Origin of the sequence: Tabrizicola sp., assembly GCF_016793705.1 — a bacterium.
In the GTDB taxonomy this organism is placed as follows: domain Bacteria; phylum Pseudomonadota; class Alphaproteobacteria; order Rhodobacterales; family Rhodobacteraceae; genus Tabrizicola.
Map to the genome: position 1 here is coordinate 107,483 of NZ_JAEULO010000039.1, position 54,621 is coordinate 162,103.

Sequence of the window (54,621 nt, forward strand, 5' to 3'; positions counted from 1 at the left end):
CTCATCTCGACAATAAGGCTATAAGACGGCGAAATCCGGCATGAAAATGCTCCGATTGCTGCACGGTTCTTCCCCAACCCTGCCGCAATCTCGGGTCATCCCTTTCCCTGTCAGGTTGAATTGCGGTGGGGAAAGCGATGATCATCCAGATGAAGACCAAGCGCCGCTGGATTCTCTCCATCCTTGAAACCGTCGGCGACGGCGAAGACAGTCGCGTCGTCGCCCGCGCCAGCGCGCGCCAGACCTCGGGCCGCACCGCCATGGTCGCGGGGCAGAAGGGCTTTGCCATGCGGCTGAAGACCGCGACCCGCCAGGTCTCGGACGCCGCCCGCTAGGGCGTGACGAGCCTTGCTTCACTAGATCAAGTCTAAGAATTTTCTAGAAAATCCTTAGACTGCCGACAGAGCAGCAGGTCATTCCCGACAAGCGTCATTCTGTTATGGGACGGCTCAGGCGTTCTTCGCCAGCCGCGCTTCCAGCACGTCGAAGGGCAGACCGGGCTCGTCCTTGGCGCATCGGATGACAAGGCTGGTCTTCACATTGGCCACATGGTCGGCCTTCAGCAATTCCTCGGTCAGGAAGCTCTGGAAGGTCGACAGGTCGGGCGAGACGCATTTCAGGATGAAGTCGATCTCACCGTTCAGCATGTGACATTCGCGGACCAAGGGCCAGGCCCGGCAGCGCGCCTCGAAGGCGGCAAGGTCGGCCTCGGCCTGGCTCGACAGCCGCACCATCGCGAAGACCTGCACCTCGAAGCCCAGTTCCCGCGCGTTGATGTCGGCATGGTAGCCGCGGATGAAGCCCTGCTCCTCCAGGCCGCGCACCCGGCGCAGGCAGGGCGGGGCCGAGATGCCCACACGGCTTGCCAGCTCGACATTGGTCATCCGGCCATCGGCCTGCAATTCGGCCAGGATCTGCCGGTCGATGGGATCAAGCTTGTGCGCGGCCATGATGCCTCCAATCTCGCGCCTTACTTACGCGCGGGGGACTTCCTGCGCAATAATATTTCAACGCAGCGCAAGAAAACGATCCCTGTGCCCTTCGCAACCCCGCCATGCGGGGGCTTTCCGCCCCCATCGCGGAGGACTATATCGGGGGCCGGAAAACGGGGGACAGCATGGGCGAGACGCGGCATACCAAGGTTCTGATCATCGGCTCCGGCCCGGCGGGCTATACGGCGGCGGTCTATTCCGCCCGCGCGATGCTGGAGCCGCTGTTGATCCAGGGCCTGCAGCCCGGCGGCCAGCTGACCATCACCACCGAAGTGGAGAACTGGCCCGGTGACACGGAAGTGCAGGGCCCCGACCTGATGGTGCGGATGGAGGCACATGCCAAGGCGATGGGGGCTGAGGTGATCTCGGACTACATCACCAGCCTCGACCTCTCCAAGCGCCCCTTCACCGCGCAGGCAGACAGCGGCACCACCTATACCGCCGACGCGGTGATCCTCGCCACCGGGGCGCAGGCGAAGTGGCTGGGGCTGCCCAGCGAGGAGAAGTTCAAGGGCTTCGGCGTCTCGGCCTGCGCGACCTGCGACGGATTCTTCTACCGCGGGAAAGAGGTGGTGGTGATCGGCGGCGGCAACACGGCGGTGGAGGAGGCGCTGTTCCTCACCAACTTCGCCTCGAAGGTGACGGTCGTTCACCGCCGCGACAGTTTCCGGGCCGAAAGGATCCTGCAGGACCGGCTGTTCAAGAATCCGAAGATAACGGTGGTCTGGGACAGCGCGGTGACGGAGATTCTTGGGACCGAGGCTCCGCTGGGGGTCACCGGGGTGCGGGTCCAGAACATGAAGACCGGGGTGGAGAGCGAGATTCCCTGCGACGGCTTCTTCGTCGCCATCGGCCACGCGCCCTCGTCCGAGCTGGTGAAGGACCAGCTGCCGCTGCATTCCGGCGGCTATGTCGTGGTCGAGCCGGGGTCCACCCGCACTGCGACCCCCGGTGTCTTCGCGGCGGGGGACCTGACCGACCACATCTACCGCCAGGCCGTCACCAGCGCCGGAATGGGTTGCATGGCCGCGCTCGACGCCGAGAAATTCCTCGCGGGACAGTAAGCCGATGATCCGGGGCGCACGATGAATACTGCGCCCCGGAACGGAACCCCTTGACGCTGGTTGGTCACGGCGTCACCCATTCATCCTGTCGCCCGCAGCCGCACCCGGCAACCGGGGTCGCCGAAGGACCAGAGCATGACCGATGCCATCTTCCCCGACCTGCAGGGTCAATCCGTCTTCATCACCGGCGGCGGATCGGGCATCGGCGCGGCGCTGACCGAGGCCTTCCTGCGCCAGGGCGCGAAAGTCGCCTTCTGCCAGCGCTCGGACGCCACGCCCTTCTGCGACGCGATGGAACAGGCCACCGGCAACCGCCCGCTGTTCCTGCCCTGCGACATCGCCGTCACCGACCAGTTGCAGCTGACCCTGTCGACCGCCGCCAAGGCGCAGGGGCCGATCACCGTGCTGGTGAACAACGCGGCGAACGACCAGCGCCACGACACGCTGAAGACCGACGAGACCTTCTGGGACTGGTCCATCGACGTGAACCTGCGGTCCTATTTCTTCGCCTGCCAATCGGTGATCCCGGGCATGCGGGCGGCGGGCGGGGGGTCGATCATCAACTTCTCCTCGATCAGCTTCATGATGGCCGACAAGGGCTATGCCGCCTATATCACCGCCAATGCCGGGATCGTCGGCCTGACCCGGACGCTCGCCCGCGAATTCGGGCCGGACCGCATCCGCGTCAACGCCATCGCGCCCGGCTGGGTGCTGACCGAGCGGCAGAAAGAGCTTTGGGTCACCCCCGAAGCCCTTGCCAGCCATCTCACCCGGCAATGCCTGCCCGACCCGATCCAGCCCACCGACGTGGCGGGGTCGGTGCTGTTCCTCGCTTCCGATGCCGCGCGCATGATGACCTCGCAGACCCTGATCCTGGATGGAGGCTTCGTCTCCGGATGACCGACGCCCCGACCCCCGCCTGGATCGCCGTCGACTGGGGCACCTCGAACCTGCGCGCCTGGGCGATGGGCGCCGATGGCAACGTGCTGGCCGAGGCGGAGTCGGATGACGGCATGGGCAAGCTGGCCCCGGAGGGTTTCGAACCCGCGCTCCTGCGTCTGATCACCCCTTGGCTGGGGGGCAATCCCCCCATCCTCGCCTGCGGCATGGTCGGCAGCCGCCAGGGCTGGCGCGAGGCGCCCTATCGCGCCGTGCCCTGCACCCCGCTCGACCCCGCCGCGCTGATCGCCGCCGCCACCACCGACCCGCGCCTGAACGTCCGCATCGCCCCCGGCCTGATGCAGGCCGACCCCGCCGACGTGATGCGCGGCGAGGAAACCCAGATCGCCGGGGCGCTGCGCCTGATGCCGGGCTATGACGGCGTCCTCTGCCTGCCGGGCACCCATTCCAAATGGGCGCATGTCAGCGCGGGCGAGGTCGTCAGCTTCCAGACCTTCATGACGGGCGAACTCTTCGCGCTTCTGTCCACCGCCTCGGTCCTGCGCCACGGCATGCCGGGCGCGGGCTGGGACGAGGCCGCCTTCGACACCGCCGTCTCCGATGCGCTCTCCCGCCCCGAACGGCTGGGCGCGCGGCTTTTCTCCTTGCGGGCGCAGGGGCTGGTCGCGGGCCTGTCCCCCGCTGCCGCCCGCGCGCGGCTGTCCGGCCTCTTGATCGGGATGGAGCTTGCGGGCGCCAAACCCTACTGGCTGGGCCAGCGCGTCACCCTGATCGGGGCCGAGAAGCTGTCTGCCGCCTATGTCCGCGCGCTGGCGGCGCAGGGGGTCACAGCGCAGCGCCTGTCTGTCACCGACTGCACGCTTGCGGGCCTCGCCTCGCTTTCCCCCCAGACCGAGGGCGCCAGATGACCCACCGCAACCTGATTGCCATCCTGCGCGGGATCACCCCGCCCGAGGCCGCCCCCGCCGCCGGGGCGCTGGTCGCCGCCGGGATCACCCGGATCGAGGTGCCGCTGAACTCGCCCGACCCCTTCGACTCGATTGCCGCGATGGTCGCCGCCGTCCCGGGGGCCGAGATCGGCGCGGGCACCGTGCTGAGCGTGGCCGAGGTGGCGCAGGTGAAGGCCGCAGGTGGCACGCTCATCGTCTCGCCCAATGCCGACTCGGAGGTGATCGCCGCCACCCGTGCCGCCGGGATGGCCTCCTGGCCCGGGGTGATGACGCCGACCGAATGTTTCGCCGCCATCAAGGCCGGGGCGACGGGGCTGAAACTCTTCCCCGGCAACCTGCTCGGCCCCGAGGGGCTGAAGGCGATCCGCGCGGTCTTGCCGAAGGGCATGGCCGTCTACGCCGTAGGCGGTGCCGGACCGGCGAACTTCGCCGACTGGGCCCGCGCCGGGGCGGATGGCTTCGGCATCGGCACCGCGCTCTATACGCCCGGCCTGTCCACTTCTGAAATCGCCCGCAAAGCCGCCGCCATCGTCGCGGCCTATGACGAGGTCTTCCCATGATCTTCGACACTCGCGCCTGCGAATTGGGCGAAGGCCCGCTCTGGCACCCCCTGCGCGAGGAATTGTTCTGGTTCGACATCCTGAACCGGACCCTGCACTCGCAGAAGCAATCCTGGAGCTTTTCCGGATATGTCTCCGCCGCAGGCTGGATCTCCCGCGACGAACTGCTTCTTGCCAGCGAGACGGGGCTGATCCGCTTCGATCTCGTCACCGGCACCGAAAAGGCGGTCGCCGAAGCCGGAACCGCGGCCACCCGGTCGAACGATGGCCGCGCCGACCGGCAGGGCGGGTTCTGGTTCGGCACCATGGGCAAGAAGGCCGAAAAGGGCGTAGGCGCGATCTGGCGCTGGTATTGCGGCGAGCTGCGGCGGCTTTACGAAGGCGTGACGATCCCCAACGCGATCTGCTTCACCCCGGACGGCAGCGCCGCGCATTTCGGCGACACCGTGCTGGGCCGGGTGATGAAGGTCGCGCTCGATGCGCAGGGCTGGCCGAAGGGCGAGCCCGAAGCCTGGCTCGATCTCGCCCGCGCGGGGCTGAATCCGGACGGCGCTGTCATCGACGCCGAGGGCCGATTCTGGAATGCGCAATGGGGTGCGGGGCGGGTGGCCTGCTACGGTCCGGACGGAGTGTTCCTGCATGCGGTGGAAACCCCCGGCGCGCCGCATTCCTCGTGCCCGGCCTTCGGCGGGCCGGGGCTGACGACGCTTTACGTCACCACCGCGCTTGAGCATATGGATGCCGAGGCCCGCGCCCGCCATCCCGCCTCCGGTCAGCTTTTCGCCTTTCCCGGCACGGCGATGGGCCTGCCCGAGCCGCAGGTCATCCTTTAGCGTTCCAGCCGGATCGCCTGCCGGGTCGGCCGTCCAATCCTTAACCGTTCCTGAATGCCCGCGCGCAAGTCGTTGATTTCACTGGCGCGCAAAATCTGTCCACGCAGGACAGCTCAGTCCTGCACCGCCACCGTCCCCGTGACCGGCAGGAAAGCCGCCGCGTTCGGACCCAGTGTCAGCCGGTCGCCCTCCAGCACGGCGTGAAGCGACGGCCCGACCGGCGCCCCGACACCCGAAACCGTGATCGACAGTGCCACCGGCGACAGGTTGAACAGGCACAGAAGCGCGCCCTCCCCATCGCCCCTGACAAAGCCCAGCACCGGCTCGGGCAGGTCCAGGAACCGCGTCTTCCCCTCGCGCAGCGCCACCGACCCTTTCCGGAACGCGATCGCCGCCCGGTAATGTTCCAGCACCGATCCCTGCGCGCCCTCCTGCCCCGCGACATTCCGGGCAGCCTGTTCCGGCTTTACCGGCAGCCAGGGCTTGCCGGTGGTGAAGCCCGCGTTGGGCGAGCCATCCCAGACCATCGGTGTCCGGGTATTGTCCCGCCCGATGGGTTCGGGCCAGAAGTTGATGCCCTGCGGGTCGGTCAGTTCCTCGAAGTCCAGCGGCGTGTCGGTCTGGCCCAGCTCCTCGCCTTCCCAAAGGCAGATCGACCCCTCGAAGGCCAGAAGGAGCGACCCCGCCTGCTTCGCCACCGTCTCGGCGCTTTCACCATGCTTCGCCCAGCGGGTCGCGTGGCGGACGACATCGTGGTTGGAGAAGGCCCACATCGGCCAGCCGTCCGGAGCACCCTTGAAGAAGCCCTCCACCCGGTCGCGGAAGAAGCCGGCGTCGAAGTCATAGCCCATCAGCTCGAAGGAATAGCACTGATGCAGCCGCCCCGGCGCGGTGTATTCCCCCATCATCCGGATCGCATGGTGCTGCTCGCCCATCTCGCCCACCGAGGCCGCGCCGTATTCGTCCAGCAGCTTGCGGATGCGCTCCATCCAGAGCAGGTTCTCCGGCTGGTTCTTGGAGAAGATATGATACTGCATCCCGTAGGGATTGCCCTCGGGCTCGGCCTTCACCCGGTAATCCGCCGGATCGTCGCGGAACAGCGCATCCTGGAAAAAGTAGTTCACCGTGTCGAAGCGGAAGCCGTCCACCCCGCGCTTGAGCCAGAAGCGCATGCTCTCCAGCGCCCAGTCCTGCACCGCCGGATTGTGGTAGTTCAGGTCGGGCTGCGAGGTCAGGAAGTTGTGCAGGTAATACTGCTTGCGTCGCGCGTCCCACTGGAAGGCCGGGCCGCCGAAGACCGACAGCCAGTTGCAGGGCGGCATTCCGTCATGCTTCGGATCCGCCCAGACATACCAGTCGGCCTTCGGGTTCACCCGGTCCTTCCGGCTTTCGGCAAAGAACGGGTGCTGGTCGGAAGTGTGGCTCAGCACCTGGTCGATGATCACCTTCAGCCCCAACTCATGCGCGCGGGCGATCAATGCGTCGAAATCGGCCAGCGTGCCGAAGACCGGGTCGACGTCGCAATAGTCCGAGACGTCGTAGCCCATGTCCTTCATCGGGCTTTTGAAGAAGGGCGAGAGCCAGACCGCATCGACCCCCAGCGCGGCCAGATAGGGCAGGCGTCGGGTGATGCCGGGCAGGTCGCCCACCCCGTCGCCGTTCGAATCCTGGAACGACCGGGGATAGACCTGATAGGTCACAGCGCCACGCCACCAATCGGCCATTCCCGTCTCCCTTGCATCCGCGCCCGGCCCTTAACGGCGCCTTCACCTGGGTGAAAGCCGGAAGCGGTTTAGCCGGGCGCTGGCCTCCGATACTCCGCCGATCTGCGGCACATCCGCAACGAAATTCCGGAGCGCCGGGACGCGCAATCAGCATTCGTGGCTGTGACCATCACAATTCTCCATTTGACGCCGCTTCGCCACCGGCGCACCTTCCGCGCCCCGGCGCCCGGAGACCGACATGACCAAGACCTCGCTGATCACCCCCGTCCTGATCGCAGGCTGCGTGATCCTGATGATCTCCTTCGCCGTGAGGGCCAGTTTCGGGGTGTTCCAGATCCCCATCGCCGAGGAGTTTGGCTGGCTCCGGTCAGACTTCTCGCTGGCCATCGCGATCCAGAACCTGGCCTGGGGCATCGGCCAGCCGCTGTTCGGTGCCCTTGCGGAACGCTTCGGCGACCGCAGGGCGATCGTTGCCGGGGCGCTCCTCTATGCGGCGGGGCTCGTGCTCTCGGCCTATGCCGTCACGCCCGGTCAGCACCAGCTGCTGGCGATCCTGGTCGGCTTCGGGATCGCGGGGACGGGATTCGGGGTGATCCTTGCCATTGTCGGGCGGGCCTCGTCGGCGGAGAACCGGTCGATGGCACTGGGCATCGCGACCGCTGCCGGATCGGCCGGCCAGGTGTTCGGTGCGCCCACGGCGGAATGGCTGCTGCAAAGCTATCACTGGCAGACCGTGTTCATCATCTTCGCCGTGGTGATCCTGGCGACACTCGCCGCGCTGCCGTTCCTGCGCAGCCCGGCGCTGGCATCGAAGCAGGAGCTTGAGGAGAGCATGGGTCAGGTGCTGGTCCGCGCCTTCAAGGACCCGTCCTACACGCTGATCTTCCTTGGCTTCTTCTCCTGCGGCTATCAGCTCGCGTTCATCACCGCGCATTTCCCGGCCTTCGTGACCGAGCTTTGCTCGCCTATCGACGCAGGCGGCATCCTGGCCGACATCGGCATCACCACGACCTCGGCCCTTGGCGCGGTGTCGATCGCGGTGATCGGGCTTTTCAACATAGTCGGCACATTGACCGCCGGGTATCTGGGCAAGCGCTACACGAAAAAATACCTGCTGTTCGCCATCTACGTCGGCCGCACCATCGCCGCCGCCGCCTTCATCATGAATGACATCACCCCATTCTCGGTCCTGCTGTTCTCTGCCGTGATGGGATCGCTCTGGCTCGCGACGGTCCCGCTGACCTCGGGGCTCGTCGCGCATATCTACGGCATCCGCTACATGGGCACGCTTTACGGCGTGGTGTTCCTTTCCCACCAGATCGGCGGGTTCCTGGGAGTCTGGCTTGGAGGCCGGATGTATGACCTGAACGGCGACTACACGCTGGTCTGGTGGATCGGCGTCGGCGTCGGAGCCTTCTCGGCCATCGTCCACCTGCCGATCCGCGAGCGGGTGATGGCGGTGGGTCAGCCCGCCTGACAAAAACGGCTCCTCGACGCGCGGCTACTCCTGAGTCATCGGCTGCACGATCAATACCTCCAGGTCGCGCTCGGGCGTGTAGTTGGTCTTCTCGATGACGAAGGTCGTCGGGCCGGTCTTCCTCACCCCCTCGGCGCAGAGCGAGATGACGTTCTTCGGGTCGCCCTTGTCGAGCGTCATGGTGAACTTGCCGATCGGCCCGGCCCAGCTGTTCGCGGTGCGCAGGACGTAGGAGATGTTCCACGAGGTGCCGTAGTTGCCGAATTCGTCACCCTGCGGGTTCTTCAGCGCCTTGATCATCGCCTTCGAGGTGCCGGTGTCGATGCAGTACTGATCGACCAGATAGGTCTGGTAGTCCTCGGGCGGGTCGGTCCAGTAGAACAGCCCCCCGGGTGGGCGGTTGGTATAGGAGTGGCTGACTTTCACCGATTTCCCCGCGGGGAAGGTTTGCGTCCAGTGATACCGTGTCACGATGGACCATGCGCCCCAGACGTCGGGCGCGATGTCGTTGGCCGGATCTCCTGCGTAGTACTCCGCCAGCCCCAGCGCAGCGAGTTCGTTGCGCTTCTCTACCGGGAAGGAGAGCAGCACGTCGCGCACCGTCGCAAAGTCGAGCGTCAGGGGAATGCCCAGCCGCTCCAGATCGGCGGTCACGTCACGGCCGGGATCGTCATACTGCTTGGAGGGTGGGTTGGCCTCGTCATAGCCGTCCTCCAGCACCGCGATCCTGTCGATGGCGACAGTAACCGGCTGGCCGTCGACCGTCGCGGTGAAGCCCACGATATCGGGGCGGGTCAGGTCTTCCGGCAGGTTCATCATCGCCTCGTAACCCGACCAGACCGCGATGGGCGGCAGGGGGAAGATCACCTCGCCGGTCACGTCGGTATCGGTGGTGTTGCGGAAGACATAGTCCACCGCGATGGTGTCGAGCCCGATGAAAAGCCGCTCCTCCTCCATCGCGACGGCATCGGTCTGGCCGAAGGTGAGGCCGGTGGCGGAAAGCCCACCGAAGCCGTCGTTGGCGAGGGCGGGGCTCGCGAGGAGGAGGGCGGGGACGAGGAAACGGCACATGGGAACCTCCGGAGGGGACCCCTGCATCTGACGCCGGAAGCGGGAGTCCCGCAAGTCCGACCGGGACCGGAGTTTTCAAACTCCGGAGCGATTTCTTGAAGAAATCGGCCTTGCGGTCGGCGTCAGTGCTTGCCACAACCGGCAGATCCCCCCGAAAGGCCATCCCATGCGCATCGGCATCGCAGCCCTCGTTCTCGCCTATGTCCTGAGCCAGTTCTACCGTGCCTTCCTGGCCGTGATGACCCCGGTGCTGACCGAGGATCTGCACGTCACGGCGGCAGAGCTGGCTTCGGCCTCGGGCTGGTGGTTCCTGGCCTTCGCGGCCATGCAGGTGCCCATCGGCGGCTGGCTGGACCGGGTGGGGCCGCGTCTGACCGCCGGGGTGCTGATGGCGGTGGGCGCGGCGGGAGCGGTGCTTTTCGCGCAGGCGACGGGAGCGATGCAGATCAAGCTTGCCATGGCGCTGATCGGCATCGGCTGTGCGCCGGTGCTGATGGCGAACTATTTCATCTATGCCCGGCAGTTTTCCCCCGCCGTCTTCGGCACGTTGGCCGCGCTGACGCTCGGGGTGGGGACGCTGGGCAATGTCGCCTCGTCGCTGCCGCTGTCCTGGGCAGTCACGGCCTTCGGCTGGCGCGAGACGGTGATGGGCCTGGCCGCGATCACCGGGGTCGTGGCGCTGGCGATCCTGCTGCTGGTGCGCGACCCCGAGCGGCTGGACGGAGCGCGGAGCGGGTCGCTGTGGGAATTGCTGAAGATGCCGGTGCTCTGGCCGATCCTGATCATGATGACGGTCTGCTACACCCCCATCGCCGGGCTGCGGGGGCTCTGGATCGGGCCTTATTTTGCTGATGTCCACGGCGCGGACCAGCTGGAGATCGGGCGGGTCAGCCTGTGGATGGGGTTGGCGATGGTGGCGGGCAACTTCGCCTACGGACCGGTCGACCGCTGGCTCGGGCGGCGCAAGGCGCTGGTCGTCGCCGGAAACGCGGTGATGCTGGCCTGCCTGGTCGCGCTCTGGTGGTTCGCGGCGGCCCCGCCGGTGGTGGCTGTGGCGATCCTCGTCGCCGCCGGCTTCTTCGGCGCAAGCTTCCCCATCGTGCTGGCGCATGGCCGGTCCTTCGTGCCTGCGCATCTGACGGGCCGGGGGGTGACGCTTCTGAACCTTTTCGGCATCGCCCCCATCGGAATTGCCCAGATCGTCACCGGCCGCCTTCATGCCGCGACCGAAGCGACGCCGCCCGCAGCGCCCTATCAGGCGGTATTCCTGTTCTTCGCCGTCACCACGGCCATTGGTCTTTTCGTCTACCTCTGGTCACAGGACCGGCCGCACTGACGCGGGCCCCCACGAATCCGCTTTCCCCGGCGCGGGCCATGCGCTAACAGCCGCCCGTCCCCGACGGTGGGGACGGATAGGAGAACCCCGATGGGCTACAAGGTCGTCGTCGCGGGTGCCACGGGCAACGTGGGCCGCGAAATGCTGAACATCCTCGCCGAGCGCGAGTTCCCGGTGGACGAGATCGCGGCACTTGCGTCGCGCAAGTCCCTCGGCACCGAGGTCAGCTTCGGCGACAAGACTATCAAGACCAGGGACCTCGACACCTTCGACTTCACCGGCTGGGACATCGCGCTGTTCGCCGTGGGCTCCGAGGCGACCAAGGTCTATGCCCCCAAGGCCGCCGCCGCGGGCTGCGTGGTGATCGACAACTCCAGCCTCTACCGCTACGACCCCGAGATCCCGCTGATCGTGCCGGAAGTGAACGCCGATGCGATCCACGGCTATGCCAAGCGCAACATCATCGCCAACCCCAACTGCTCCACCGCGCAGATGGTGGTGGCGCTGAAGCCGCTGCATGACCGGGCGAAGATCACCCGCGTCGTGGTGTCGACCTACCAGTCCGTCTCGGGCGCCGGGAAGGAAGGCATGGACGAGCTGTGGAACCAGACCAAGGCGGTCTACAACCCGACCGACGAGGTTCCGCCGAAGAAGTTCTCCAAGCAGATCGCCTTCAACGTGATCCCGCATATCGACGTCTTCCTGGACTCGGGCGAGACCAAGGAAGAATGGAAGATGGTGGCCGAGACGAAGAAGATCCTCGATCCGAAGATCAAGGTCACGGCGACCTGCGTCCGGGTGCCGGTCTTCGTCGGCCATTCGGAAGCGATCAACATCGAGACCGAAGAGTTCCTCGACTGGCAGGAGGCGCAGGACATCCTGCGCGAGGCGCCGGGCGTCATGCTGGTGGATAAGCGCGAACCCGGCGGCTACATCACCCCCATCGAATGCGTCGGCGAGTTCGCGACCTATGTCAGCCGGGTGCGGCAGGATTCGACCATCGAGAACGGGCTGAACCTGTGGTGCGTCAGCGACAACCTGCGCAAGGGCGCGGCGCTGAACGCGGTGCAGATCGCGGAGCTTCTGGGGTCGAAGGTGCTGAAGAAGGGCTAAGGGTTTCTTAACCTTGCTACGGGAGGGTCTTGGCTTATGGCCGAGACCCTTTTTCATTGCGATGATGTGCTGTGGCGGCGGTTCCAGGCGCTGTGCAAGGCGCGGGACGAAACTCCGGGCGCCGTATTGCGTGACCTGATCCGCCTCGAGGTGAAGCGTCACGACAGCCGCAAAGCGAGGAGGAACGAAGTTCCCGACGAGCGGCTCCTCGTTCGCCTTCGGCTCCTCGTCGCAGAAGCGCTGGCGGTTTCCGGCACTTGGGGGCAGTTGCATCTGGCACTTGCCCAGCGGGGTTTGAAGTTCGTTCCGGCTGGCGGCGGACTTGTCCTGACGGACGCCGCCACCGGAAATACCCTCGCCAAGTCCAGTCAGGTCGGTCCCGCCTACCAGGACCTGGTACGTCGTTTCGGGCAAGGCTTTCCGGGCCATCCCCTGCCAGGCATTGCCATCCGGGCGCTGGCCCGGCCCTGAGCCCTTGCACTTGCCCGCCGCACGGGCTTTCCTGTCCACCCGGCAGGAGACCCCCGATGACCCAGATGCTTCCCCTGAACGACGGCCGCCATATCCCGCAACTGGGCTTCGGCCTCTGGCAGGTCCCCGCCGCCACGACGGCGGAAACCACCGCGACCGCCCTGAACCTCGGCTACCGGCTGGTCGACGGCGCGGCGATCTACGGCAACGAGGCAGGCCAGGGCGAGGGCATCCGCCGTTCCGGCCTGCCGCGTGAGCAGGTCTTCGTCACCACCAAGGTCTGGAACAGCGAGCAGGGTTTCGACAAGACCCTGCGTGCGGCAGAGGCCAGCCTGAAGCGGCTGGGTCTGACCCATGTCGATCTGCTGCTGATCCACTGGCCCTGCCCCAGGAAGGACCTCTACCTCGACACCTGGCGCGCGCTGATCCGGCTGCGCGAGGAGGGGCGCGCCACCTCCATCGGCGTGTCGAACTTCCAGGAGCCGCAGCTCACCCGCCTCATCGGCGAAACCGGCGTCACCCCGGTGCTGAATCAGGTGGAGATCAACCCGAGGCTCCAGCAACCGGCCCTCCGCGCCTTCCATGCGAAACACGGAATCGTCACCCAAAGCTGGACGCCGCTCGGCCAGGGGAAAAGCTTCGAGACCGCCCCCGTGCAGGCTGCCGTCCGCCGCACCGGCAAGAGCCCGGCGCAGGTGATCCTGCGCTGGCATCTCCAGATCGGCGCCGCGGTCATCCCGCGCTCGACCCGCGAGGCGGGGCTGCGCGAGAACCTGAACCTCTTCGACTTCGCCCTGACCGAAGCGGAGATGGCCGCCATCGCCACCCTGGACGAAGGCCAACGCTGCGGCCCCGATCCCGCGCGGTTCGAGATGGATTGACGCAAGCCGGAGCGAATTCCTTGGGACGGGTTTCCCGCCCTTGCCGCCCCTGCCGCGCCGGGCCTACCTTTCGCGCGACATCCAACCGAAAGGCCCCGCCGATGCGCGCGCTGATTGCCGTTCTTCTCGCCTCCACCGCCTTGCCCGCCTGCGCCGACACCATCGCAGCGACCAGCCGGATCACCGCCGTCACCGTCTACCCCGACGGCGCAAAGCTGACGCGCGAGGTCAGCTTCACCGCCCCCTCCGCCGGGCCGCATGAGTTGCTTGTCACCGACCTGCCCTATGACAGCGACCCGGGCCTCATCCGTCTTGCGCCCTCTGAAGGCCTGCAACTCGGGGCCTTCAACCTGCGCGCCGACCGCCTGCCCCCGCGCGAGGACCCGCTGACCGAGGCGCAGAAGGCTGCCAAAGCTCAGGTCGAGGCCGCCGAGGCCACCGCCGACCAGGCCCAGCTGGCGCTGGAGGCAGTCACGGCGAAGGTCGAGGCCGCCGAGGCGCAGGTGCGGTTCCTGTCCTCGTTCACCGGCGCGCTGCCGGACGGGGCCACGCCCGACACGATCAAGTCGATGGCGGCGATGATCGGCGCCGAGACGCTGGCGGCCCGGCAGGCCGCGCTGGCCGCCAAGGCCGAGTTGCCGCCCGTCCGCAAGGCCGTGACCGAGGCGCAGGACGCGCTGGCGAAAGCGCAGGCCGCCTATGACGCGCTGCCGTCCGCCGACATGGACTACACCGCGCTGTCGGTCGCTGTGAACGTCGCTGAAGCTGGCGAGCAGACCGTCACCGTCACGCAATATGTCGGCAATGCCAGCTGGAGGCCGGTCTACGACCTGAACCTGACCCGCGCGGGCGACGATGCGCTGGTGCTGAGCCGATCGGTCCTCGTGACGCAATACACGGGCGAGGACTGGGCGGGGGTTGCGCTGACACTGTCCTCTTCGCGACCTTCGGAGCAGGCCGCGCCATCGCAGCTCTGGCCTGAATTGCGCACCATCGGGCCAGAGGTGGAGGCTTACGATCTGGCGCGCAAGTCGGACATCGCGGGTGGTGTCATGGCCCAGGGCGAGGTCGTCGCCGAAGCCGCCCCCGCCCCCATCACGGCAGGCGCCGCGATGGAGGGCGACACCGTCGTCTACAACTACCCCGAGCCCGTCACCGTTGCGACCGGGGCCGAGGACCTGCGGCTGGCGCTCGACAGCCTGTCGTTCGCGCCGGTGATCGAGGCTGTCGCCGTTCCGCGTCTCGACAAGACCGCCTTCGTCATGGCGAGCTTCACCAACGCCAGCGACGAGCCGCTCTTGCCCGGTCAGGCCATGCTGTTCCGTGAGGGCGTGCTTGTCGGCTCCACCTGGCTGGACGTGATCGCGCCGGGGGTGGAAACCGACGTGGCCTTCGGCGCGCTGGAGACTGTGCGGGTCAAACGCGAGATGCCGAAGCGGGCCGAGGGCGAGACCGGGGTCTTCACCAGCGCCAACCAGCAAAGCGAAAGCGCGGTGATCACGGTCGAGAACACCGGGGACGAGGCCTGGCCGGTCCGCATCCTGGACCAGGTGCCCTACAGCGAGCAGGACGATCTGGAGATCGAGGTCTCCGCCTCGCCCGAGCCGACGGAAACCGACGTCGAGGGCCAGCGCGGCATCCTCGCCTGGGAGTTCGAGCTGGCGGCAGGGGGCAAGGAAACGATCACCCTGGAACAGGTTCTGACCTGGCCCGAGGGCATGGTCCTGCGCTGAACCGGGTGGCGGCGGCAGGACAAGGCCGGGCCGACGTGCCCGGCCTTCTGGCCGTTTCTCCCCCCGAAGTTGCCCGGATGGCCGTGACTTCACGTCAGCGCCTGATCTGACGTGACGTCACAGTGACGTTAGCGTCAACTGCTCTGGTAATCGTGGGGCCGGGCTCGCATCTGCCGCCGCACAGATGCAACCCAATAACGAGTGAGCCCATGAATACCGACATTCCGACCGACGTGATGACCATCCGCGAGATGTGCGAGGCCTATGAGGTGACGCCCCGCACGCTCCGGTACTACGAGGCCAAGGAACTGCTGACCCCGATCCGCATCGGGACACGGCGGCTTTTCACCCGGCGCGACCGGGCGCGGCTGGCGCTGATCCTGCGCGGAAAGCGCTTCGGCTTCAGCCTGGAGGATATCCGGCAGACGCTGGACCTCTACGATCGCGACGGCGGGCTGACTGCCCAGCGGCAGAAGGCCTACGATCTGGCCGTGAAGCGGCTGGCGGAAATGGAAACCCAGCGCGCCGAGCTGGACCTGGCCATTGCGGACCTGAAGGCCGAGCTGGCCGATGCCGAAGCCAAGGGTCTGGTGCCCCGGCGCGCGGCCTGAACGATCCGCGCCCGGCGCGCGGCACTGACAAGGGAAGAGGAAAAAGAGATGGCCAGCTACACCGCCCCCGTGAAGGACATGCAGTTCCTGCTGCACGACCTGCTCAAGATCAGCGAAGCCGACATTCCCGGCTATGCCGATCTGGAACAAAGCTTCACCGGGGCCGTGCTGGACGAGGCGGCGAAGGTCGCGCAGGACATCCTCACCCCCCTGAATGCCGTGGGCGACACCGAAGGCTGCCACCTGGAAAACGGCGTCGTTCGCACGCCGAAGGGCTTCAAGGAGGCGTTCCGCACGCTGTCCGAAGGCGGCTGGATGTCGCTGGACGCGGCACCGGACTATGGCGGACAGGGCCTGCCCTACCTGATGCACACGGTGGTGAACGAGACCTTCGTCTCGGCCAACATGGCCTTCAACATGTACCAGGGCCTGACCCACGGCGCCTATTCGGCGATCCTGGTGCACGGGACGGACGAGCAGAAGGCGAAATGGCTGCCGAAGCTTGTCACCTGCGAGTGGACCGGCACGATGAACCTGACCGAACCGCATTGCGGCACCGACCTCGGGCTTCTGCGCACCAAGGCCGAACCGCAGGCGGATGGGTCCTACAGGATCACCGGGCAGAAGATCTTCATCTCGGCGGGCGACCACGACATGGCCGAGAACATCGTGCACCTCGTGCTGGCGAAAGCGCCGGGCGGTGGTGAGGGGACGAGGGGCATCAGCCTCTTCATCGTGCCGAAGGTCATGGTGAACGCTGACGGTTCGCTCGGCGCCCGCAATGCCGTCTCGGTCGGCAAGGTCGAGGAGAAGATGGGCATCCACGGCAATGCCACCTGCGTGATGAACTATGACGGGGCGACCGGCTGGCTGTTGGGGGACCTCCACAAGGGCATGAAGGCCATGTTCACGATGATGAACGAGGCCCGCCTTGGCGTGGCGCTGCAGGGCTATGCCGTGGCCGAAGCGGCCTACCAGAACTCGCTCGCCTACGCGAAGGACCGGCTTCAGGGCCGTGCCGTGACCGGGGCGGAGAACCCCAAGGGCCCGGCGGATCCGCTGATCGTGCATCCCGACATCCGCCGCAACCTGATGGAGCAGAAGAGCTTTGTCGAAGGGGCCCGCGCGCTGACCTATTGGGGCGCGACTCTGATCGACCGGGCGCATCACGGCGATGCAGACGCGGACGGGCTGATCGGTCTTCTGACCCCGGTCCTGAAAGGCTTCCAGACCGACAAGGGTTTCGAGATGGCGGTGCAGGCCCAACAGATCTTTGGCGGGCACGGCTATATCGAGGAACAGGGTATGTCGCAGTTCGTGCGCGACGCCCGCATCGCCCAGATCTATGAAGGCGCGAACGGCGTGCAGGCGCTGGACCTGGTGGGCCGCAAGCTTGCAACCGATGGCGGCAAGCATGTGATGGCCTTCTTCGAGATGGTCAAGGCCGAGTGCAAGGCGCATGACGGCGACGAGCGGATGACGGGCTTTGTCGAACCGCTGAAGGCCGCGTCGAAGCAGATGCAGGCGGCGGGCATGTTCTTCATGCAGCAGGGCATGAAGAACCCCAATGCCGCGCTGGCCGGGTCCTATGACTTCATGCACCTGATGGGCCATGTCTGCCTGGGCCTGATGTGGACCCGGATGGCCAAGGCCGCCCATGCCGCGCTGGATGCGGGCGCGGGCGACCGTGCCTTCTATGAGGCGAAGGTCGCGACGGGCCGCTTCTACATGGCCCGCCAGCTTCCGGCCTGCGCCGCGCATCTGGCACGCATCGAAAGCGGTGCCGATCCTGTGATGGCACTCGCCGTCGAGGCGTTCTAGGCTTCGACCGACAGGCGGGCCTGACAGGGCAAAGTCCCGCAGGCCCTCCTGATTGCTATGACTGTCGGGGAGGACGGCATGAAACTCTACTGTTTCGGTGAAAGCGGCAACGCCTACAAATGCGCGCTGGCGCTGGAGATGACGGGCGCCACCTGGGAGCCGGTCTTCGTGGACTTCTTCAAGGGCGAGGCGCGATCGCCTGAATTCCGCAAGATCAACGAGATGGGCGAAGTGCCCGTGCTGGTCGACCGGGACCTGACGCTGACCCAGTCGGGCGTTATCCTTGACCACATCGCGGCCTCGACCGGCAAGCTGGGGGGCACCTCCGACTTTGACCGGCAGGAAATCCTGCGCTGGCTGTTCTGGGACAACCACAAGCTTTCCACCATGATCGGCACCACGCGGTTCCTGATGAACTTCCTGCCCGCCGGCAAGCGCCCCGAAGGCGTGATCCCCTTCCTGCAAGGCCGCCTGAAGGCCGCCTACACCATCCTGAACGACCACCTCGCCAGCCGCGACTGGATCGTCGGCGAGGCGCCCACCATCGCCGATCTGTCGTGCTGCGGCTATCTCTACTACCCCGAGCCATACGGCTTTGACCGCAAGGACTGGCCAAATGTCGATGCCTGGCTTGACCGGATTGCAGGTCTGCCCGGCTGGAAACATCCCTATGATCTGATGCAGCGGGCCTTCCCCGCCACCTGAGGAGACGACAATGTCCGAAGCTTTCATCTATGACGCCGTCCGGTCCCCGCGCGGCAAGGGTCGCCCCGACGGGTCGCTGCACGAGCTGACCTCGGTCGCCTTGTCGGCCAAGGTGCTGAACGCGGTGAAGGAACGGAACGGGCTGGAAGGCCACGCGGTCGAGGACGTGATCTGGGGCAACGTCACCCAGGTGGGCGAGCAGGGCGGGTGCCTCGCGCGGTCGGCGGTTCTGGCCTCGGATCTTGACGAACGCATTCCGGGCCTTGCAATCAACCGTTTCTGCGCCAGCGGAATGGAGGCGGTCAATCTCGCCGCCAACCAGGTGAAGGGCGGCGCCGGGCAGGCCTATATCGCCGGCGGGGTGGAGATGATGGGCCGCGTTGCGATGGGGTCGGACGGCGCGGCGATTGCCGTGGACCCGACGCTCGCGATGAAGACCTATTTCGTGCCGCAGGGGATTTCGGCGGATATCATCGCCACCGAATACGGCTTTACCCGCGATCAGGCCGATGCTCTGGCGATGGAATCCCAGCGCCGGGCGGCGCAGGCCTGGAAAGAGGGCCGGTTCGCGAAATCGATCCTGACGATCACCGACCAGAACGGTCTTCCGATCCTCTCGACCGATGAATACATGCGCCCCGGTACCGACATGCAGGCGCTGGGTGCCCTGAAGCCCGCCTTCAAGGACATGGGCGAGTCGATGCCCGGCTTCGACAAGATCGCGATCATGAAATACCCGCATCTGGAACGTATCGAACATATCCACCACGCCGGGAACTCCTCGGGCATCGTGGACGGGGCGGCGGCGGTCCTGATCGGCAATGCCGAATTCGGCAAGGCCTATGGGCTGAAACCCCGCGCCCGCATCCGGGCGACCGCGAAGATCGGCACCGATCCGACGATCATGCTGACCGGCCCGGTTCCGGCGACGCAGAAGATCCTGCACGACAGCGGGCTGCAGATCGGCGACATCGACCTCTTCGAGGTGAACGAGGCCTTCGCCTCGGTCGTCCTGCGCTTTCAGCAGGCTTTCGATGTCGACCCGGCGCTAGTCAACGTCAACGGCGGTTCCATCGCCATGGGCCACCCCCTTGGCGCGACCGGAGCAATCATCATCGGCACGCTCCTGGACGAGCTGGAGCGACAGGACAAGGCGATGGGTCTGGCGACCCTTTGCATCGCGTCCGGCATGGGCGCTGCCACGATCATCGAGCGGGTCTGATGCCGGGACGCGACACATCGACTGCAATTCTCATCGGCACGGCGCGACGCCACGTCGATGTCGCCTGCGGAGCGGGAAATGTCGCAAACTTACGCCGTGCGAAGGGTGATTCTCCCAAGATGGACGGATATCCAAAACGTTTTGGGAACCCTTTTCATGCTGTATTCGCAGATCACGGCGCATTTGCAGACAAAGGGAGAGCTTCTGCTCTCCGGCCAGTTCGATCGGCTGATGGACTCCTATGTCTTCCCGCTGCCGATCTTCCTGCATACAAGCCGCTTGGTTGTCAGTGCGCCCGATCAGGCGTGTACTGTGTTCGAACACCTGCGCGAAGCGCTGGTCGGCCGCGGCGTGGTCGCGCTGCGCCCGAAGGTCTCGGCCATCGACCTGCCCCGCGCGGGGCGGTTCCGGGTCTGGGTCAACTGGCAGGAAATCGCCTTCCCGGTGGAAGCGACGCGCGTCTCGCAGGCCGTCTACTATTGCCGCGATACCGGCATCGGCCTTCAGACCGAGATGGTCAGCTATACCCGTCTGTCGATGCCCGAACTCGACCGCCAGTTCGCGGCGCTCGCCCTGTCCGCCTGACACGGGAAACCTCCCTGCCGGGCCTACGCCCAACCGGAGGAGGCCCCGATGCCCGTGATTGACCCTGCCAAGGTTCCGGTGAAGACCGGCTCGATCTATCCCGAGCCCTACGCCAGCATGATGCAGGGACGTTCGTCCCTTCGCCTGGGCGATGCGGGCGGGCTGACCCAGTTCGGCGCCAACCTTGTCAGCCTGGAGCCCGGCGCGCTGTCTTCCCTGCGGCACTGGCACCAGAACGAGGATGAGTTCGTGATGGTGACGGAAGGCGAATGCACGCTGGTGCAGGATGCGGGCGAAACTGTGATGCGTGCGGGCGACTGCGCGGCCTTTCCGGCGGGCAGCCCGGATGGACACCATTTCATCAACCGCACCGAAAAGGTGGCGAAGTTCCTTGTCGTCGGCACCAAGGCCCCACGCGAGGTGGCGACCTATTCCGATGTCGATCTCCGGGTTGAGATGGCAGCCGGGAAGGCCCGCTTCACCTACAAGGATGGCGCTGACTGGACGGGGCCGCGATGAATCCGCTGACGATCTATCAGGATGCGCTGAACGCCGTCTCAGAAGCCATCCTTGCGGGCGACTTCGACACCTATGCGGCGATGATCGACTTGCCCTATCTGATCCACACCGCCACCGCCGATCTGCTGGTTTCGACCGTCGCCGACCTGCGCCCCACCTTCGACGCCCTGTCACAGGGCCTGAAGGCGCGTGGTGTCACCCATTACGAACGTGTTTCCCGCGCCGCTGATTATGTGGCCCGCGACCGGATCGAGGGCTGGCACCACACCCATATGCTCGCCGGCGGAGCCCCCTTGGCCTGCGCGCACGTCTCGCGCCATACGCTTGTCCGCCGGGACGGGCACTGGCTGTTCTCGGAAGCGCACTATACCTTGACCGCCAAACGCTGGCCGCTGACCGAGGAACAGCTTTTCGCCCAGATCGACGCCGCGACTCATGCCGGGGCGTCATGATCGTCAATCCCGCCTCCGCGCCGACCAGCGGCGACAAGGGCCTGCATACACTGCACCTGTCGGTCGCGGGTGGGCTGACCCAGTTCGGCGCCTATGTCGACACGCTCGACCCCGGCGCCTGGTCCAGCCATCGGCATTGGCATTCGGCCGAGGACGAATTCATCTACCTCCTCTCCGGCACCGCCACCCTGCGCGATGACAACGGGATGACCGACCTCTTCCCCGGCGATGCGGTCTGCTGGCCGCATGGTCAGCCGAACGGCCACCACTTGACCAACCGGGGCGACGTGCCTGCCCGCTGGCTGATCGTCGGCTCGCGTGCCAAGGGGGACATCTGCACCTACCCGGATGACGGGTGGCGGCAGATCAACGGCGAGACCACGTGGAAGATCGTCGATGCCCAGGACAACCGGCTCAAGGGCGGCGACCTGCCCGAGGAGCTTCTGGGCCTGCGCGAGCCCTGGGGAAAGCCTTTCGACGGCAGGTCCCGCCCGAATGTGATCCGCGCCGGATCCGTCCCGGCCATCTACTGCGCCAACAACTACCCGGCCCAGTTCTCCAACCTCGGCGATGCGGAAGACATCGCGCTGTCCGATGCGGGCGGGCTGACCCAGTTCGGCGCCTTCGTGGAAATCCTGCATCCCGGTGGACAGACCAGCCTGCGGCACTGGCACGAGGAGGAGGATGAGTTCCTCTATGTCCTCGACGGCAGCGTGACGCTGCTGGAAAACGATGGTCCGAGGGTCATCGGCCCCGGCACCTGCGTCTGCTGGCCTGCCGGTCAGCCCAACGCCCATTGCCTGCGCAATGACGGCAGCGCGCCTGCCACGCTCTTCATCACCGGCACCCGCTTTGCCGAGGACGCCTGCCACTACCCCGACATCGACCTGCATTACTCGCGCCGGAACGGGTTCCGCACCTTCGCCATGAAGGACGGCACCCCCTATCCCGGCTGGCCCAAGGAGATCGCCCAATGACCGACTTCACCATGACCACCGATGCCGACGGCGTCGCCACCATCACCTGGGACGTGAAGTCCAAGTCGATGAACGTCATGTCGACCGAGGCCTTCGCGACGCTGAACGGGCTGATCGACACGGCGCTGACCGATGCAGGCGTGAAGGGCATCATAATCACGAGCGGAAAGAAGGATTTCGCCGGGGGCATGGACCTGAAGGTCATCGCGAAGATGCGGGCGGGTGGCGCGCAGGCGATCTTCGACGGCGTGATGCAGATGCACCATGTGCTGCGCAAGATCGAGCGCGCCGGGATGGACCCGAAGACCCTGAAAGGCGGCAAGCCCATCGTTGCGGCCCTGCCCGGCACCGCCCTTGGGATCGGGCTGGAGCTGCCGCTCTCCTGCCACCGCATCATTGCCGCCGACAACCCGAAGGCCAAGATCGGCCTGCCCGAGATCATGGTCGGCATCTTCCCCGGGGCGGGCGGCACCACGCGGCTGTCGCGCAAGCTCGGCGCGATGATGGCGGCGCCTTTCCTGCTGGAGGGCAAGCTCTCCTCGCCGAAGGAAGCCAAGGGTGCGGGGCTGATCGACGAGGTCGTGGCCCCGGAAGACCTGCTGAAGCGGGCGAAGGACTGGGTCCTGTCCGCGACCGAAGCCGATCTGGTGAAACCCTGGGACGCGAAGGGCTACAAGATGCCCGGCGGCGCGCCCTATTCCGCCCCCGGCTTCCCCATCTTCGTCGGCGCCTCTGCGATGGTGCATGGCAAGACGATGGGCGTCTATCCAGCGGCCAAGGCCCTGCTCGCCGCCGTCTACGAAGGCGCACTGGTGCCCTTCGAAACCGCGCTGAAGATCGAGGCCCGGCAGTTCACCTCAGTCCTGATGAATCCCTCCTCCTCGGCGATGATCCGCTCGCTCTTCATCAACAAGGAGGCACTGGAGAAGGGTGCGAACCGGCCCAAGGTCGAGGACATGGCCGTGAAGAAGCTGGGCGTCATCGGCGCGGGCATGATGGGGGCGGGGATCGCCTATGTCGCCGCCAATGCAGCGATCGAGGTTGTCCTGATCGACTCGACGCAGGACGCGGCGGATCGCGGGAAGGCCCATTCCGAGGCTCTGCTCGACAAGGGTATGAAGCGCGGCAAGGTGACGGCTGAGAAGAAGGCCGAAGTTCTGGGCCGGATCACCGCGACCACCGACTACGCTGCTTTGAAAGGCGTCGATCTGGTGGTCGAGGCCGTCTTCGAGGACCCCAAGGTCAAGGCCGACGTGACCCACAAGATCGAGGCCGTGGTGAGCGCGGGCTGCATCTACGCCACCAACACCTCCACCTTGCCGATCACCGGCCTCGCCGCGGCGTCGAAGCGGCCCGATGAGTTCATCGGCATCCACTTCTTCTCGCCCGTCGACAAGATGAACCTGGTCGAGATCATTCGCGGCAAGCAGACCGGCGACCGTGCCGTGGCCAAGGCCCTGGATTTCGTCCGCCAGATCCGCAAGACCCCGATCGTCGTCAACGACGCCCGCTTCTTCTACGCCAACCGCTGCATCATCCCCTATATCAACGAAGGCATCCGCATGGTCGCCGAAGGGGTGGAACCGGCGCTGGTGGAGAATGCCGCAAAGCTGGTGGGGATGCCGCTCGGGCCCCTGCAGCTGGTCGACGAGACCTCGATCGACCTGGGCGTCAAGATCGCCAAGGCCACCAAGGCCGCGATGGGCAAGGACTATCCGGACGAGGCGGTGGACCATGTGCTGTTCTGGATGGCCGACCAGGGCCGTCTCGGCAAGAAAGCCAACGCGGGCTTCTACGCCTATTCCGACAAGGGCGAACGCCTGGGCCTGTGGGAGGGGCTGGAGGCGAAGTATCCGCAGGACAAGATGCAGCCCTCGCTGACCGATGTGCAGCACCGGTTGCTCTTCGCCCAGGTGCTGGAGGCTGTGCGTGCGCTGGAAGAGGGCGTTCTCACCGACATCCGCGAGGGCGACGTGGGCGCGATCCTCGGCTGGGGCTTCGCGCCCTGGTCAGGCGGTCCGTTCTCGTGGCTCGATATCATCGGCGCGGGACGCGCGGTGGAAATCTGCCGCGGCCTGACCGCGCAGTTCGGGCCGAGGTTCCATGCGCCGACGCTGCTGCGCGAGATGGCCGAGAAGGGCGAAACCTTCTACGGTCGTTTCGGGGGCGAGAAGGCGGCGGCGTAGTCCGGTAGTCTGCCGTGTCGGAGGGCGGGCAAATTGCCCACCCTCCGAAAGGTTAACGGATTTCAGCCCATACGCGCGTATGTAGGGTTTCCATACCGTCTCCAGACGGATCGCAGACGCCACTTCCGACCCCGATCCGGCTATGGATTAACCAGGTTTGGCGGGGTCCGGCCCTCGGCCCAGGCGATCAGGTTTTCCACCGCCATCATCCCCATGTTCTCGCGCACCTCCAGGCAGGCGGTGCCCAGATGCGGCAGCAGGGTGACGTTTTCCATCGCCATCAGCGCCACCGGAACCTTCGGCTCGAATTCATAGACATCCAGCCCCGCCCCCGCGATCCGGCCCTGTTGCAGGGCGTCGATCAGCGCGGTCTCATCCACCACATCCCCGCGCGAGATGTTCACGAAGATGCCGGTTTTCCGCATCATTCCCAAGACTTTGGCGTCGATCAGGTGATATGTCTCGCGGCTCCCGGGCACTGCCACCACAACGAAATCCGAAGCCATAGCCTCGGCCATTTCCACCTGCCGCGCGGGCAGGCCGGGGTCCTCGACGCGCGAGCGGTTGTGGAACACCACCTCCATGTCGAAGCCGTAGTGGCAGCGCTTGGCAATCGCCTTGCCGATCCGCCCGAAGCCGATGATCCCAAGGCGTTTTCCGGTGACATGGGTGCCCAGCATCTGCACCGGCCCCCAGCCGTCCCAGCCGCCCGCGCGAAGAATCCGCTCCCCCTCGCCCAGCCGCCGCGCGGTCATCAGGATGAGGGAAACCGCAATGTCGGCGGTCGCATCCGTGACCGCGCCGGGGGTGTTCGTCACGGCGAGCCCCGCGGCCTTGGCGGCAACGGCGTCGATGTGGTTGTAGCCCACCCCGAAGTTTGCGAGGATCTTCGCACGAGGCGCCGAAACGTCAGCGAAAACATCGGCCTGGAAGCGGTCCCCCAAGGTCGGCAGCACCGCGTCGTAGTCGCGCAGCGCAGCGCGGAGTTCCTCGGGCGACAGCACCTCGGTCCGGTCCCGCAGGGTGACGTCAAAGCGGGCGCGGGCTGCGTCCAGCACACGGTCTGGCAGGCGGCGGGTGATCATAAGCCTTTGCATCAGAACAGCTTTCCTCCCTGCGGAACCTCATGCCCCGGCCCGATCAGCACGACCGCGCCGTCTTCGTCCGGGACGCCCAACACCAGCACCTCGGACTTTACCGGCCCGATCTGGCGCGGCGGGAAGTTCACCACCCCCAACACCTGCCGCCCGACCAGCTGCTCCAGCGTATAGTGCTTCGTGATCTGCGCCGAAGAGCGTTTCTCGCCGATCTCCGGCCCGAAATCGACCCAGAGCCTGTAGGCCGGTTTCCGCGCCTCGGGGAAGGGTTCGGCGCGGGTGATGCGGCCGACCCGGATGTCGACCTTCTCGAAATCGGCATAGGTGATGGTCATTTGCCAAGCTCCCGTCCTCGGTCTGCTGCGGCCTTTACCGCGCGGCGAAGCAAAGGCGGAAAGCCGACTTCCGGGTCCATCAGCACCCCCAGCGCCGCTGCCGTGGTGCCGCCGGGAGAGGTGACGTTGATGCGTAATTGTGCAGCGCTTTCAGGGCTTTGAAAGGCCAGCTCCCCTGCCCCGCAGACCGTGGCGCGGGCAAGTTTCATGGCGACATCTGCGGGCAGTCCCTCGGCCTCGCCCGCAGCGGCCATCGTCTCGATGAGGTGGAAGACATAGGCGGGGCCAGAGCCGGAGACGGCGGTCACGGCGTCAATCTGAGCTTCACCAGTCAGTTCTACGACCTGCCCGACAGCGGCCATCAGATCGCGGGCAAGCGCGAAATCAGCGTCGGACACATGAGCATTTCGGCAAATCGCGGTAATCCCCCGGTCGACCATCGCGGGTGTATTGGGCATGGTGCGAACGATTGGGGTCTGCGCGCCCAGCACCTCCTCGAAGGTGGAAATCTTCGTCCCGGCGGCGATGGAGACGAAGAGCGTCTGGCCGTTGCCCAAAGCCTGCAAGGCAGGCAGCGCCGCGCCCATCATCTGCGGCTTCACTGCCAGCAGGGCCACGGCAGGGGCAGGCGGAACCCCCTGATTCAGATGGACTCCGCTGCCCTTCAGCCAGTCGGTCGGATTGGGCTCGATCACCCAGACCGATGCCGCAGGCACCCCTGCCGCCAGCCAGCCGGTCAGCAAGGCCGTCCCCATCTTGCCGCAGCCAAGCAGCACCAGCCCATCCTGGGCCACGCGTTCCAATGTCATCGACACCCCCTTCAAACCGGGGGAAGGTTAGGCGCGCCCGTAGGCCTCGGCAATGGCGACTTTCATCGCTTCCGCCGGGGTCTGGTCGCCCCAGGACACCAGTTGGAAGGCCGGGTAGAAGCGTTCCGAGGCCATCACGGCGGCGGCGATAAGCCGGTCGATCTGCTCCGGTCCCGCCACCTGGCCGCCCGAGAGCACCAGCCCATAGCGCCAGACCATCAGCTTCTGCTCCGACCACCAGGTGAAGGCGCCGGACCAGACCATGTCGTTGCAGCGGTTGAGCACATCGTAGAGCGCGCCGATCTTCTCCTCCGGCGGCTCCATCTCGAAGGTGCAGATCAGGCGCAGGGTTTCGTCCTGTTCCGACCAGGCCAGCGTCAGCGAGTAGGTGCGCCACTGGCCTTCGACCGCCATTGCGATCTGGTCATCGGTAACGCGGTCGAATTCCCAGGCATGGTGCTCGGCCAGGGTCTCGACGATGTCGATGGGATGGAGGTCTTCCATCGCAGCGTAGTCTTCGGAAAGCGACATGCCCGGCCTCATCATGAAGCTTCTGGTGGGCCGAAACCCACTAGAAACTGGGTATCTGGCAAGGATCAGCGTTTGCCCGACGCGACCCTTACTAAATATGGTGTGGCCAAAGCGGAAGTCTGTAAAGCGATTTCTTCCGAAAATAGCTGTGGAAAAGCGATTTCTGCAGCCAGGAGAGTCTGGAGAGTCAAAGGCTTGGCATCTGGCGGGTGGAGAGCGGCGGCCCCTGCACGCGGAGGAAGAAAAAGGCCCCCGTGCGAGCCGCACGGGGGCGTGTCGGGAAGGTCCGGGCCTTCAGGGGCAGCGGGCCGGACCGGGCGATGGGGACAGATCGCATCTCCGGACAGCCCGGACGCTAGCCACCGGCTGAAACGGGAATGTGACAGGCCCGGCGCGGGTGCGTCGAAAGCTGTGGATTACTTTCGGCGCGAGCGGATCATGCCGGTGATGTCGTAGACCTGCTCCAGAATCGGCCGGGCAATGGCGTCGGCGCGGTCGGCCCCGTCGCCGAGGATGCGGTCGATCTCGGCGGGGTCGGCCATGAGGCGGTTCATCTCGCTGGTGATCGGCGACAGCTTCGCCACCGCAAGGTCGGCCAGCGCGGGCTTGAAGGTGCCGAACTGGGCACCCGCGAAGTCACGGATCACCTGGTCGACCGTATGGCCCGCAAGGGCCGCGTAGATATTCACCAGGTTCCGCGCCTCGGGGCGGTCCTTGAGGCCTTCGGCGGTGTCCGGCAACGGCGCGGGGTCGGTCTTCGCCTTGCGGATCTTGGCGGCGATGGTGTCGGCGTCGTCGGTCAGGTTGATCCGGCTTTGGTCCGAGGGGTCGGATTTCGACATCTTCTTGGTGCCGTCCCGCAGGCTCATCACCCGGGTCGCCGCGCCTTCGATCAGGGGCTCCACCACCGGGAAGAAATCCACCCCGTAGTCATTGTTGAACTTGATCGCGATGTCGCGGGTCAGCTCCAGGTGCTGTTTCTGGTCCTCGCCGACCGGGACCATGGTGGCGTGGTAGAGCAGGATGTCGGCGGCCATCAGCGAAGGGTAGGCGAACAGGCCAAGGCTCGCGGCCTCTGCGTTCTTGCCGGCGGTCTTGTCCTTCCACTGGGTCATCCGACCCATCCAGCCCATCCGCGCGACGCAGTTGAAGATCCAGCCCAGCTCGGCATGGGCACCGACTTGCGACTGGTTGAAAAGGATGGAACGTTTCGGGTCGATCCCCGCCGCGATGAAGGCAGCGGCGCCCTCGCGGGTCTGCTGGCGCAGCTTGGCGGGCTCTTGCCAGGTGGTGATCGCGTGCATGTCGACCATGCAGTAGATCGTCTCGATCCCCTCGTCCTGCTTTTCGACGAAGCGCTTCAGCGCGCCGAGGTAGTTGCCAAGCGTCAGCCCGCCCGAAGGCTGGATGCCCGAGAAGATGCGCGGCATGAAGGTTTTCGGCGTCTGGCCACCCTTCTGATCGGGCGAGACCGGGGAGGACATGAGGAGCGGCTCCGTCTGGATTAAGCTTGGAAACCCGCGTAATCGAAGGGGCAACAGGCGTCAATGATGCAGGACGAGGCATGGAACCCGATCACAGCGCACCCCCGTTGAACCCCTTGCCCTGGGTGGTCTGGCTGCTGGCCTTGCCGCTGATCGCGATGGAGGTGGTGCTGTCCCTCGGCGAGGCCGGGGTCGTCGGCGGGCCGCAGGCGATCGGCTGGCGCTTGCAGGCGGTGGAGCGGTTCGGCCTCTTTCCGGAGCTCTTGAAATACCAATGGGCGAACGGCGGCTACCCGCTGGAAGACCTGCACCGGCTGGTGAGCTATGTCGCGGTGCATGGCAGCTTCACCAATGCGCTGTTCGCCGTGGTCATGGTGCTGGCGCTTGGCAATATGGTGGCGGGCGTCTTCCGCTGGTGGGGCGTGCTGGTGGTGTTCCTCGGCTCGGTCGTCGTGGGCGGCGCGGTTTATGGGCTCTTGGTGCCGGGGCTAAGGACGCAGCTGATCGGGGCCTATCCCGGGGTCTACGGGCTGATCGGGGCCTTCACCTTCCTCATCTGGACCAAGCTGGCGCTGGTAGGCGCTAACCGGCTACGGGCGTTCACGCTTATCGGGATGCTTCTGGCGGTTCAGCTGGTGTTCGGGCTTCTGTTCGGCGGCGGCTGGGACTGGGTGGCCGAGGTGACGGGCTTCGCGACCGGGTTCCTCTTGTCCTTCGTGGTCAGCCCCGGCGGATTCAGCCGCGTGGTGCAGATGATCCGTCAGCGCTGACGGCTGAGCGCCTTCAGGTCCGACAGGCGAACGGCCTTTAGCAAGACCGCAGCAAGGGCGTAGCTGGCCATGCCGAGCGCGATGAGGAGCGCCAGGGCAAGGATGCGGTAGGCCTTCGCCTCCAGCATCGGCTGCAACAGCGCCCAGCCGCCCCAGAGCGCAGCGCCCATCAGGGCCGAGGCGGCGGCGATGCGCCAGAAGCGCGTGAGGAAGCGGGCGTCGAAGCGCGTTTCCTCGCCCAAGCGGCGGGCGCCCCACCAGAGCTGGCCGACCATGACCCAGGCGGAAAGCGTGGTGGCCCAGGCGGCGGCGGAGAAGCCGATGAAGGGCATCAGCCCGAAGGCGAGGGCCGCGTTCAGCACCATCGACCAGATTGCATAGCGGAACGGGCTGCGGGTGTCCTCGCGGGCGTAGAACAGCGGTTGCAGGGCCTTTTGAAGGACAAAGGCGGGAAGGCCGAGGCCGTAGATCGCCAGGGCCAGGGCGGTGGCGGCGGTGTCCTCGGCGTCGAAAAGCCCGCGCTGGTAAAGGACTTCAGTGATCGGCAGGGCGATGACCACCAGCGCCACGGCGGCGGGCAGGGTCAGGAGAAGGGCGAATTCCGTGCCCCGGTTGAAGGCCTCGCGCCCCCCGGCGTGATCCCCGGCGTGCAGGCGCCGGGAAAGCTCGGGCAGGAGAACGGTGCCGACGGCAATGGCAACGACGCCGAGAGGAAGCTGGTACAGCCGGTCGGCATAGACCAGCCAGGAAATCGCGCCCTCGGTCCCGGAGGCAACCTGCCGCGAGACGAGGAGGTTGATCTGCACCACGCCCCCCACCAGCAGGGCAGGCCCCATGTTGACCATCAGGCGCTTGAAATCCGGGGTCAGCTGCGGCCAGCGCAGGCGGGGGACAAAACCGATGCGGCGGGCGGCGTACATGGTCCAGAGCAGCTGCGCGATGCCGGTGACGGGGGTGGTCCAGGCCAGCGTCAACCCCATGTCCCAGCCCATCCGGTTGGCCAGCAGCATGGCAGCGATGAAGACGAGGTTCATCAGCACGGGCACGGCCCCGGCCTCGGCGAAATGGCCGTGGGCGTTCAGGATGCCGGAGAGGAGGGCGAAGAGCGAGATGAAGCCGATGTAGCAGAAGGTGATCCGTCCGAAGTCCACCGCCATGTCGAAGCGCCCGTCGCCGACGAAGCCCGCGGCCATCGCCCAGACCAGGAGCGGCATGGCAAGCGTGCCGATCAGGGTGAAGACGATCAGGAAGGCGGTCAGGCCAGAAAAGGCGTTCTGCGCGAAATCCTCGGCATCCTCGCCCGCTTCCAGCTTCTTGGCGTAAAGCGGCACGAAGGCCTGGTTGAAGGCCCCCTCGGCGAAGAAGCGGCGGAACATGTTCGGCAGGCTGAAGGCCACGTTGAACGCATCCGCCACCGGCCCCGCGCCCAGATAGGCGGCCATCATCAGCTCGCGCACCAGCCCGGCCCCGCGCGAGACCAGCGTCCAGCCGCCCAGCGCCACGATGCTGCGGATCATCCCGCGCGAACTGCTCATGCGCTCGCCCTTTCCGCCCCTTCCGCGATGGCCTGGCGCAGCTTCTTCTCCAAGGCCTCCTGCCGGTGCTTCTGGTGCAGTTTCAACCCGAACATATCCTTGACGTAGAAGGTGTCGACCACCTGCGCGCCATAGGTCGCGATCACGGCGCTGGCGATGTAGATGTTGTTCACCGCCAAGGTCCGGGTGAGGTCATACAGCAGGCCCGGCCGGTCGCGGGTATCGACCTCGATGATGGTGTAGATCTCGGAGCCTTCGTTGTCGAAGGTGATGTGGGTGGGAAAGCGGAATTCGCGTTCGCGTTTCTTGATCTTGTCGCGGTCCTTCAGCGCCTCGCGCGCCACCACCTCGCCCCTGAGAGTCTTGTCAATCATCTGACGCAGGCGCGGCAGTCGGGCGACCTCGTAGGGATGGCCCTCGATGTCCTGCACCCAGAAGACGGCGGTCGCGTAGCCGTCCTTCGAGGTATAGGTACGGGCGTCCACCACATTGGCGCCGACCAGCGCCAGGGCACCCGCAAGGCGGCTGAAGATGCCGGGATGGTCTGCCAGCGCGAAACAGGCGCGGGTGGCGTCGCGGTCGGCGTCGGGGTGCAGGTCGATGTGGATCTCGTCGTCGCCGAGGCCCTGGAGGAGACGCGCGAAGACCTCATGCGTGTCGGTCGACAAGCCCTGCCAGTAGGGCACGTAGTGGCGGGTCAGCTCATGCTCCAGCGCCGCCTCGTCCCAGCCCGCCAGCCGCTCGGCCAGGGCGCGGGTCGCTTCCTCTTGCCGGTTCTCGCGGTTGACGGTTTCCAGACCGCCCTCCAGCGCATCGGCGGTCTGCTTGTAGAGCTGGCGCAGCAGCATGGCCTTCCAGTTGTTCCAGGTGCCCGGCCCCACCCCCCGGATGTCACAGACCGTCAGCACTGTCAGCAGGTCCAGCCGCTTGCGCGTCCTCACCGCCTTGGCGAAATCGCGCACCGTGCGTGGATCGCCGATATCGCGCTTCTGCGCCATGTCGGACATCAGCAGGTGATAGCGCACCAGCCATTCCACCGTCTCGCATTCCTCGGAGTCCAGCCCCAGCCGCGGGCAGACCCGCCGAGCGATCTGCGCGCCGAGGATGGAATGGTCCTCGGGTCGGCCCTTGCCTATGTCGTGGAGGAGCAGCGCCACATAGAGCACCCGCCGGTTTATCCCCTCCTTCAGGATCGAGGAGGACAAGGGCAGGTCCTCGACCAGCTCGCCGCGCTCGATCTGGGCAAGGCAGGAGATGGTCTGGATGATGTGCTCATCCACCGTGTAGTGGTGGTAGACGTTGAACTGCATCATCGCGACAATCGGCTCGAACTCCGGGATGAAGGCAGACAGCACCCCCAACTCGTTCATCCGGCGCAAGGAGCGTTCGGGGTTCCCATGCTTGAGCAGCAGGTCGAGGAAGATGCGCTGCGCCTCGGGGTCCTCGCGCATGTCGTCGTCAATCAGGTCGAGATGCGAGGTCACGATCCGCATGACGTTCGGGTGCAAGAGGTATTTGGTCCGCAGCCCTTCCTCGAAGACGCGCAAGAGGTTCAGCTTGTCCTTCAGGAACTCTTGCGGGTCCTTCACGTCGATCCGGCCCTGCACCAGCTTGTAGCCGGGCTTGACCCGCTTGGTCAGCTTGAACAGGCCGAAAAGCGAAGCCTCGCGCTTGGCGTGGCGGGCTTCCAGCTCCGTCAGGAAGATGCGGGTCAGCTCGCCCACCCGGGTGGCCAGGCGGAAGTAGTCCTGCATGAAATGCTCGACCGCCCGGCGCCCGCCCGCATCGCGATAGCCCATCCGCGCCGCCACCTCGACCTGAAGGTCGAAGGTCAGCGTGTCGGTCGCTCGGCCGGTGATGTAGTGCAGGTGGCAGCGCACCGCCCAGAGGAAGTCCTCGGCCTCGGCAAAACCGTCGAATTCCTCGCGCGACAGAAGCCCCGCTCCGACCAGCCCCTCGGATGAAGGCACCCGGTGCAGATATTTCCCGATCCAGTACAGCGTCTGCAGGTCGCGAAGACCTCCCTTGCCCTCCTTCACGTTCGGCTCCAACACATAGCGCTGGCCGCCCTGCCGCTTGTGCCGCTCGGCCCGTTCGGCCAGCTTCGACTCGATGAACTCGGGGCCGGAATTCCGGAACAGCTCTCCCCAGAGCCTTGTGTCCAGCTCTTCGGCCAAGGGCGCATGGCCGCAGATGAAACGATGCTCCAGAAGCGCAGTGCGGATGGTGATGTCCTCGCGCCCGAGGCGGACGCAGTCCTTCACCGTGCGGCTGGAATGGCCGACCTTCAGCTTCAGGTCCCAGAGCATGTAGAGCATCGTCTCGATGACGCTCTCCGCCCAAGGCGTGATCTTCCACGGCGTCAGGAACAACAGATCGACATCCGACTGCGGCGCCATCTCGGCCCGGCCATAGCCGCCGACGCCGAGGACGGCGATGCGCTCGGCCTCGGTCGGGTTCGCCAGGGGATGCAGGCGCATGGCCGCAGCCAGCGTCACCTGCACCAGCACGTCGGTCAGGCCCGCCTGCGCCGAGATCAGCGCGCGGGACTGGCGGGGGGATCGCAGGAAGGCGGCCTCGAACGCGGCGGCGGCCTCGGTCTTGGCGGCTTGCAGGTCCTGCACCACCAAGGCGCGGGCCGCCTTCTGGTCTGCGGTATCGCGCAGGCTTGACAGCACCTTGGCCGTCAATTCCGCCGCATCCGGAAGCGGATAGCCGACAGGGGCCGCAACGGGAAGAGCTTCAGCCTCGACCGGCCCTGCCACGATGGGGAAACCCGCGCTCAGAACCCGGCGCCGCCGAAGCTGCGGGGAGCCGACTCGATCACCACGACCTGGTTCGCCCGGATCGTCGCCACAGCCAACCCGCGCTCGTTGGTGCCGTTCGGCAACAGGCGGAAGATGCCCGAGACGCCGGCAAAACCCGCCGACTGCGTCAGGTCGCCCTTGGTGAGAGGCGCGCCGCCCTTGGCGCGGTTCGCCAGCGCCCCGATGGCCGCAATCCCGTCATAGGCGAGGCCCGCGACCGGGACCGGCTGACTGCCGTAGGCGCTTGCATAGCGCGCGCGGAACTGCGCCTGCAGGCCGGGGTCGGGCATGGTGAACCAGCCGCCCTGCACGCCGGGCAGCGCCAGCGTGGCAGGCGGGATGTCCCAGCGGGTCAGGCCGATGAACTGGGTGCTGGCCCGGTCGATGCCGTTGTCGACCAGAAGCTGACTGAGGAGCGGCAGCGCGCCCGCGGTATCGGCGGTCAGGAACAGCGCCGTCGCGCCCGAGGACCGCGCCGTGCCGACGATGCCCGGCGCCGCCTGCACGATGCCGTTCTGCGAGAATTCGTAGGAGGTCACGCCGACGACCGATCCGCCCGCCTGTGCCACGCCGCGTTCGATGGCGGCCTTGCCGACCTCGCCCGCCACGTTGCGGTCGTGCACGATCAGGACCTTGGACTTGCCGTTGCGCACGGCGTAGCCGGCCAGCCGCCGCGCCGTGCTCTCGAAGGTCTGGCCCAGGACGAAGACGTTGCCGCCCGCGATGGCCGCGTTATTGGAGAAGGCCAGCACGTTCACGCCCGAGTTCGCCACCGCGACGCCCGCCGCATTGGCCTCTTCGGAATAGAACGGCCCCAGGATCACCTGCGCGCCCTCGTCCACCGCCTGTTTCGCCAGTGCCGCCGCCTGCGCAGGGCTGCCGCCTGTCCGGTAGACGCGCAGGTCGATGTCGACGCCCGAGAGGTCGTTCATCGCCAGCCGGGCCGCGTTTTCCAGGTTCGCGCCGAAGAGTTCGTCCTGCGACTGACCCGAGCCCGAGGGGATCAGCAACGCCACCTGCACCGACCCGCCATTGGCCGGAGGCACGGTGCCGGGACCCGTCGCCACGCAGCCGGAAAGGACCACGGCCGCAAGGCCAGCACAGAACTGACCCAGCGACTTGCGGGCCCGGCGGAATACGGACAACATGGTGGTTCCTCACTGTGGCAGCGCGCTGCGTTTGCCCGGCAGGGTAATGGGTTCGGCAGGGGAAGTAAACTTGTGAGGCAAGGCTCGGACCCCGCTGATGCAGCCCCCAAACCCGCCCTGCGCGCCATTCCGCCGGGGCTGCATTTCGTCTCGACCCCCATCGGCACGGCGCGCGACATCACGCTCCGGGCGCTCGACGTGCTGGCCGGGGCGGATGTGCTGGTGGCCGAGGATACCCGCACGCTCAGGCACCTGATGGAGATTCACGGCATCCCGCTGAACGGGCGCCCGGTCATCGCCTACCACGACCATTCGGGCGAGGGGCAGATGCAGCGTATCATTGGCCTGCTGGCCGAGGGCAAGAGCCTCGCCTATGCCTCGGAAGCCGGGACGCCGCTGATCTCTGACCCCGGCTTCGAACTGGCGCGGGCGGTGGCGGCGGCAGGCCTGCCGATGACCGCCGCCCCCGGCCCCTGCGCGGCGGTCTGCGCCCTGACGCTGTCGGGCCTGCCGTCGGACCGCTTCTTCTTCGCAGGCTTCCCCCCCTCGGCGCAGGGCGCGCGACGCAGCTTCCTGGAGGACATGGCCGGGGTTAAGGCCACGCTGATCCTCTACGAAAGCCCGAAACGGCTGGCAGCACTTCTGGCCGAAATGGCCGCCACGCTGGGCGGGGCGCGGCAGGCCGTCGTCTGCCGCGAGCTGACCAAGCGCTTCGAGGAGGTGCTGCGCGGCGATCTGGCGACCCTTGCCGAAGAGGTCGCCACGCGCGAGATCAAGGGCGAGATCGTGGTGCTGGTCGACCGCGCCGTGCCCGCCGAGGTGACGGAAGAAAGCATCGTCGAAGCCCTCGATACCGCGTTGCGAAGCATGTCCGTTAAGGATGCCGCAACCTTTGTCTCGCAAACTCTGGGAGTATCGCGCAAGATCGTCTACCGGATCGCGCTCGACCGCAGCCAGGGATAGGCTCATGCCGTTCGACTTCGTCTCAACGCCCGCCCGTCGGACCCGCAAGGCACGCGGGCTGCAAAACCACCTTGCCGGCCACGCCGCCGAAGCCTCGGTCGCCCGGCTGTACGAAGACCTGGGCATTGCGATCTGCGCCCGGAACTGGCGCGGGATCACCGGCGAAATCGACCTGGTCGGCCGTCGCGGTGACGAAGTGATCTTCGTCGAGGTGAAGCAAAGCCGGACGCATGACATGGCGGCCTCGCATATCTCGCAGGCCCAGATCAGGCGCATCTTTGCGACGGTCGACGAATTCCTGGCAGGCGAACCGAAGGGGCTTCTCACCGATGTCCGCATCGACCTGGCGCTGGTCGATGGTCGGGGCCGCATCGAAGTGCTGGAAAACGCCTTCGCGGGCTGAATTGCATCTTCCGGCGGCTTCGGCCATCACTTCGCTGGAAAGATGGAGTGAGCCATGCCCCTGAAGGTAGCCCTGCAAATGGACCCGATCGGGTCGGTCAACATCAATGCCGATTCGACCTTCCGCATCGCATTGGAAGCCCAGGCGCGCGGGCACACGCTCTTCTTCTACACGCCCGACCGGCTGGCCTTCGTCGAAGGCCGGGTCATCGCGCGGGGCTGGCCCATCGAGCTGCGGCGCGAGGTGGGCAATCATGTGAGCTATGGCGCCGAGACCGAGGTCGACCTCGGGGACTACGATGTCGTCTGGCTGCGGCAGGACCCGCCCTTCGACATGGGCTATATCACCACGACGCATCTGCTGGAGATGATCCATCCGAAGACGCTGGTGGTGAACGATCCCTTCTGGGTCCGGAACAGCCCGGAAAAACTCATGGTATTGCGCTTCCCGAAGCTGACTCCCCCCACCGCCATCGCCCGTGACCTCGCCACCATCCGCGCGTTCAAGGCGCGGCATGGCGACATCATCCTGAAGCCCCTTTACGGCAACGGCGGGGCGGGAGTCTTCCGCCTGGACCCGAACGACCGCAACCTGTCGTCGCTGCACGAGTTGTTCATGGGCATCAACCGCGAGCCCCTGATCGTGCAGAAGTTCCTGCCCGACGTCGCCAAGGGCGACAAGCGGGTGATCCTGGTCGACGGCGAGCCGGTGGGGGCGATCAACCGCGTCCCTCAGGCGGGCGAGACGCGGTCGAACATGCATGTCGGCGGGCGGCCGGAGAAGATCGGCCTGACCGAGCGCGACCTGGAAATCTGCCGCACCATCGGCCCGGTCCTGCGGGAGAAGGGGCAGGTCTTCGTCGGCATCGACGTGATCGGCGACTGGCTGACCGAGATCAACGTCACCTCGCCGACCGGCATCCAGGAGCTGGAGCGGTTCGACGGCACCAATGCCGCCGCGATCATCTGGGAGGTGATCGAGGCGAAGCGGCGCGGCTAGCCGAGGCCGCTGTCGGGATAGGCCCGCGCCACGTCCCAGACGAGTTGCTTCATCCAGTCGGCCTGGTCGCGGCGGGGCCAGTTCCCCTCGCCGCGCAAATCCGGGATGCTGCGCGGGTCGCGGCCGTAGATCACCGCGAAATGTGCCAGCGCGATCAGGAAGGCACCCAGATCATTGACGTGGATGTCGTCGCTGAAGAGGTCGGTCATCGAGGTGAGTCCGGGGGCCGTTCCGGCCGCGATGGCGTCGAAGGTCGCGGCCATGACCAGCGGCCCGGGGATCGCCCGCATTGGCGGGCTGCCGGACACCCGGTTCCGGTTCACATGATCCACGATCTCCTGCCAGGACCCCATCTCCAGCTCCAGCCGCTCGCGGAAGGGGATGATCTTTTCCTCGCTGTCATTGGGATCCGGATTGCCCGGACCGCTCGTGACCGGGATCCAGGAGGCGTAGAGCACCGTCTCGGCGCCGCGACCGCCGTTGCCCTTGGTCCATGCAAGGTCGAACCAGGCCAGGGCCAGTTCCTTGGTATGGTGAAACTGCATCGTCGGCCGCACCGTGGTGCGCTCGGTCAGGACAAGGACGTCGTAGTTCGCGATATCCTCCCGCGAGTCTGGGGTGCGGCCGCGGTTCTCCCAGCGGTGTTCGATCGGGCTGCCGGGCACGGTGTCGGCATCCATCTTCATGCCCTTGGACGCGCCGCCGCCCGCCGCCTGCACCATGGCGGTGAGCGGACCGGGGATCGGGTCGGTCAGGCTGTGGCCGGACATGATCACCCGCAGGTCGAAGGGGCGTTCCGGTCCAGCCTGTGCCCGACCGGGGCGCGCGAGGACCGGCAGGGCGGCCAGACCGGACAGGACAGAGCGGCGGTCGGGGTGGAACGGCATGGCGGGCACCTTTCTGAAAACCCCCACGGCGCGAGGGCACCCGGCCAGCCTACAGACGGGAGGCGGGTCGGGAAAGCCCCGGAAAGAGGCGCCGGGCACGATACCGCCCCCGCGTGGACAAGAAATTATTTCATTGAATATCAATGCATTGATTTTCGGCGTTCACCATCCGTTAAGATTTGACCCTCAACTCACGGACCATAGGACCTTTGGCCAGTTTCAGGCCGTGCCGGGCTGGGCTAGACTTGCGCCGGACCCGACCGCGAAGGCGCATGATGACGATGGCTTCCCAGCCCGAGACGGACAGGCCGCTCGCCTCGGCCCTGATCGTCGACGACCATCCGCTGTTCTGCGATGCCTTGTCGATGACGCTGAAATCCGTCGCCGGGATCGCCGAGATCGAGAGCGCCGACCGGCTGGAAACCGCGATCCGTCGCGTCGACCTGAGCCCGGCTCCGGATGTCATCCTGCTGGACCTGAACCTGCCCGACGTGAACGGGATCGACGGTTTGATCCGGCTGCGGCAGGCGGCGGCCGGGGTGCCGGTCGTGGTGGTCTCGTCGCTGGCGGACGACCGGGTGATCGGGGCCTGCCTTGCGGCCGGGGCGGCGGGTTTCGTTCCGAAGCACTCCCGCCGCGAGGTGTTCCGCGCGGCCTTCGAGGCGCTGCGGGCGGGCAGGCGCTTCCTGCCCGAGGGCTATGAGCCACCGCCCGAGGGCAAGGCACAAGGCACGGCGCGCGGCACGGCGCGGGAGGAGGCCATCGGGCGGCTGGCGCTGCTGACGCGGCAGCAGGCGCGCATCCTGCAACTGATCTGCGAAGGGCTCTTGAACAAGCAGATCGCCTATGAACTGTCGATTGCCGAGACGACGGTGAAGGCCCATGTGACGGCAATCATGCGCAAGCTTGGGGTGCAGAGCCGGACCCAGGCGGTGCTGATCGCGCGCGAGACCAATTTCGCGAGCCTGATGCCGGAAGGCGGTTGACGCGGCCTTGGCCCTTGCCCTGCCCGGAAGCACCGCCGTAGCATCGCTGCCGGGAGACCTACCGATGTCCGCAGAGAACCGAGCCCTGCCGGGGACTTTCCCCGGCGCCCTGCCGGTGATGCCGCGCGCCCATGCCGAGGCGCGTGATCCGCGAGCCTTGGCGAAGCTGGCGCGCGATCTGGGGCCTGGGCCTTTTGCAGCCATCATCCTGTTCGTCTCGCCCCAAGCGGACCGCGCGGCGCTGGAGGCCGGGGTTGCCGAGGCTTTCCCCGGAGTCACCGTGATCGGCTGCACCACTGCGGGGGAGATTTCGCCCGAGGGTTATTCCGAAGGCGAGATCGTCGCGGTCGCCCTGCCCCTGGACAGTTTCGCGGTCGACTGCCTGGGGATCGACCTGGCCGATCTGGACGGGCAGGCGCTGATCGGGCAGCTGATCCGGGCGCGGGCCGGACTGGCGCGGCGGCATGGCGGCTGGGAGGACGAATTCGCCTTCGTTATGGTCGACGGCCTGTCGATCCGTGAAGACGAACTGACGGCGGCGCTGGGTCCGGGCCTGGGGCCGGTGCCTCTGTTCGGCGGCTCGGCCGGGGACGGGACCCGGTTCGGCGCCACCTTCGTCTTGCAGGACGGCCGGTTTAGGCAGGGTTGGGCGGTCCTGCTTCTGGTGCGGACCGCCTGCCCGGTGCGCGTCTTCAGCCTGAATCACCTGGTCCCGACCGACCAGCGCATGGTGGTCACCGGGGCCGACCCGGCCCGGCGCGTGGTGCACCAGATCAACGCGGAACCCGCCGCGCAGGAATATGCGCGACTTCTGGGCAAGGACCCGGCGCAGCTGACGACTTTCACCTTCGCGGCGCATCCGGTCCTGGTCCGGCTGGGCGGCAGCCATCATGTCCGGGCGATCCAGCAAATGACCCCGAATGGCGATCTGGTGTTCTTCTCGGCCATCGACGAAGGGCTGGTGCTGACCTTGGCCCAACCGCAGGACATGGCGGCGCATCTGGACCGGGCACTGACCGACCTCTCGGCGGGTGGCAGGCCGGCGGCGATCCTGGCCTGCGACTGCATCCTGCGCCGGATCGAGGCGCTTGAGAACCAGCGCTTCGGGACGGTCTCGGCGCTCCTTAAGCGGCATGGGGTGGTGGGCTTTTCCACCTATGGCGAACAGTTGAACTCCATGCATGTGAACCAGACCATGACGGGGGTGGCGATCTATCCGCCCAAGGGGTCGGCTTCGGGGCGGCCGGGCTGAGATGGCGGGGCTGCGATGATCACCTCGCTGATCAATCCGGCGGACAGTGCCGAGCGGCGGGTCGAGAAGCTTCTGACCATCGTCGCGGCCCTGATGCGGCGGGTGGAGCAGGCGACCGACGACAGCGGCGCGGCCTACGCCCAGTTCCAGCGCGCGGCCCTGCTGGAGGATCAGGTGCGCGAGCGCACGCATGATCTGGGCCGGGCGCTGGACCTTCTGAACGAATCGAACGCCCGGCTGGCCGAGGCGATGCGCGAGGCGGAGACGGCGCGGCAGAACCTGTCGAACGCGATCGAGACGGTGCAGGAGGGATTTGCACTTTTCGACCGCGAGGAGCGGCTGGTGATGTGGAATTCGCGCTTCGCCATGCATATGCCGGACGTGCACGCGCAACTGCGCCCCGGACTCGCCTTCGCGGACTATGTGGCGATGGTCAGCCGCTCGCCGCATCTGGCGCTGCCCGGCACAGAGGGCGCGCGGGACTGGGCGCAGGGGCGGATGGGGCGGCACGCGGACCGCCATGTGATCTTCAACGTGCGGCTGGCGGGCGAGCATTGGGTGCAGGTGAGCGAGCATCGCACCGCGGACGGCGGCACCGTGATCCTTCAGACCGACGTGACCGACATCATCCGGGCCGAGCGGCATGAGCGGGGCAAGCTTCTGGACGACCAGGCGCGGGTGATCCGCGCGACGCTGGACCATATCGACCAGGGCATCGGCATCTTCGACGCCGAGGCGCGGCTGGCGGGCTGGAACCAGCGGCTCGGCACGCTTCTGTCGCTGCCGATGGGCAGGTTGCGGACCGGAGCCTCGTTCGAGCACCTGTTCAGCCGGCTCCGGGCCGAGATGCGCTTCGATGCGGGCATGTCCGCCGGACAGCTGATGTCCTGGGTGCAGGCCCCCGGCCCCCGGGGACCGCTGGAGTTCGAGGTCCGGCGGGAGGGCGCGCTGATCCTCGACGTCTTCGCACAGGGCACGCCGGACGGGGGCTTCGTGCTCAGTTTCACCGACGTGACGGTCGAACGCGCGGCGCTGGAGGCGCTGAGCCGGGCGAACGAGACTCTGGAAGCCCGGGTGATCGAGCGGACGCTGGAGCTGGAGGATGCGCTGGCCGATGCCGAGCGCGCCAATGCCAGCCGCTCGCGCTTCGTGGCGGCGGCGAGCCATGATCTCTTGCAGCCGCTTTCGGCGGCGAAGCTCTTCATCGGCTCGATCGGTGGCGAGGGGCTGGAGCCGGGCGCGCAGCAGGCGCTGGAGAAGGCGCAGAATGCGCTGGTCTCGGTCGAGGGGCTGCTGGATGCGCTTCTGAACATCTCGAAGCTGGAATCGGGCAAGGCGGCGGTCAGCGTGGGGGCGGTGCAGCTGGACCGGCTGTTGCGCACGCTGGCCGACGAGTTCGCGCCGATGGCGGCCGCGAAGGGGCTGGCGCTAACGGTTGTGCCCTGCGGGCTGGCGGTGGACAGCGACCCGGCCTATCTGCGGCGGATCTTGCAGAACCTGATCGGCAATGCGATCCGCTACACGCAGCGGGGCCGGGTGCTGGTCGGCGCGCGGCGGCGCGGAGGCATGGTGCGGCTGGAGGTCTGGGACACCGGGCCGGGCATCCCGGAAGAGGCGCAGGACGACATCTTCAAGGAGTTCCACCGGCTGAACGCCCGCGCCTCGGCCAGCGAGGGGATGGGTCTGGGACTGGCCATCGTCGAACGCGCCTGCGCGCTCCTGGGGCATCCCTTGGAGCTGCGCTCGGTGGTGGGGCGGGGCACCTGTTTCCTGGTGCAGGTCCCGCGGAGCGAGACCGGGCCGGGAACGGTCGCTTCGCCGGAGCGGCGGGCGCGAGAGCCGCATGCCGCCGACCGGATCGCCTTCCTGGTCGAGAACGACGCCAGGCTGCGCCGGGAGATGGGGGTGGTCCTGGAGAAATGGGGAATGACGGTGCTGGAAGCGGGGTCGGGCGAAGAGGCGCTGGCGCTGATCGAGGAGATCGGCATCCTGCCCGACATCGTTCTGGTCGGCGAGCATCTGGGCGCGGGGATCAGCGGGATCGAGTTCGTCACCCGCATCCGGGCCCGGCATGGTCCGGTCCCCGCCCGGTTGATCAGCGCGAACCGGGGCTGGGACCTGCGGGCTGCGGCGACTGGAGCGGGGATCGAGATTCTCTACAAGCCGATCGAGCCGCGGGCGCTTCAGGCGGTAGTGGCGGGGCTCTAGCTGGCGACGCCCGGTGGCCCGACCCTACGACTTAGGCAGCATAGCGCGCAGGCCGGATCGCCCCTTAGGCTGGGGGCCGAGAGGGGGGACTGCCATGAAGCTGACCGACAGCCGTGACATCAAGGCCGATCCGCAAGTGGTCTGGGACGCTATCCTGGACCCCGAGGTCCTGCGGGAATGCATCCCCGGCTGCGAAAGCCTGACCGGGTCCATCGCCGAGGGTTATGAGGCGGTGGTCAAGCAGAAGGTCGGGCCGGTCTCGGCCACTTTCACCGGGCTGGTGCAGCTGTCCGACATCATTCCGGGCAAGTCGCTGAAAATCTCGGGCGAGGGCAAGGGCGGCGTCGCGGGCTTTGCCAAGGGCGGGGCCAATGTCAGCTTCGAGCCGATGGAGGGTGGCACTCGGCTGACCTATGAGGCCGAGGCCAATGTCGGCGGCAAGATCGCGCAGCTTGGCAGCAGGATCATCGACAGTTTCGCCAAGAAGCTCGCTGACGAGTTCTTCACCCGGTTCCAGGACGCGGTGGAGGAGCCAGAGCCCGGAGAGACGTCCGAAGAAGCAGTTGCCGACTCGGCCAAGAACAAGAAGGGTTGGTTCAAGCGTCTGATCGGCGGGTGAACCGCGCATACTTGATGACCTAGGAATACCCAGGGAGGAGCAAGATGACGAAAGTCGCGATGACCGTGAACGGCAAGGCCGTTTCCGGCGAGGCGGAGGGGCGGACGCTGCTGTCCACCTTCCTGCGTGAGGGGTTGGGGCTGACCGGCACCCATGTCGGCTGCGACACCAGCCAGTGCGGCGCCTGCGTGGTGCATGTCGACGGCCAGCCGGTAAAAAGCTGCACGGTCTTCGCGCAGGACGTGGCGGGGGCGAACGTCAAGACCATCGAAGGCATGGCGAATGCCGATGGCTCGCTGGGGGTGATCCAGCAGGCGTTCCAGGATCATCACGGGCTGCAATGCGGCTTTTGCACGCCGGGGATGGTGATGTCCTCTGCCGCGCTGCTGGCGGAGAACCCGAAGCCCACGGAAGCCGAGGTGCGGCACTATCTGGACGGCAACATCTGCCGCTGCACGGGCTACCACAACATCGTCAAGGCCGTGATGGCTGCCTCTGGGCAGGACGTCAGCGCGCTGGCTGCGGAATAGGAGGGTCGGATGCCGAAGGATCACGGGATCGGCGCGCCCCAGAAGCGCCGCGAGGATATCCGCTTCCTGACCGGGCGCGGGGTCTACACCGATGACATGGCCCTGCACGGGCAGACGGCGGCGGTGTTTGTCCGCTCGACCGTCGCGCATGGGCGGATCAAGGCGATCAATACGGCCAAGGCGGCGGCGATGCCGGGCGTGCTGGCCATCTTCACCGGCGAAGATTTCAAGGATGTCGGCGGCAACCCGGCGGGCTGGCTGATCAACAGCCGCGACGGCACGCCGATGCGAGAACCAAAGCGTCCGGTTCTGGCGCATGGCAAGGTGCGGCATGTGGGCGATGCCTATGCGGTGGTGGTCGCCGAAACTTTGTCGCAAGCGAAGGATGCCGCCGAGCAGCTGGCCGAGGACAGCGTGATCGAGGAATTGCCGGCCATCGTCGACATGAAGGCGGCGGTGGCCGATCCGTCGAACCGGGTGCATGACGAGATCCCGGACAACCTGTGTTTCGACTGGGGCTGGATCGAGGACAACCGCGCGGCGGTGGATGCGGCGATGAAGGCCGCGCCGCATGTCGTCACGCTGAACCTGGTGAACAACCGGCTGGTGCCGAACGCGATGGAGCCTCGGGCGTCGATCGGCGAGTATTTTCCGGGCACGGGCGACTACAAGCTGACCACGACCAGCCAGAACCCGCACCTGACGCGGCTGCTGGTGGCGGCCTTCGTGCTGGGCATCCCGGAGAACAAGCTGACCGTGGTGGCCCCCGATGTGGGCGGCGGCTTCGGGTCGAAGATCTATCACTATGGCGAAGAGGCGCTGGTGCTGGCGGCGGCGAAGAAGCTGGGCCGCCCGGTGCGCTGGACGGCGGAGCGGTCGGAAAGCTTCCTCACCGATGCGCATGGCCGCGACCATGTGACGAAGATCGAGCTGGGCTGCACCAAGGACGGGCAGATCCTCGCGATCCGCACCGAGACGCTGGCGAATGTGGGGGCGTATCTGTCGAACTTCTCGACCGCGACGCCCACGTTCCTGCACGGCACGCTGATGGCCGGGCCCTACAAGGTGCCGCATGTCTATGTGAACGTGAAGACAGTGTTCACCAACACCGCGCCGGTGGACGCTTACCGGGGGGCGGGTCGGCCCGAGGCGACCTTCAGCCTGGAGCGGGTGATCGACAAGATGTGCCGCGAGTTGGGCCTCGACCCGTTCGAGGTGCGGCGGAAGAACCTGCTGACGCCGGACCAGTTCCCCTACACCACGCCGGTGGGCCTTGTGTATGACACCGGCAACTACCAGGCGACGCTGGACCGGGCGATGGCGATGGCCGATGTCGCCGGGTTCGAGAAGCGGGCGGCGGAGAGCAAGTCTCGCGGCAAGCTGCGGGGCATGGGGCTTTCGACCTGGATCGAGGCTTGCGGGATTGCGCCTTCGCATCTGGTGGGCATCCTCGGCTCTCGCGTGGGGCTTTACGATGCGGCGACAGTGCGGGTGAATGCGACCGGGAACCTGAGCGTGATGGTCGGGGCGCATAGCCATGGGCAGGGCCATGAGACGGTCTTTGCGCAGATCGTCGCGGACAAGCTGGGGATACCGGAGACGTCGGTCGAGATCGTCCATGGCGACACCTCGAAGATCCCGTTCGGGATGGGGTCCTACGGGTCCCGCAGCCTCGCGGTCTGCGGGGTGGCGGTGACCAAGGCCATCGACAAGATCGTCGCCAAGGGCAAGAAGATCGCCGCGCATATGCTGGAGGCGTCGGAGGGCGACATCACCTTCGAGGACGGCAAGTTCAGCGTGGCGGGGACCGACAAGGCCAAGACCTTCGGCGAGATCGCCTTCTCGGCCTATGTCCCGCACAACTACCCCTTGGAGACGCTGGAACCGGGGCTGGAGGAGACCGCCTTCTACGACCCGGCCAACTTCACCTATCCCGCAGGCGCCTATATCTGCGAGGTCGAGGTGGACGAGGGCACCGGCAAGGTCGACGTGGTGGCCTTCCACTGCGCCGACGACTTCGGCAATGTGATGAACCCGATGGTGGTCGAGGGCCAGGTGCATGGCGGCGTGGGCCAGGGCATCGGCCAGGCTTTGTGCGAGTTCACGACCTATGACGAGAATGGCCAGCTCCTCACCGGGTCCTACATGGACTATCCGATGCCCCGGGCCGAGGATGTGCCGTTCTACAACGTGGACTATTCCTGCCAGACGCCCTGCACGCACAACCCGCTGGGGGTGAAGGGCTGTGGCGAGGCGGGGGCCATCGGCTCGCCCCCTGCCGTGGTCAACGCGGTGATCGACGCGCTGCATCGCGGTGGGCATACCCACGTCACGCATATCGACATGCCGGTCTCGCCCTCGCGGGTCTGGCAGGCTGTGAACGGCTGAGGGGAGGACATCATGCACAACTTTGATTTCGCAAAACCCTCGACCATCGCCGATGCGGCCAAGGCGCTGGCGGCGGACGGGGCGCAGGCTCTGTCGGGCGGGCAGACGCTGATCCCGACGATGAAGCAGCGGCTGGCCGCCCCGGCCACGCTGGTCAGCCTGACCGGCATCGCCGAGATGCGGGGGGTCTGCACCGGGGATGGCGGGTTGCACATCGGCGCGGCGACGCCCCATGCGGTCGTGGCGAAGGAGGCCCGCGCGCATTATCCGGCGCTGGCGAACCTGGCGGGTGGCATCGGCGACCCCTCGGTCCGGTCGCGGGGGACCATCGGCGGGTCGATCGCCAACAACGATCCGGCGGCCTGCTATCCGTCGGCGGTGCTGGCGTCCGGCGCGACGGTGGTGACGAACAAGCGCAAGATCGCGGCGGACGACTACTTCCAGGGCCTGTTCTCGACGGCGCTGGAGGAGGGCGAGTTCGTGACCAGCGTCGTCTTCCCGATCCCGCAGAAGGCGGCCTATGTGAAGTTCAACCAGCCCGCCAGCCGCTTTGCCCTGACCGGGGTCTTCGTGGCGAAGTTCGCGAACGGCGTCCGGGTGGGTGTTACCGGCGCAGGTAACGACGGGGTCTTCCGGTGGGCCGAAGCCGAGCGCGCACTGTCGGCGGATTTCTCGGCCGCGGCCCTGTCGGGGTTGAGCGTCGATCCTTCGGGCATGATCGCCGACCTGCACGGAAGCGCCACCTACAGGGCCAATCTGGTCAAGGTACTGACGACGCGCGCGGTGGCGGCGGCGGGTTGACCTTCAGGACAAGGCCCGGCGGAGCGATCCGCCGGGCCTTCGGTCAGACCGGGAAGAAACCGCCGCGGGCGGGATCGTAGTTCTCCAGCAGCCCCTCGCCGGTGTTGTTCCACAGCCCGTGCAGCGTGAGGAGGTCGTTGTCGATGGCCTCTTTCACGAAGGGGAAGGTCAGGAGGTTTTCGAGGCTGGTCAGCACCGCCTGCTTTTCCAGCGCCTGAAGGATCTCGGCGTCCGGCAGATGCGCGACCTTGTCGAAGCCGGGGCGCAGGATGTCCATCCAGCGGCCGACGAAGCTGGTCTTCTCTTCCAGCTGCGGGGCATGGCCGGTGCACATGTCATGGCAGCCCTTGACCCCACCGCAGTTCGAATGGCCCAGCACGACGATATGCGCGACGCCCAGCGAGGTGACGGCATATTCCACCGCCGCCGAAGTGCCGTGGCGCTCGCCGTCGGGGGTATAGGGCGGCACGAGGTTGGCGATGTTGCGGTGGATGAAGAACTCGCCTTCGTCCGCCCCGAAGATCGAGGTGACATGGACCCGGCTGTCGCAGCAGGAGATCACCATCGCGCGTGGGTGCTGGCCGCTTTCGGCCAGTCGGCGATACCAGGCGCGGTTGTCCTGGTAGGTCGTCGCGCGCCAGCCGTGGAAGCGCTGGACCAGATAGGCAGGCAGGGGGCGGATGGAGGTCATGGGCATCGTCCTCTGGTGTCGCTTCTTCCCTATGATGCATTTGCGGAAAATTCGAGGGGCAAAATCCGGCAGGCGCGGGTTGGGGGCAACCATTTCTTCAGCAACACGGCCCAGGCTGGTGGCGGGTGTGATGCTATTTGGGTGTGTATGATGGGAGAGATTGTCCCTCTCAGGCCACGAGAGGTCGTGCGCCAGGACGTCGAGGCGATTGCTGGGATCTACCGCAACCTGGGCGCGCCGGTCGCGGAACAGATGGTGACGCGGGCGCTGGGCGAACTGGCGCTGACCATGGCGGGGATCGCCGAAAAGGTGCGCGCGCAGGAGTTGCGCGATCTGGCGCGACAACTCGGGCGCTTGGGGCGGCTGGCGGCGGACCTCGGGCTGCTGACCCTGGCCATGGTGGCGGGCGATGCCAGGACCTGCCTGGAACGGGCCGAAAGCACCGCCTTCGCGGCGGTCTGGGCGCGGCTTCTGCGGGTGGCCGAACGGTCGCTGGCCGCCGATGTGGGTCTGGCCGACCAGTCGGTATGAGGGTCGGCGGCGTGCCGGACGGGATTCGCGCAGCGCAGGGTTGCAGGGTAGCACAATGCTGCAATCAGGCAGAGAAGTTCGGATTTTCCCGCCTGCGACAGTGGGCCCGCCGCCGAGAGGATTGACGGGGAATTTTCGGCAAATCGCTGCAATCCTCTGGAAAGCCTTGCTAACTGGTCAGGAATCCCGGCAATTGAGCGCAGGAAACAACGCCCGATCACCGATGCCAGTCGCCCGGCCCCTTGCCTTCACCTTTGCCAGCCGCTCGCCCGACACCCGTCCGCTGCATGTCCTGCGGCCCGAGGAGATGGCCGCTTTCCTTGCTGGGGCGGGCGCTCGCTGGGCGGGCTGGCTGACGGCCACCGGGTTCGAGGCCGGATTGGGCGAGCTTCGGCTGTTGCCGGGCGCCGACGGTAGCCTTGCCGGCGCGGTGGCGGGCCTCGGTTCGGCCCAGGCGCGGCAGCGGCAGCGCTTCGGGCTGGCCAAGGCGGTGGCGGGCTTGCCTGCGGGCGACTGGGCGCTGGAGGGCGTGCTCGACCCGTCCGAACGGACCGAGGCGGCGCTGGCCTGGCTGCTCTCGGGCTACCGCTTCGACCGCTACCGCCCGGCGCGGAAGGCTCCTGCCCTGCCCCGGCTGGTCTGCCCCGAGGGCCTGGATGCCAACCGCCTGATCGCGATGGCCGAGGCCGAGGCCTTGACCCGCGACCTGATCAACACCCCCGCCGAAGACATGGGACCCGACGAGCTTGAGGCGGCCTTCCTGGCGCTGGCGGGCGTGTTCGGGGCCGAGGTGAAGGTGATCCGGAGCGACGACCTGCTGGCGCAGAACTTTCCGATGATCCATGCCGTCGGCCGCGCCAGCCCGCGCGCACCCCGGCTGATGGACCTGCGCTGGGGGAGCAAGGGGCCAAAGCTGACGCTGGTCGGAAAGGGCGTCTGCTTCGACACCGGCGGGCTGAATTTGAAGCCCTCGTCGGGCATGAACCTGATGAAGAAGGACATGGGCGGGGCGGCCACGGTGATGGGGCTGGCGCAGATGGTCATGGGCCTGGGGCTGCCGGTGCAGCTGCGTGTGCTTGTCCCGGCGGTTGAAAACCTGGTTTCCGGCACCTCGATCAAGCCCAAGGACATCCTGACCAGCCGCAAGGGGCCGACGGTCGAGGTCAACGACACCGATGCCGAGGGGCGGCTGATCCTGGCCGATGCACTGGCCTATGCCTGCGAGGGCAGCCCCGATGTGCTGATCAGCATGGCGACGCTGACGGGTGCCGCGCGGGTGGCGGTGGGGCCGGACCTTGCGCCCTACTACACCGACGATGCGGCGCTGGCGGCGGCGCTGGAGGCGGGGGCGAAGGCGGGATTCGACCCGGTCTGGCGGCTGCCGTTCCACGATGCCTATGAAAGCGTGATCGAGCCGGGGATCGCCGATCTGGACAATGCGCCGGGCTACGGCTTCGCGGGGTCGGTCACGGCGGCGCTGTTCCTGCGGCGTTTCGTCGAGGGGCCGCGCTACATGCATTTCGATATCTACGGCCACACCCCCAGCGACCAGCCGGCGCGGCCGAAGGGTGGGGTGGGCCAGGGCGCGCGGGCGATCCTGGAAGGCCTGCCCGCGATGATGAAGCTTTGACAGCGCCCCGGCGAAACCGGGCGCTGATATGGTAGTGGTAGCAAGTCCGCGGTGCGGCGCGAGTTGAGGAGCAAGCGATGGACAGACGGCTGACGCCCTATTCCGGTCGGGTCGCGCATGTCTCGCTTTCGGGGGTGGTGAATGCTCCGCTGACCGAGGGATTGCAGGCCCAGGTCATCGTTCCGGTGGCGAACCTGTGCGCCAGCCCCGATGGCACGCGTGACCGCCAGCTTCTGCTGGGAGATGCGGTGACGGTGATCGACCGCGACCAGGGCCATGTCTTCGTGATGTCGGCAAAGGACGGCTATTGCGGCTGGATGGCCGAGGGCAATCTGGGCCAGGGCCCGGCGCCGACGCATTGGGTCGCCGCGCCCGGCACGCATCTCTACGCCGAGCCGCAGGTGCAGGCGCGCGAGAAGATGGCGCTGAGCCTGGGCTCGCGACTGGCGGTGGTGGGGTCCTGGGGGGCCTGGGCCAACACGCCACACGGCTTCGTGCCGCTGCGCCACCTGCGCGCCCTGGGCGATTGGGCTGAAGACCCGGTGACGGTGGCGGAAAGCCTGCTCGGCACACCCTATCTCTGGGGTGGGAATTCGCGCTTCGGACTGGATTGTTCCGGGCTGGTGCAGCTGTCGATGCATTGCTGCGGCAAGCCCTGCCCCGGCGACAGCGACATGCAGATGTCGCTGGGCCGTCTCTTGTCGGCGAACGAGCCGATGCGGCGGGGCGATCTGATCCTGTGGAAGGGGCATGTGGCGCTGGTGGCCGACCGCGACCGGATCATCCATGCGAACGGGCACACGATGTCGGTGGCCCATGAGGGGATCAAGGACGCCGTGGCGCGAATCTCTGCGGGCGGCGGCGGGCTGGTGCTGGCGCGTCAGCGGGTGTGACCGGGTCTGCTCGTCGGGGACTTTGTCCCGCCTCGCGATTTCGATCCGACGAGGAGACGAAGGCGCACGAAGAGGGGTCAGACCGGGCCGATCAGCCGCTTTTCCAGTACCTTCAGCACCTGGTCGAGGTCCTGGCCCCGGCGCAGCACCCTTCCGTCCACACCGACCACGGCGTAAAGCCCCTGCCGCGCCCGGAGTTTCGGGCGTTTCTCGATCCGGTAAAGCGGGGTCTCGGCGGTGCGGCGGAAGATCGCGAAGACGGCAAGGTCGCGCATCGCGGCGATGGCATAGTCGCGCCATTCCCCGGCTGCGACCATCCGGCCATAGACCCGCAGGATCAGGCCAAGCTCCCTGCGGTCGAAGCGGACATCTTCCGCGATGCGGCTGGACTGCGGAAACGGGATCGGCGCTTCGGCGTTCATGGGGAAAGCTTACCCGCTTCCCCCCCCAAATCAACCCGGAAAGCCATCTGCCATGCGGTAGAACCCGGTCTCGAGCCCGCGCCAGTTGCGCTGGACACCCGCCATGCGCTTGATCGCCGCCGGATGCGCCGGGTCCAGGGCGCCGACCCTGGCCAGCAGCGCCGTGATCGCGGCCTCGGCCGCGCGGTAGCCGCCGTCCACCACCTTCAGCGCGATGCCGAAGCCCCTCTCCGGCACGATGGCGACATAGACCGCCTCGGCCCCGCCCTTGATCGCGACCTTGCCGCCCATGGCGCGCATCAGTTCTGTGCAGGTCTCGCCCTCTCCCGCGATGAGATGCGGGTGGGCCGCCATCGCACGGGTCAGGCGAAACATCGCATCCTCGCGCGCGCCCTGGCCTTCGCGGGCGGTGGCATATTTCGCCATGCCGCGGGCCAGCCCCTCGACCGTCATCGCGAAGTTCGGAGCCGAACAGCCGTCGATGCCCCAGCCCGCCACCGTCTCGCCCGTGACCTCCTCTGTGGCGGCGCGGACGGCTTTTTGCAGGGGGTGGTCGATCTCCACATATTCCGGCCCGGCTTTCAGATGCTGGGTGACAGTCAGAAACCCCGAATGCTTGCCCGAGCAGTTGTTGTGCAGCTGGCAGGGCTTTTCGTGGGCCTCGATCAGACGGTCGCGTTCCGCCTTGTCGCCCGGTTCATGCGCCCCACAGCGCAGGTCGGATTCGCCAAGGCCAAGATCGGCGAGCCAGCGCCCGGCCAGATCGACATGGACATGCGCGCCGCGATGGCTGGCGCAGGCGAGCGCCAAGTGTTCCTGCGACAGCCCACGCGCATCGGCAGCGCCGGTTTCCAGAAGCGGCAGCGCCTGCATCATCTTGGCAGAGGAGCGCGGGAAGATCACCGCCTGCGGGTTGCCCCAGGCCGCCACCACGCCCTTCGCGTCGCAGATCACCGCATGGGCATTGTGGACGCATTCCAGCAAGCCTCCGCGCCAGACTTCCATGACCGGGACTGCGCCCTCGCTGACCTTTGCCATTGATCCCCCCTCACATATGCGCGAATTGTCGCCCAGCGGGCTTTCGCGGCATGGCCCTTTTGATTATGGCTGGAATATCGGGTAGAACGACGCCGCGCCAGCCAAAAGCCTGCCAAAGGCAGAGGCACGGCGAGGCAGGAAGACAGCTTGGAGGCTGCGTCAGACATGACATCCCTTTTCGGTCGCACGCTTGCGCTTGCCGCGATCACGCTTGCCGGGGCGTCGGCCCAGGCCCCCGTCTCGGCTCAGGAATCGACCAATCGCGTCGCCACGATGACGGACTGGAACGTCTTCACCGAGGAAAGCCCCAAGGAATGCTGGGGTGTCTCGAAGCCGAAGGAGACGGTGAACAGCCGCGACGGCCAGCCGGTTTCGGTCCGACGCGGTGACATCCTCCTGTTCGTCACCTTCCGCCCCGGCAAGCCGGGCGAGATCAGCTTTACCGGCGGCTATCCCTTCGCGGGCGGCTCGACCGTCGAGGTGGCGGTGGACGGCAACGCCTTCCAGCTGTTCACCGATGGCGAATGGGCCTGGCCGGGCAGCGCCGAGGATGATGCGAAGCTTCTGGCGGCGCTGAAGGCAGGGACGAACGCCACGCTGACCGCGCGGTCGGGCAAGGGCACACAGACGGTGGACACCTTCAGCCTGCGCGGGTTCACCGCCGCGATGGAAGACGCCGGGAAGCGCTGCCAGTAGCCCGCAGGACGTGACGTCAGGCGCCCCTTCGCGGGGCGCTTTTCTTTTGGCGCGACCTCGCCTATATCCGCCCCACATCCAGATCGCCTGTGACAAGGCCCCGTGAAAGGATCTGCCCATGACTGCCCCCATCACGCAAGACGTGCTGACGATCCCGCGCAAGCTGCCCGCGGGCGGCAAGACCAACATCGTCGGCCTGACCCGCGCTGCATTGCGCGAGGCGCTGATCGCCGCCGGGACGCCGGAGAAACAGGCGAAGATGCGGCTCGGCCAGCTCTGGCAATGGGTCTACCACTGGGGCGTCCGCGACTTCGCGCTGATGACCAACCTCGCCAAGGACTACCGCGCGCTTCTGGCCGAACATTTCACCATCGACCTGCCAGAGGTCGTCACCCGCCAGATTTCCGAGGACGGCACCCGCAAGTATCTGGTGCGGATCGCCGGGGGCCATGAGGTCGAGGTGGTCTATATCCCGGAAACCGACCGGGGGACGCTCTGCATCTCCTCGCAGGTCGGCTGCACGCTGACCTGTTCCTTCTGCCACACCGGCACGCAGAAGCTGGTGCGCAATCTGACCGCGGCGGAAATCGTCGGCCAGGTGATGATGGCGCGCGATGACCTGGACGAATGGCCCGTCCCTGGCGCGCCCAAGGAGGAGGTGCGCCTGATCTCCAACATCGTGCTGATGGGGATGGGCGAGCCGCTTTACAATTTCGAGAACGTCCGCGACGCGATGCAGATCGTGATGGACGGAGAGGGGATCGCGCTGGGTCGCCGCCGGATCACGCTGTCCACCTCCGGCGTGGTGCCCGAGATCGCCCGCACCGCCACCGAGATCGGCTGCCAGCTTGCCGTCAGCTTCCACGCCACCACGGACGAAGTCCGCGACGTGCTGGTCCCGATCAACAAGCGCTGGAACATCGCCACGCTGTTGGAGGCGCTGAAGGCCTATCCCGGCCTGTCGAACAGCGAACGGATCACCTTCGAATACGTCATGCTGGACGGGGTGAACGACACCAGGGAAGACGCGCACCGGCTGGTGAAGCTGCTCGACGGCATCCCGGCCAAGGTGAATTTGATCCCGTTCAACGAATGGCCCGGCGCGCCTTACAAGCGATCGTCCGGGAACCGGATCCATGCCTTCGCCGATATCATCTACAAGGCCGGCTATGCCTCGCCGATCCGCACCCCGCGCGGCGAGGACATCATGGCCGCCTGCGGCCAGTTGAAATCCGCGACCGAGCGCGCGCGGAAGTCGAAGGCCCGGATCGAGGCCGAGGCCGGGCTGTCCTGACAGCCACGCTTCTGCCCCTTGCGGGCCGGGGCGGTTTTGGCTTCTCTGGCGGGGCAAGGATGAAGGACGGACCGATGGCGAAACCCGCAGCAAAGACCCCTGCCCCAAAGAAGCCCGCCGCGAAGAAGCCGCCGGCGAAGCCTGCGGTGAACCGTCCGAAAAGCCCCGCCGAATGGGCGCATGACCGGCTGGTCATGTATATCCGCAACTTCGAGAGCCAGCTCGACGGGCAGCAGGAAATCGCCATGGGCTTCGCCTCGGACGAAACCGGCGTCCTCCGGATCGAGGGGCTGGGCTATTTCGAGCCCGACATCATCACATTCTACGGTCGCGACGAGGATGGGTCGAAGACGCAACTGATCCAGCATGTGACCCAGCTTTCGGTGACGCTGCGGGCGGTGCCGAAAGAAGGAAAGGCAGAAGCGCCGCGCCGGATCGGGTTCCAGCTCAACTCGGGCTGGATCGGCGGCGATTCCGGCGATGCGTCAGTCGGATAGGACGCGACCCCGTGACAGGCCCCGGCGAATAGGCTATGGGGCTGGAAAGACCGAAATTCAGGGACCTGCACCATGGCTGACCACCACCACGCTGAACATGCACAAGGCACGATGGACATCCGCGCGCAGGAGAAGACCTTTGCGGGATTCATCCGCCTGTCGACCTGGGTGGCCGGCATCGCCATCCTCGTGCT

55 protein-coding genes (2 of these 55 only partly in view) are annotated in these 54,621 nt (G+C 66.7%); 40 read left to right on the plus strand and 15 right to left on the minus strand.

Features of this window, described 5'->3' with window-relative positions; all coding sequences use genetic code 11:
- Positions 1-24, plus strand: partial view of a peptidoglycan editing factor PgeF gene (gene pgeF, locus JNJ68_RS09360; protein ID WP_294981785.1) — the final stretch only. 735 nt of this gene lie to the left of the window's left edge; only the last 24 of its 759 coding nucleotides appear in the window; its start codon lies beyond the left edge, outside the window; the stop codon is at positions 22-24.
- A gap of 113 nt (positions 25-137) precedes the next feature.
- Entirely contained in the window at positions 138-335 is a 198-nt protein-coding gene (locus tag JNJ68_RS09365) for a hypothetical protein (protein WP_294981787.1), read from the plus strand.
- A 114-nt stretch (positions 336-449) separates the two neighbouring features.
- Here JNJ68_RS09365 and JNJ68_RS09370 read toward each other — a convergent pair whose 3' ends face one another.
- Positions 450-950 carry an Lrp/AsnC family transcriptional regulator gene (locus JNJ68_RS09370; protein ID WP_294981789.1) on the minus strand — a complete coding sequence of 167 codons (501 nt, stop codon included), beginning with the start codon at positions 948-950 and terminating at the stop codon, positions 450-452.
- 167 nt (positions 951-1,117) lie between these two features.
- On the opposite strand from JNJ68_RS09370, the gene trxB reads away from it, so the two are divergent.
- The 5 genes from trxB to JNJ68_RS09395 all read left to right on the plus strand — a co-directional run bounded on the left by trxB (position 1,118) and on the right by JNJ68_RS09395 (position 5,299).
- On the plus strand, positions 1,118-2,056 hold the full coding sequence (gene trxB / locus JNJ68_RS09375) for a thioredoxin-disulfide reductase (protein ID WP_294981919.1): 939 nt from the start codon (positions 1,118-1,120) through the stop codon (positions 2,054-2,056).
- A gap of 135 nt (positions 2,057-2,191) precedes the next feature.
- Positions 2,192-2,956, plus strand: a complete 765-nt coding sequence (locus tag JNJ68_RS09380) for an SDR family oxidoreductase (protein WP_294981791.1) — start codon at positions 2,192-2,194, stop codon at positions 2,954-2,956.
- The gene (locus tag JNJ68_RS09385) at positions 2,953-3,864 is read left to right on the plus strand and encodes a 2-dehydro-3-deoxygalactonokinase (RefSeq protein ID WP_294981793.1); all 912 of its coding nucleotides are present in this window, start codon (positions 2,953-2,955) and stop codon (positions 3,862-3,864) included. The genes JNJ68_RS09380 and JNJ68_RS09385 overlap by 4 nt, the downstream gene beginning before the upstream one ends.
- On the plus strand, positions 3,861-4,466 hold the full coding sequence (locus JNJ68_RS09390; RefSeq protein WP_294981795.1) for a 2-dehydro-3-deoxy-6-phosphogalactonate aldolase: 606 nt from the start codon (positions 3,861-3,863) through the stop codon (positions 4,464-4,466). Before JNJ68_RS09385 ends, JNJ68_RS09390 begins: the two co-directional genes overlap by 4 nt.
- Complete coding sequence (locus JNJ68_RS09395; protein WP_294981796.1) at positions 4,463-5,299, plus strand: SMP-30/gluconolactonase/LRE family protein; 837 nt, start codon at positions 4,463-4,465, stop codon at positions 5,297-5,299. Before JNJ68_RS09390 ends, JNJ68_RS09395 begins: the two co-directional genes overlap by 4 nt.
- Positions 5,300-5,412: 113 nt before the next feature.
- Here the strand turns inward: JNJ68_RS09395 and JNJ68_RS09400 are convergent, their stop codons facing one another.
- On the minus strand, positions 5,413-7,023 hold the full coding sequence (locus JNJ68_RS09400) for an alpha-amylase family glycosyl hydrolase (RefSeq protein ID WP_294981798.1): 1,611 nt from the start codon (positions 7,021-7,023) through the stop codon (positions 5,413-5,415).
- Positions 7,024-7,261: 238 nt separating this feature from the next.
- On the opposite strand from JNJ68_RS09400, the gene JNJ68_RS09405 reads away from it, so the two are divergent.
- Positions 7,262-8,500, plus strand: a complete 1,239-nt coding sequence (locus JNJ68_RS09405) for an MFS transporter (RefSeq protein ID WP_294981800.1) — start codon at positions 7,262-7,264, stop codon at positions 8,498-8,500.
- 24 nt (positions 8,501-8,524) lie between these two features.
- Here the strand turns inward: JNJ68_RS09405 and JNJ68_RS09410 are convergent, their stop codons facing one another.
- Positions 8,525-9,571 carry a DUF4424 family protein gene (locus JNJ68_RS09410; RefSeq protein WP_294981802.1) on the minus strand — a complete coding sequence of 349 codons (1,047 nt, stop codon included), beginning with the start codon at positions 9,569-9,571 and terminating at the stop codon, positions 8,525-8,527.
- A 166-nt stretch (positions 9,572-9,737) separates the two neighbouring features.
- Here JNJ68_RS09410 and JNJ68_RS09415 point away from each other — a divergent pair, with 166 nt between their 5' ends.
- From JNJ68_RS09415 to JNJ68_RS09480, 14 genes are all read left to right on the plus strand, one after another.
- Complete coding sequence (locus JNJ68_RS09415) at positions 9,738-10,907, plus strand: MFS transporter (protein ID WP_294981804.1); 1,170 nt, start codon at positions 9,738-9,740, stop codon at positions 10,905-10,907.
- 90 nt (positions 10,908-10,997) lie between these two features.
- Entirely contained in the window at positions 10,998-12,020 is a 1,023-nt protein-coding gene (locus JNJ68_RS09420) for an aspartate-semialdehyde dehydrogenase (RefSeq protein ID WP_294981806.1), read from the plus strand.
- Positions 12,021-12,056: 36 nt separating this feature from the next.
- The gene (locus JNJ68_RS09425) at positions 12,057-12,491 is read left to right on the plus strand and encodes a hypothetical protein (protein WP_294981808.1); all 435 of its coding nucleotides are present in this window, start codon (positions 12,057-12,059) and stop codon (positions 12,489-12,491) included.
- A 56-nt stretch (positions 12,492-12,547) separates the two neighbouring features.
- Positions 12,548-13,372 (plus strand): aldo/keto reductase, encoded by an 825-nt coding sequence (locus JNJ68_RS09430; RefSeq protein ID WP_294981809.1) that lies wholly within the window; start codon positions 12,548-12,550, stop codon positions 13,370-13,372.
- Between the two features lie 101 nt (positions 13,373-13,473).
- The gene (locus tag JNJ68_RS09435; RefSeq protein ID WP_294981811.1) at positions 13,474-15,105 is read left to right on the plus strand and encodes a DUF4139 domain-containing protein; all 1,632 of its coding nucleotides are present in this window, start codon (positions 13,474-13,476) and stop codon (positions 15,103-15,105) included.
- A gap of 221 nt (positions 15,106-15,326) precedes the next feature.
- Positions 15,327-15,716 (plus strand): MerR family DNA-binding transcriptional regulator, encoded by a 390-nt coding sequence (locus JNJ68_RS09440; protein WP_294981921.1) that lies wholly within the window; start codon positions 15,327-15,329, stop codon positions 15,714-15,716.
- 48 nt (positions 15,717-15,764) lie between these two features.
- Positions 15,765-17,537 carry an acyl-CoA dehydrogenase C-terminal domain-containing protein gene (locus JNJ68_RS09445; protein ID WP_294981813.1) on the plus strand — a complete coding sequence of 591 codons (1,773 nt, stop codon included), beginning with the start codon at positions 15,765-15,767 and terminating at the stop codon, positions 17,535-17,537.
- A 57-nt stretch (positions 17,538-17,594) separates the two neighbouring features.
- A complete protein-coding gene (locus JNJ68_RS09450; RefSeq protein WP_294981815.1) occupies positions 17,595-18,242 on the plus strand; it encodes a glutathione S-transferase family protein in 648 nt (215 codons plus the stop codon).
- A gap of 10 nt (positions 18,243-18,252) precedes the next feature.
- Complete coding sequence (locus JNJ68_RS09455; protein WP_294981817.1) at positions 18,253-19,464, plus strand: acetyl-CoA C-acetyltransferase; 1,212 nt, start codon at positions 18,253-18,255, stop codon at positions 19,462-19,464.
- Between the two features lie 156 nt (positions 19,465-19,620).
- Positions 19,621-20,049 carry a hypothetical protein gene (locus JNJ68_RS09460; protein WP_294981818.1) on the plus strand — a complete coding sequence of 143 codons (429 nt, stop codon included), beginning with the start codon at positions 19,621-19,623 and terminating at the stop codon, positions 20,047-20,049.
- A 48-nt stretch (positions 20,050-20,097) separates the two neighbouring features.
- On the plus strand, positions 20,098-20,568 hold the full coding sequence (locus JNJ68_RS09465; RefSeq protein ID WP_294981819.1) for a cupin domain-containing protein: 471 nt from the start codon (positions 20,098-20,100) through the stop codon (positions 20,566-20,568).
- Positions 20,565-21,020 (plus strand): hypothetical protein, encoded by a 456-nt coding sequence (locus JNJ68_RS09470; RefSeq protein WP_294981821.1) that lies wholly within the window; start codon positions 20,565-20,567, stop codon positions 21,018-21,020. The genes JNJ68_RS09465 and JNJ68_RS09470 overlap by 4 nt, the downstream gene beginning before the upstream one ends.
- The gene (locus JNJ68_RS09475) at positions 21,017-21,997 is read left to right on the plus strand and encodes a cupin domain-containing protein (RefSeq protein WP_294981823.1); all 981 of its coding nucleotides are present in this window, start codon (positions 21,017-21,019) and stop codon (positions 21,995-21,997) included. The genes JNJ68_RS09470 and JNJ68_RS09475 overlap by 4 nt, the downstream gene beginning before the upstream one ends.
- Positions 21,994-24,183 (plus strand): 3-hydroxyacyl-CoA dehydrogenase NAD-binding domain-containing protein, encoded by a 2,190-nt coding sequence (locus JNJ68_RS09480; protein ID WP_294981824.1) that lies wholly within the window; start codon positions 21,994-21,996, stop codon positions 24,181-24,183. The genes JNJ68_RS09475 and JNJ68_RS09480 overlap by 4 nt, the downstream gene beginning before the upstream one ends.
- 140 nt (positions 24,184-24,323) lie before the next feature.
- Here the strand turns inward: JNJ68_RS09480 and JNJ68_RS09485 are convergent, their stop codons facing one another.
- From JNJ68_RS09485 to trpS, 5 genes are all read right to left on the minus strand, one after another.
- Positions 24,324-25,280 carry a D-glycerate dehydrogenase gene (locus tag JNJ68_RS09485; protein ID WP_294981826.1) on the minus strand — a complete coding sequence of 319 codons (957 nt, stop codon included), beginning with the start codon at positions 25,278-25,280 and terminating at the stop codon, positions 24,324-24,326.
- Entirely contained in the window at positions 25,280-25,615 is a 336-nt protein-coding gene (locus JNJ68_RS09490; RefSeq protein WP_294981827.1) for a tRNA-binding protein, read from the minus strand. The genes JNJ68_RS09485 and JNJ68_RS09490 overlap by 1 nt, the downstream gene beginning before the upstream one ends.
- Positions 25,612-26,424, minus strand: a complete 813-nt coding sequence (gene proC, locus JNJ68_RS09495) for a pyrroline-5-carboxylate reductase (RefSeq protein ID WP_294981829.1) — start codon at positions 26,422-26,424, stop codon at positions 25,612-25,614. Before proC ends, JNJ68_RS09490 begins: the two co-directional genes overlap by 4 nt.
- A 27-nt stretch (positions 26,425-26,451) precedes the next feature.
- On the minus strand, positions 26,452-26,955 hold the full coding sequence (locus tag JNJ68_RS09500) for a YbjN domain-containing protein (protein ID WP_294981830.1): 504 nt from the start codon (positions 26,953-26,955) through the stop codon (positions 26,452-26,454).
- A gap of 416 nt (positions 26,956-27,371) precedes the next feature.
- A complete protein-coding gene (gene trpS, locus JNJ68_RS09505) occupies positions 27,372-28,439 on the minus strand; it encodes a tryptophan--tRNA ligase (RefSeq protein ID WP_294981832.1) in 1,068 nt (355 codons plus the stop codon).
- An 80-nt stretch (positions 28,440-28,519) separates the two neighbouring features.
- On the opposite strand from trpS, the gene JNJ68_RS09510 reads away from it, so the two are divergent.
- Entirely contained in the window at positions 28,520-29,209 is a 690-nt protein-coding gene (locus JNJ68_RS09510) for a rhomboid family intramembrane serine protease (protein ID WP_294981834.1), read from the plus strand.
- On the opposite strand, the gene murJ is transcribed toward JNJ68_RS09510, so the two are convergent.
- The 3 genes from murJ to JNJ68_RS09525 all read right to left on the minus strand — a co-directional run bounded on the left by murJ (position 29,200) and on the right by JNJ68_RS09525 (position 34,699).
- Positions 29,200-30,744 carry a murein biosynthesis integral membrane protein MurJ gene (gene murJ, locus JNJ68_RS09515; RefSeq protein ID WP_294981836.1) on the minus strand — a complete coding sequence of 515 codons (1,545 nt, stop codon included), beginning with the start codon at positions 30,742-30,744 and terminating at the stop codon, positions 29,200-29,202. The genes JNJ68_RS09510 and murJ overlap by 10 nt on opposite strands.
- Positions 30,741-33,434 (minus strand): [protein-PII] uridylyltransferase, encoded by a 2,694-nt coding sequence (locus JNJ68_RS09520; RefSeq protein WP_294981923.1) that lies wholly within the window; start codon positions 33,432-33,434, stop codon positions 30,741-30,743. The genes murJ and JNJ68_RS09520 overlap by 4 nt, the downstream gene beginning before the upstream one ends.
- A gap of 92 nt (positions 33,435-33,526) precedes the next feature.
- Positions 33,527-34,699, minus strand: a complete 1,173-nt coding sequence (locus tag JNJ68_RS09525) for a penicillin-binding protein activator (RefSeq protein ID WP_294981838.1) — start codon at positions 34,697-34,699, stop codon at positions 33,527-33,529.
- Positions 34,700-34,771: 72 nt separating this feature from the next.
- On the opposite strand from JNJ68_RS09525, the gene rsmI reads away from it, so the two are divergent.
- Genes rsmI through gshB form a run of 3 tightly spaced genes read left to right on the plus strand, consistent with a single transcriptional unit; the run spans position 34,772 to position 37,064 of the window.
- The gene (gene rsmI, locus JNJ68_RS09530; RefSeq protein WP_294981840.1) at positions 34,772-35,662 is read left to right on the plus strand and encodes a 16S rRNA (cytidine(1402)-2'-O)-methyltransferase; all 891 of its coding nucleotides are present in this window, start codon (positions 34,772-34,774) and stop codon (positions 35,660-35,662) included.
- Between the two features lie 4 nt (positions 35,663-35,666).
- On the plus strand, positions 35,667-36,065 hold the full coding sequence (locus tag JNJ68_RS09535; RefSeq protein ID WP_294981842.1) for a YraN family protein: 399 nt from the start codon (positions 35,667-35,669) through the stop codon (positions 36,063-36,065).
- 54 nt (positions 36,066-36,119) lie between these two features.
- The gene (gene gshB, locus JNJ68_RS09540; RefSeq protein WP_294981844.1) at positions 36,120-37,064 is read left to right on the plus strand and encodes a glutathione synthase; all 945 of its coding nucleotides are present in this window, start codon (positions 36,120-36,122) and stop codon (positions 37,062-37,064) included.
- Here gshB and JNJ68_RS09545 read toward each other — a convergent pair.
- Positions 37,061-37,951 carry a hypothetical protein gene (locus JNJ68_RS09545; protein ID WP_294981846.1) on the minus strand — a complete coding sequence of 297 codons (891 nt, stop codon included), beginning with the start codon at positions 37,949-37,951 and terminating at the stop codon, positions 37,061-37,063. The two genes, gshB and JNJ68_RS09545, sit on opposite strands and share 4 nt — an antisense overlap.
- 281 nt (positions 37,952-38,232) lie before the next feature.
- On the opposite strand from JNJ68_RS09545, the gene JNJ68_RS09550 reads away from it, so the two are divergent.
- The 7 genes from JNJ68_RS09550 to JNJ68_RS09580 all read left to right on the plus strand — a co-directional run bounded on the left by JNJ68_RS09550 (position 38,233) and on the right by JNJ68_RS09580 (position 46,735).
- Positions 38,233-38,937 (plus strand): response regulator transcription factor, encoded by a 705-nt coding sequence (locus JNJ68_RS09550; protein ID WP_294981925.1) that lies wholly within the window; start codon positions 38,233-38,235, stop codon positions 38,935-38,937.
- Between the two features lie 118 nt (positions 38,938-39,055).
- Positions 39,056-40,189: an FIST N-terminal domain-containing protein gene (locus JNJ68_RS09555; RefSeq protein ID WP_294981927.1), complete on the plus strand. Its 1,134-nt coding sequence runs from the start codon at positions 39,056-39,058 to the stop codon at positions 40,187-40,189.
- Positions 40,190-40,204: 15 nt separating this feature from the next.
- Complete coding sequence (locus JNJ68_RS09560; RefSeq protein WP_294981847.1) at positions 40,205-42,397, plus strand: PAS-domain containing protein; 2,193 nt, start codon at positions 40,205-40,207, stop codon at positions 42,395-42,397.
- A gap of 94 nt (positions 42,398-42,491) precedes the next feature.
- The gene (locus JNJ68_RS09565; protein ID WP_294981849.1) at positions 42,492-43,016 is read left to right on the plus strand and encodes a carbon monoxide dehydrogenase subunit G; all 525 of its coding nucleotides are present in this window, start codon (positions 42,492-42,494) and stop codon (positions 43,014-43,016) included.
- A gap of 44 nt (positions 43,017-43,060) precedes the next feature.
- Positions 43,061-43,546: a (2Fe-2S)-binding protein gene (locus JNJ68_RS09570; protein WP_294981851.1), complete on the plus strand. Its 486-nt coding sequence runs from the start codon at positions 43,061-43,063 to the stop codon at positions 43,544-43,546.
- Between the two features lie 9 nt (positions 43,547-43,555).
- Positions 43,556-45,934, plus strand: coding sequence for a xanthine dehydrogenase family protein molybdopterin-binding subunit (locus tag JNJ68_RS09575; RefSeq protein WP_294981852.1), 2,379 nt, complete (start codon positions 43,556-43,558; stop codon positions 45,932-45,934).
- Positions 45,935-45,946: 12 nt separating this feature from the next.
- Complete coding sequence (locus tag JNJ68_RS09580) at positions 45,947-46,735, plus strand: FAD binding domain-containing protein (protein ID WP_294981854.1); 789 nt, start codon at positions 45,947-45,949, stop codon at positions 46,733-46,735.
- 43 nt (positions 46,736-46,778) lie between these two features.
- Here JNJ68_RS09580 and JNJ68_RS09585 read toward each other — a convergent pair whose 3' ends face one another.
- Positions 46,779-47,426 carry a carbonic anhydrase gene (locus JNJ68_RS09585; RefSeq protein ID WP_294981856.1) on the minus strand — a complete coding sequence of 216 codons (648 nt, stop codon included), beginning with the start codon at positions 47,424-47,426 and terminating at the stop codon, positions 46,779-46,781.
- Positions 47,427-47,612: 186 nt separating this feature from the next.
- Between JNJ68_RS09585 and JNJ68_RS09590 the strand changes: the two genes are divergently transcribed.
- From JNJ68_RS09590 to JNJ68_RS09600, 3 genes are all read left to right on the plus strand, one after another.
- Positions 47,613-47,957: a hypothetical protein gene (locus tag JNJ68_RS09590; protein WP_294981857.1), complete on the plus strand. Its 345-nt coding sequence runs from the start codon at positions 47,613-47,615 to the stop codon at positions 47,955-47,957.
- A gap of 223 nt (positions 47,958-48,180) precedes the next feature.
- Positions 48,181-49,587, plus strand: coding sequence for a leucyl aminopeptidase family protein (locus tag JNJ68_RS09595; RefSeq protein WP_294981859.1), 1,407 nt, complete (start codon positions 48,181-48,183; stop codon positions 49,585-49,587).
- A gap of 77 nt (positions 49,588-49,664) precedes the next feature.
- Positions 49,665-50,480, plus strand: a complete 816-nt coding sequence (locus JNJ68_RS09600) for an NlpC/P60 family protein (protein ID WP_294981860.1) — start codon at positions 49,665-49,667, stop codon at positions 50,478-50,480.
- 77 nt (positions 50,481-50,557) lie between these two features.
- Here the strand turns inward: JNJ68_RS09600 and JNJ68_RS09605 are convergent, their stop codons facing one another.
- A complete protein-coding gene (locus JNJ68_RS09605; protein WP_294981862.1) occupies positions 50,558-50,902 on the minus strand; it encodes a DUF2794 domain-containing protein in 345 nt (114 codons plus the stop codon).
- A 30-nt stretch (positions 50,903-50,932) separates the two neighbouring features.
- Positions 50,933-51,940 (minus strand): asparaginase, encoded by a 1,008-nt coding sequence (locus JNJ68_RS09610; RefSeq protein WP_294981864.1) that lies wholly within the window; start codon positions 51,938-51,940, stop codon positions 50,933-50,935.
- A 165-nt stretch (positions 51,941-52,105) separates the two neighbouring features.
- Here JNJ68_RS09610 and JNJ68_RS09615 point away from each other — a divergent pair, with 165 nt between their 5' ends.
- The 4 genes from JNJ68_RS09615 to JNJ68_RS09630 all read left to right on the plus strand — a co-directional run.
- Entirely contained in the window at positions 52,106-52,636 is a 531-nt protein-coding gene (locus JNJ68_RS09615; protein WP_294981866.1) for an invasion associated locus B family protein, read from the plus strand.
- A 112-nt stretch (positions 52,637-52,748) separates the two neighbouring features.
- Positions 52,749-53,930 (plus strand): 23S rRNA (adenine(2503)-C(2))-methyltransferase RlmN, encoded by a 1,182-nt coding sequence (rlmN, locus tag JNJ68_RS09620; protein ID WP_294981929.1) that lies wholly within the window; start codon positions 52,749-52,751, stop codon positions 53,928-53,930.
- A gap of 74 nt (positions 53,931-54,004) precedes the next feature.
- Positions 54,005-54,427 (plus strand): DUF6173 family protein, encoded by a 423-nt coding sequence (locus JNJ68_RS09625; protein WP_294981867.1) that lies wholly within the window; start codon positions 54,005-54,007, stop codon positions 54,425-54,427.
- A 72-nt stretch (positions 54,428-54,499) separates the two neighbouring features.
- A protein-coding gene (locus JNJ68_RS09630) for an aa3-type cytochrome c oxidase subunit IV (protein WP_294981868.1) crosses the window boundary here: on the plus strand, positions 54,500-54,621 show its 5' portion. The gene runs 28 nt beyond the window's last position; the window shows 122 of its 150 coding nt (coding positions 1-122); it begins with the start codon at positions 54,500-54,502; the stop codon falls past the right edge of the window.

What these genes read in the sequence shown, in the direction of transcription:
- JNJ68_RS09490 (WP_294981827.1), bottom strand. Translation starts at nt 25,615, where the DNA reads ATGACCATCACCTATGCCGATTTCGAGAAGGTCGACATCCGGGTCGGC.
- JNJ68_RS09485 (WP_294981826.1), bottom strand. Translation starts at nt 25,280, where the DNA reads ATGCAAAGGCTTATGATCACCCGCCGCCTGCCAGACCGTGTGCTGGAC.
- JNJ68_RS09475 (WP_294981823.1), top strand. Translation starts at nt 21,017, where the DNA reads ATGATCGTCAATCCCGCCTCCGCGCCGACCAGCGGCGACAAGGGCCTG.
- trxB (WP_294981919.1), top strand. Translation starts at nt 1,118, where the DNA reads ATGGGCGAGACGCGGCATACCAAGGTTCTGATCATCGGCTCCGGCCCG.
- JNJ68_RS09480 (WP_294981824.1), top strand. Translation starts at nt 21,994, where the DNA reads ATGACCGACTTCACCATGACCACCGATGCCGACGGCGTCGCCACCATC.
- JNJ68_RS09550 (WP_294981925.1), top strand. Translation starts at nt 38,233, where the DNA reads ATGGCTTCCCAGCCCGAGACGGACAGGCCGCTCGCCTCGGCCCTGATC.
- JNJ68_RS09470 (WP_294981821.1), top strand. Translation starts at nt 20,565, where the DNA reads ATGAATCCGCTGACGATCTATCAGGATGCGCTGAACGCCGTCTCAGAA.
- JNJ68_RS09460 (WP_294981818.1), top strand. Translation starts at nt 19,621, where the DNA reads ATGCTGTATTCGCAGATCACGGCGCATTTGCAGACAAAGGGAGAGCTT.
- JNJ68_RS09535 (WP_294981842.1), top strand. Translation starts at nt 35,667, where the DNA reads ATGCCGTTCGACTTCGTCTCAACGCCCGCCCGTCGGACCCGCAAGGCA.
- JNJ68_RS09370 (WP_294981789.1), bottom strand. Translation starts at nt 950, where the DNA reads ATGGCCGCGCACAAGCTTGATCCCATCGACCGGCAGATCCTGGCCGAA.
- JNJ68_RS09420 (WP_294981806.1), top strand. Translation starts at nt 10,998, where the DNA reads ATGGGCTACAAGGTCGTCGTCGCGGGTGCCACGGGCAACGTGGGCCGC.
- JNJ68_RS09570 (WP_294981851.1), top strand. Translation starts at nt 43,061, where the DNA reads ATGACGAAAGTCGCGATGACCGTGAACGGCAAGGCCGTTTCCGGCGAG.
- JNJ68_RS09435 (WP_294981811.1), top strand. Translation starts at nt 13,474, where the DNA reads ATGCGCGCGCTGATTGCCGTTCTTCTCGCCTCCACCGCCTTGCCCGCC.
- JNJ68_RS09610 (WP_294981864.1), bottom strand. Translation starts at nt 51,940, where the DNA reads ATGGCAAAGGTCAGCGAGGGCGCAGTCCCGGTCATGGAAGTCTGGCGC.
- JNJ68_RS09390 (WP_294981795.1), top strand. Translation starts at nt 3,861, where the DNA reads ATGACCCACCGCAACCTGATTGCCATCCTGCGCGGGATCACCCCGCCC.
- JNJ68_RS09365 (WP_294981787.1), top strand. Translation starts at nt 138, where the DNA reads ATGATCATCCAGATGAAGACCAAGCGCCGCTGGATTCTCTCCATCCTT.
- JNJ68_RS09380 (WP_294981791.1), top strand. Translation starts at nt 2,192, where the DNA reads ATGACCGATGCCATCTTCCCCGACCTGCAGGGTCAATCCGTCTTCATC.
- JNJ68_RS09500 (WP_294981830.1), bottom strand. Translation starts at nt 26,955, where the DNA reads ATGTCGCTTTCCGAAGACTACGCTGCGATGGAAGACCTCCATCCCATC.
- JNJ68_RS09525 (WP_294981838.1), bottom strand. Translation starts at nt 34,699, where the DNA reads ATGTTGTCCGTATTCCGCCGGGCCCGCAAGTCGCTGGGTCAGTTCTGT.
- JNJ68_RS09385 (WP_294981793.1), top strand. Translation starts at nt 2,953, where the DNA reads ATGACCGACGCCCCGACCCCCGCCTGGATCGCCGTCGACTGGGGCACC.
- JNJ68_RS09430 (WP_294981809.1), top strand. Translation starts at nt 12,548, where the DNA reads ATGACCCAGATGCTTCCCCTGAACGACGGCCGCCATATCCCGCAACTG.
- JNJ68_RS09615 (WP_294981866.1), top strand. Translation starts at nt 52,106, where the DNA reads ATGACATCCCTTTTCGGTCGCACGCTTGCGCTTGCCGCGATCACGCTT.
- JNJ68_RS09465 (WP_294981819.1), top strand. Translation starts at nt 20,098, where the DNA reads ATGCCCGTGATTGACCCTGCCAAGGTTCCGGTGAAGACCGGCTCGATC.
- JNJ68_RS09580 (WP_294981854.1), top strand. Translation starts at nt 45,947, where the DNA reads ATGCACAACTTTGATTTCGCAAAACCCTCGACCATCGCCGATGCGGCC.
- murJ (WP_294981836.1), bottom strand. Translation starts at nt 30,744, where the DNA reads ATGAGCAGTTCGCGCGGGATGATCCGCAGCATCGTGGCGCTGGGCGGC.
- JNJ68_RS09555 (WP_294981927.1), top strand. Translation starts at nt 39,056, where the DNA reads ATGCCGCGCGCCCATGCCGAGGCGCGTGATCCGCGAGCCTTGGCGAAG.
- JNJ68_RS09405 (WP_294981800.1), top strand. Translation starts at nt 7,262, where the DNA reads ATGACCAAGACCTCGCTGATCACCCCCGTCCTGATCGCAGGCTGCGTG.
- JNJ68_RS09565 (WP_294981849.1), top strand. Translation starts at nt 42,492, where the DNA reads ATGAAGCTGACCGACAGCCGTGACATCAAGGCCGATCCGCAAGTGGTC.
- JNJ68_RS09450 (WP_294981815.1), top strand. Translation starts at nt 17,595, where the DNA reads ATGACTGTCGGGGAGGACGGCATGAAACTCTACTGTTTCGGTGAAAGC.
- JNJ68_RS09605 (WP_294981862.1), bottom strand. Translation starts at nt 50,902, where the DNA reads ATGAACGCCGAAGCGCCGATCCCGTTTCCGCAGTCCAGCCGCATCGCG.
- JNJ68_RS09600 (WP_294981860.1), top strand. Translation starts at nt 49,665, where the DNA reads ATGGACAGACGGCTGACGCCCTATTCCGGTCGGGTCGCGCATGTCTCG.
- proC (WP_294981829.1), bottom strand. Translation starts at nt 26,424, where the DNA reads ATGACATTGGAACGCGTGGCCCAGGATGGGCTGGTGCTGCTTGGCTGC.
- JNJ68_RS09400 (WP_294981798.1), bottom strand. Translation starts at nt 7,023, where the DNA reads ATGGCCGATTGGTGGCGTGGCGCTGTGACCTATCAGGTCTATCCCCGG.
- JNJ68_RS09595 (WP_294981859.1), top strand. Translation starts at nt 48,181, where the DNA reads ATGCCAGTCGCCCGGCCCCTTGCCTTCACCTTTGCCAGCCGCTCGCCC.
- JNJ68_RS09425 (WP_294981808.1), top strand. Translation starts at nt 12,057, where the DNA reads ATGGCCGAGACCCTTTTTCATTGCGATGATGTGCTGTGGCGGCGGTTC.
- JNJ68_RS09625 (WP_294981867.1), top strand. Translation starts at nt 54,005, where the DNA reads ATGGCGAAACCCGCAGCAAAGACCCCTGCCCCAAAGAAGCCCGCCGCG.
- JNJ68_RS09455 (WP_294981817.1), top strand. Translation starts at nt 18,253, where the DNA reads ATGTCCGAAGCTTTCATCTATGACGCCGTCCGGTCCCCGCGCGGCAAG.
- JNJ68_RS09545 (WP_294981846.1), bottom strand. Translation starts at nt 37,951, where the DNA reads ATGCCGTTCCACCCCGACCGCCGCTCTGTCCTGTCCGGTCTGGCCGCC.
- JNJ68_RS09560 (WP_294981847.1), top strand. Translation starts at nt 40,205, where the DNA reads ATGATCACCTCGCTGATCAATCCGGCGGACAGTGCCGAGCGGCGGGTC.
- JNJ68_RS09415 (WP_294981804.1), top strand. Translation starts at nt 9,738, where the DNA reads ATGCGCATCGGCATCGCAGCCCTCGTTCTCGCCTATGTCCTGAGCCAG.
- JNJ68_RS09395 (WP_294981796.1), top strand. Translation starts at nt 4,463, where the DNA reads ATGATCTTCGACACTCGCGCCTGCGAATTGGGCGAAGGCCCGCTCTGG.
- JNJ68_RS09510 (WP_294981834.1), top strand. Translation starts at nt 28,520, where the DNA reads ATGGAACCCGATCACAGCGCACCCCCGTTGAACCCCTTGCCCTGGGTG.
- JNJ68_RS09585 (WP_294981856.1), bottom strand. Translation starts at nt 47,426, where the DNA reads ATGACCTCCATCCGCCCCCTGCCTGCCTATCTGGTCCAGCGCTTCCAC.
- gshB (WP_294981844.1), top strand. Translation starts at nt 36,120, where the DNA reads ATGCCCCTGAAGGTAGCCCTGCAAATGGACCCGATCGGGTCGGTCAAC.
- trpS (WP_294981832.1), bottom strand. Translation starts at nt 28,439, where the DNA reads ATGTCCTCCCCGGTCTCGCCCGATCAGAAGGGTGGCCAGACGCCGAAA.
- JNJ68_RS09445 (WP_294981813.1), top strand. Translation starts at nt 15,765, where the DNA reads ATGGCCAGCTACACCGCCCCCGTGAAGGACATGCAGTTCCTGCTGCAC.
- JNJ68_RS09410 (WP_294981802.1), bottom strand. Translation starts at nt 9,571, where the DNA reads ATGTGCCGTTTCCTCGTCCCCGCCCTCCTCCTCGCGAGCCCCGCCCTC.
- JNJ68_RS09575 (WP_294981852.1), top strand. Translation starts at nt 43,556, where the DNA reads ATGCCGAAGGATCACGGGATCGGCGCGCCCCAGAAGCGCCGCGAGGAT.